Source organism: Streptomyces sp. NPDC060064 (genome assembly GCF_042736455.1).
Lineage (GTDB): Bacteria > Actinomycetota > Actinomycetes > Streptomycetales > Streptomycetaceae > Streptomyces.
This window is the reverse complement of sequence record NZ_JBHWWF010000009.1, coordinates 1-57,671: the sequence shown is the minus strand read 5'-3', so window position 1 is coordinate 57,671 and position 57,671 is coordinate 1. Positions and strand designations below refer to the sequence as shown.

Annotated in this window: 47 protein-coding genes, 1 tRNA gene and 1 rRNA gene (1 of these 49 running past the window's edge); 18 read left to right on the top strand and 31 right to left on the bottom strand. The window is 69.5% G+C overall.

Translation table 11 applies throughout. From position 1 onward, the window contains the following. Positions 1–657, bottom strand: the 5' end (the start) of a protein-coding gene (locus tag ACFWDI_RS13590) for an IucA/IucC family protein (RefSeq protein WP_385303652.1). Its footprint begins 1,245 nt before the window's first position; the window shows 657 of its 1,902 coding nt (coding positions 1–657); its start codon is at positions 655–657; the stop codon falls past the left edge of the window. Positions 658–684: 27 nt separating this feature from the next. Next, positions 685–2,061, bottom strand: a complete 1,377-nt coding sequence (locus ACFWDI_RS13585; RefSeq protein ID WP_385303650.1) for a diaminobutyrate--2-oxoglutarate transaminase family protein — start codon at positions 2,059–2,061, stop codon at positions 685–687. A gap of 305 nt (positions 2,062–2,366) precedes the next feature. On the opposite strand from ACFWDI_RS13585, the gene ACFWDI_RS13580 reads away from it, so the two are divergent. Together ACFWDI_RS13580 and ACFWDI_RS13575 are read left to right on the top strand one after the other, a co-directional pair. Next, a complete protein-coding gene (locus tag ACFWDI_RS13580) occupies positions 2,367–3,542 on the top strand; it encodes a trypsin-like serine peptidase (protein ID WP_385303648.1) in 1,176 nt (391 codons plus the stop codon). A gap of 271 nt (positions 3,543–3,813) precedes the next feature. Next, positions 3,814–4,983: a trypsin-like serine peptidase gene (locus tag ACFWDI_RS13575; RefSeq protein ID WP_385303647.1), complete on the top strand. Its 1,170-nt coding sequence runs from the start codon at positions 3,814–3,816 to the stop codon at positions 4,981–4,983. A gap of 92 nt (positions 4,984–5,075) precedes the next feature. Here ACFWDI_RS13575 and hflX read toward each other — a convergent pair whose 3' ends face one another. The 6 genes from hflX to miaA all read right to left on the bottom strand — a co-directional run bounded on the left by hflX (position 5,076) and on the right by miaA (position 12,901). Then, positions 5,076–6,566 (bottom strand): GTPase HflX, encoded by a 1,491-nt coding sequence (hflX, locus tag ACFWDI_RS13570; RefSeq protein ID WP_385303646.1) that lies wholly within the window; start codon positions 6,564–6,566, stop codon positions 5,076–5,078. Positions 6,567–6,733: 167 nt separating this feature from the next. Continuing rightward, on the bottom strand, positions 6,734–8,197 hold the full coding sequence (locus ACFWDI_RS13565; RefSeq protein ID WP_385303645.1) for a M1 family metallopeptidase: 1,464 nt from the start codon (positions 8,195–8,197) through the stop codon (positions 6,734–6,736). A 65-nt stretch (positions 8,198–8,262) separates the two neighbouring features. Beyond that, complete coding sequence (locus ACFWDI_RS13560) at positions 8,263–10,350, bottom strand: RelA/SpoT family protein (RefSeq protein WP_385303643.1); 2,088 nt, start codon at positions 10,348–10,350, stop codon at positions 8,263–8,265. Positions 10,351–10,490: 140 nt separating this feature from the next. Continuing rightward, a complete protein-coding gene (dapF, locus tag ACFWDI_RS13555; RefSeq protein WP_385303641.1) occupies positions 10,491–11,390 on the bottom strand; it encodes a diaminopimelate epimerase in 900 nt (299 codons plus the stop codon). 26 nt (positions 11,391–11,416) lie between these two features. Then, complete coding sequence (locus ACFWDI_RS13550; RefSeq protein ID WP_385303638.1) at positions 11,417–11,764, bottom strand: hypothetical protein; 348 nt, start codon at positions 11,762–11,764, stop codon at positions 11,417–11,419. Positions 11,765–11,962: 198 nt separating this feature from the next. Beyond that, positions 11,963–12,901 carry a tRNA (adenosine(37)-N6)-dimethylallyltransferase MiaA gene (gene miaA / locus ACFWDI_RS13545; protein ID WP_385303636.1) on the bottom strand — a complete coding sequence of 313 codons (939 nt, stop codon included), beginning with the start codon at positions 12,899–12,901 and terminating at the stop codon, positions 11,963–11,965. 182 nt (positions 12,902–13,083) lie between these two features. Between miaA and ACFWDI_RS13540 the strand changes: the two genes are divergently transcribed. After that, on the top strand, positions 13,084–13,359 hold the full coding sequence (locus ACFWDI_RS13540; protein ID WP_385303635.1) for a hypothetical protein: 276 nt from the start codon (positions 13,084–13,086) through the stop codon (positions 13,357–13,359). A gap of 33 nt (positions 13,360–13,392) precedes the next feature. Then, positions 13,393–13,629, top strand: coding sequence for an antitoxin (locus ACFWDI_RS13535; RefSeq protein WP_385303633.1), 237 nt, complete (start codon positions 13,393–13,395; stop codon positions 13,627–13,629). 162 nt (positions 13,630–13,791) lie between these two features. On the opposite strand, the gene ACFWDI_RS13530 is transcribed toward ACFWDI_RS13535, so the two are convergent. Together ACFWDI_RS13530 and miaB are read right to left on the bottom strand one after the other, a co-directional pair. Further along, positions 13,792–14,499, bottom strand: coding sequence for a class III extradiol dioxygenase subunit B-like domain-containing protein (locus tag ACFWDI_RS13530; protein WP_385303632.1), 708 nt, complete (start codon positions 14,497–14,499; stop codon positions 13,792–13,794). An 82-nt stretch (positions 14,500–14,581) separates the two neighbouring features. Then, positions 14,582–16,072, bottom strand: coding sequence for a tRNA (N6-isopentenyl adenosine(37)-C2)-methylthiotransferase MiaB (gene miaB / locus ACFWDI_RS13525; RefSeq protein ID WP_385303630.1), 1,491 nt, complete (start codon positions 16,070–16,072; stop codon positions 14,582–14,584). A gap of 99 nt (positions 16,073–16,171) precedes the next feature. Between miaB and ACFWDI_RS13520 the strand changes: the two genes are divergently transcribed. Next, positions 16,172–17,170: a TAXI family TRAP transporter solute-binding subunit gene (locus ACFWDI_RS13520; protein WP_385303628.1), complete on the top strand. Its 999-nt coding sequence runs from the start codon at positions 16,172–16,174 to the stop codon at positions 17,168–17,170. Positions 17,171–17,223: 53 nt separating this feature from the next. On the opposite strand, the gene ACFWDI_RS13515 is transcribed toward ACFWDI_RS13520, so the two are convergent. Both ACFWDI_RS13515 and ACFWDI_RS13510 read right to left on the bottom strand, forming a co-directional pair. Further along, the gene (locus tag ACFWDI_RS13515) at positions 17,224–18,615 is read right to left on the bottom strand and encodes a sensor histidine kinase (protein WP_385303627.1); all 1,392 of its coding nucleotides are present in this window, start codon (positions 18,613–18,615) and stop codon (positions 17,224–17,226) included. A gap of 15 nt (positions 18,616–18,630) precedes the next feature. After that, a complete protein-coding gene (locus ACFWDI_RS13510) occupies positions 18,631–19,338 on the bottom strand; it encodes a response regulator transcription factor (protein WP_385303625.1) in 708 nt (235 codons plus the stop codon). A 251-nt stretch (positions 19,339–19,589) separates the two neighbouring features. Here ACFWDI_RS13510 and ACFWDI_RS13505 point away from each other — a divergent pair, with 251 nt between their 5' ends. The 8 genes from ACFWDI_RS13505 to ACFWDI_RS13470 all read left to right on the top strand — a co-directional run bounded on the left by ACFWDI_RS13505 (position 19,590) and on the right by ACFWDI_RS13470 (position 25,791). Beyond that, complete coding sequence (locus ACFWDI_RS13505; RefSeq protein ID WP_385303623.1) at positions 19,590–20,375, top strand: amino acid ABC transporter ATP-binding protein; 786 nt, start codon at positions 19,590–19,592, stop codon at positions 20,373–20,375. Positions 20,376–20,426: 51 nt separating this feature from the next. After that, a complete protein-coding gene (locus tag ACFWDI_RS13500) occupies positions 20,427–21,263 on the top strand; it encodes a glutamate ABC transporter substrate-binding protein (RefSeq protein WP_385303622.1) in 837 nt (278 codons plus the stop codon). Between the two features lie 78 nt (positions 21,264–21,341). After that, positions 21,342–22,007: an amino acid ABC transporter permease gene (locus ACFWDI_RS13495; protein WP_327326459.1), complete on the top strand. Its 666-nt coding sequence runs from the start codon at positions 21,342–21,344 to the stop codon at positions 22,005–22,007. Then, positions 22,004–22,924 (top strand): amino acid ABC transporter permease, encoded by a 921-nt coding sequence (locus tag ACFWDI_RS13490; RefSeq protein WP_385303620.1) that lies wholly within the window; start codon positions 22,004–22,006, stop codon positions 22,922–22,924. The genes ACFWDI_RS13495 and ACFWDI_RS13490 overlap by 4 nt, the downstream gene beginning before the upstream one ends. A 162-nt stretch (positions 22,925–23,086) precedes the next feature. After that, the gene (locus ACFWDI_RS13485; protein WP_385303619.1) at positions 23,087–24,682 is read left to right on the top strand and encodes an FAD-dependent monooxygenase; all 1,596 of its coding nucleotides are present in this window, start codon (positions 23,087–23,089) and stop codon (positions 24,680–24,682) included. A 71-nt stretch (positions 24,683–24,753) separates the two neighbouring features. Continuing rightward, positions 24,754–24,801 (top strand): hypothetical protein, encoded by a 48-nt coding sequence (locus tag ACFWDI_RS13480; RefSeq protein ID WP_309506048.1) that lies wholly within the window; start codon positions 24,754–24,756, stop codon positions 24,799–24,801. Positions 24,802–24,871: 70 nt separating this feature from the next. Next, positions 24,872–25,408, top strand: coding sequence for a cysteine dioxygenase (locus ACFWDI_RS13475; RefSeq protein ID WP_385303617.1), 537 nt, complete (start codon positions 24,872–24,874; stop codon positions 25,406–25,408). Continuing rightward, positions 25,405–25,791: a rhodanese-like domain-containing protein gene (locus ACFWDI_RS13470; RefSeq protein ID WP_385303616.1), complete on the top strand. Its 387-nt coding sequence runs from the start codon at positions 25,405–25,407 to the stop codon at positions 25,789–25,791. The genes ACFWDI_RS13475 and ACFWDI_RS13470 overlap by 4 nt, the downstream gene beginning before the upstream one ends. 521 nt (positions 25,792–26,312) lie before the next feature. Here ACFWDI_RS13470 and recX read toward each other — a convergent pair. From recX to ACFWDI_RS13450, 4 genes are all read right to left on the bottom strand, one after another. Then, the gene (recX, locus tag ACFWDI_RS13465; protein WP_385303615.1) at positions 26,313–26,894 is read right to left on the bottom strand and encodes a recombination regulator RecX; all 582 of its coding nucleotides are present in this window, start codon (positions 26,892–26,894) and stop codon (positions 26,313–26,315) included. A 3-nt stretch (positions 26,895–26,897) separates the two neighbouring features. Beyond that, positions 26,898–28,022, bottom strand: a complete 1,125-nt coding sequence (gene recA, locus ACFWDI_RS13460; protein ID WP_326653017.1) for a recombinase RecA — start codon at positions 28,020–28,022, stop codon at positions 26,898–26,900. A 290-nt stretch (positions 28,023–28,312) separates the two neighbouring features. After that, positions 28,313–29,482, bottom strand: coding sequence for an AI-2E family transporter (locus ACFWDI_RS13455; RefSeq protein WP_385303780.1), 1,170 nt, complete (start codon positions 29,480–29,482; stop codon positions 28,313–28,315). 315 nt (positions 29,483–29,797) lie between these two features. Next, positions 29,798–29,992, bottom strand: coding sequence for a DUF3046 domain-containing protein (locus ACFWDI_RS13450; protein ID WP_327326452.1), 195 nt, complete (start codon positions 29,990–29,992; stop codon positions 29,798–29,800). A 79-nt stretch (positions 29,993–30,071) separates the two neighbouring features. Between ACFWDI_RS13450 and ACFWDI_RS13445 the strand changes: the two genes are divergently transcribed. Beyond that, entirely contained in the window at positions 30,072–31,007 is a 936-nt protein-coding gene (locus ACFWDI_RS13445) for a hypothetical protein (protein ID WP_385303614.1), read from the top strand. Positions 31,008–31,042: 35 nt separating this feature from the next. Here the strand turns inward: ACFWDI_RS13445 and ACFWDI_RS13440 are convergent, their stop codons facing one another. The 3 genes from ACFWDI_RS13440 to ACFWDI_RS13430 are packed head-to-tail and all read right to left on the bottom strand — an operon-like array spanning position 31,043 to position 33,061. Beyond that, on the bottom strand, positions 31,043–31,351 hold the full coding sequence (locus ACFWDI_RS13440) for an AzlD domain-containing protein (RefSeq protein ID WP_327326450.1): 309 nt from the start codon (positions 31,349–31,351) through the stop codon (positions 31,043–31,045). After that, the gene (locus ACFWDI_RS13435; RefSeq protein WP_385303612.1) at positions 31,348–32,190 is read right to left on the bottom strand and encodes an AzlC family ABC transporter permease; all 843 of its coding nucleotides are present in this window, start codon (positions 32,188–32,190) and stop codon (positions 31,348–31,350) included. The genes ACFWDI_RS13440 and ACFWDI_RS13435 overlap by 4 nt, the downstream gene beginning before the upstream one ends. A gap of 10 nt (positions 32,191–32,200) precedes the next feature. Beyond that, positions 32,201–33,061 carry an AraC family transcriptional regulator gene (locus ACFWDI_RS13430; protein ID WP_327326448.1) on the bottom strand — a complete coding sequence of 287 codons (861 nt, stop codon included), beginning with the start codon at positions 33,059–33,061 and terminating at the stop codon, positions 32,201–32,203. Positions 33,062–33,152: 91 nt separating this feature from the next. Here ACFWDI_RS13430 and ACFWDI_RS13425 point away from each other — a divergent pair, with 91 nt between their 5' ends. From ACFWDI_RS13425 to ACFWDI_RS13415, 3 genes are all read left to right on the top strand, one after another. Further along, on the top strand, positions 33,153–37,787 hold the full coding sequence (locus ACFWDI_RS13425) for an ATP-dependent helicase (protein ID WP_385303610.1): 4,635 nt from the start codon (positions 33,153–33,155) through the stop codon (positions 37,785–37,787). Positions 37,788–37,866: 79 nt separating this feature from the next. Beyond that, a complete protein-coding gene (locus ACFWDI_RS13420; RefSeq protein WP_385303608.1) occupies positions 37,867–38,688 on the top strand; it encodes an Fpg/Nei family DNA glycosylase in 822 nt (273 codons plus the stop codon). Positions 38,689–38,720: 32 nt separating this feature from the next. Continuing rightward, positions 38,721–39,485 carry an SDR family NAD(P)-dependent oxidoreductase gene (locus ACFWDI_RS13415; protein ID WP_385303606.1) on the top strand — a complete coding sequence of 255 codons (765 nt, stop codon included), beginning with the start codon at positions 38,721–38,723 and terminating at the stop codon, positions 39,483–39,485. On the opposite strand, the gene ACFWDI_RS13410 is transcribed toward ACFWDI_RS13415, so the two are convergent. The 10 genes from ACFWDI_RS13410 to ACFWDI_RS13365 form a co-directional block, all read right to left on the bottom strand. Next, the gene (locus ACFWDI_RS13410; RefSeq protein WP_327326444.1) at positions 39,433–39,672 is read right to left on the bottom strand and encodes a hypothetical protein; all 240 of its coding nucleotides are present in this window, start codon (positions 39,670–39,672) and stop codon (positions 39,433–39,435) included. The genes ACFWDI_RS13415 and ACFWDI_RS13410 overlap by 53 nt on opposite strands. Before the next feature lie 216 nt (positions 39,673–39,888). Beyond that, the gene (locus tag ACFWDI_RS13405) at positions 39,889–40,359 is read right to left on the bottom strand and encodes a DNA starvation/stationary phase protection protein (RefSeq protein WP_362689000.1); all 471 of its coding nucleotides are present in this window, start codon (positions 40,357–40,359) and stop codon (positions 39,889–39,891) included. 151 nt (positions 40,360–40,510) lie between these two features. Next, positions 40,511–40,894, bottom strand: a complete 384-nt coding sequence (locus ACFWDI_RS13400; RefSeq protein WP_019889909.1) for a helix-turn-helix domain-containing protein — start codon at positions 40,892–40,894, stop codon at positions 40,511–40,513. 109 nt (positions 40,895–41,003) lie between these two features. Continuing rightward, positions 41,004–41,513: a CinA family protein gene (locus ACFWDI_RS13395; protein ID WP_385303605.1), complete on the bottom strand. Its 510-nt coding sequence runs from the start codon at positions 41,511–41,513 to the stop codon at positions 41,004–41,006. Beyond that, positions 41,510–42,196, bottom strand: coding sequence for a CDP-diacylglycerol--glycerol-3-phosphate 3-phosphatidyltransferase (gene pgsA / locus ACFWDI_RS13390; protein ID WP_385303603.1), 687 nt, complete (start codon positions 42,194–42,196; stop codon positions 41,510–41,512). Before pgsA ends, ACFWDI_RS13395 begins: the two co-directional genes overlap by 4 nt. Then, positions 42,193–43,659, bottom strand: coding sequence for a 30S ribosomal protein S12 methylthiotransferase RimO (rimO, locus tag ACFWDI_RS13385; protein ID WP_385303600.1), 1,467 nt, complete (start codon positions 43,657–43,659; stop codon positions 42,193–42,195). The genes pgsA and rimO overlap by 4 nt, the downstream gene beginning before the upstream one ends. A 93-nt stretch (positions 43,660–43,752) precedes the next feature. Continuing rightward, on the bottom strand, positions 43,753–44,601 hold the full coding sequence (locus ACFWDI_RS13380; RefSeq protein ID WP_385303598.1) for a helix-turn-helix domain-containing protein: 849 nt from the start codon (positions 44,599–44,601) through the stop codon (positions 43,753–43,755). Between the two features lie 198 nt (positions 44,602–44,799). Next, positions 44,800–47,577: a DNA translocase FtsK gene (locus ACFWDI_RS13375; protein ID WP_385303597.1), complete on the bottom strand. Its 2,778-nt coding sequence runs from the start codon at positions 47,575–47,577 to the stop codon at positions 44,800–44,802. A 115-nt stretch (positions 47,578–47,692) separates the two neighbouring features. Beyond that, entirely contained in the window at positions 47,693–48,376 is a 684-nt protein-coding gene (locus ACFWDI_RS13370; protein WP_327326436.1) for a response regulator, read from the bottom strand. A 244-nt stretch (positions 48,377–48,620) separates the two neighbouring features. Further along, positions 48,621–54,104, bottom strand: coding sequence for a HAMP domain-containing protein (locus tag ACFWDI_RS13365; protein WP_385303595.1), 5,484 nt, complete (start codon positions 54,102–54,104; stop codon positions 48,621–48,623). Between the two features lie 268 nt (positions 54,105–54,372). Between ACFWDI_RS13365 and ACFWDI_RS13360 the strand changes: the two genes are divergently transcribed. Beyond that, entirely contained in the window at positions 54,373–57,027 is a 2,655-nt protein-coding gene (locus ACFWDI_RS13360) for a SpoIIE family protein phosphatase (protein ID WP_385303593.1), read from the top strand. 47 nt (positions 57,028–57,074) lie between these two features. Here the strand turns inward: ACFWDI_RS13360 and ACFWDI_RS13355 are convergent. Both ACFWDI_RS13355 and rrf read right to left on the bottom strand, forming a co-directional pair. Beyond that, positions 57,075–57,147 (bottom strand) — tRNA-Thr (locus ACFWDI_RS13355). Positions 57,148–57,392: 245 nt separating this feature from the next. Beyond that, positions 57,393–57,509 (bottom strand): 5S ribosomal RNA (gene rrf, locus ACFWDI_RS13350). Positions 57,510–57,671 lie beyond the last annotated feature (162 nt).

The following is a 57,671-nucleotide window of genomic DNA, read 5'->3' as shown; positions in this document are numbered from 1 at the left end:
GGCGTCAGAGAGTCCTTCGCGGCTCTTGGGTGTCGGGTGCAGCGGGTGGCCCAGCACAAGGGACTGCTCGGCGGTGAGGAAGAGATCCGCCTCGGGCGCGGGAGCGGGGTGGGCGCGGCGGTCGGTGATGAAGTCGGTGGTGCGCCGCACCGAGTCGGCGACGCGGCCCACCAGATCGGCTCCTTCGCTCTGGCCCGCCTCCCGGCCAAGGAGTGCGGCGACGGTGACGGCATCGACGCCCGGCGCGTCGCGCGGACCGCCCTCCAGGGCGGGCAGGCCGAAGCGGTGCCAGCCGGTGACCGACCAGTACCGCACCGGGACGAGCAGCGCGGTGCCACTGGCGTGCAGCGGGATGCGCAGGGTGGCGCCGTCCGGCTTCGCGAGGTCGTTCTCCCGTACCCAGCAGCGGAGGAGATTCTCGACGGCGGCCGCGTCCGCAGCTCGCTGCGGGTCCGGATGGTCGAGGGGCTCTGCGGCTCGGGCGCCGGAGGACGCGCCGGCCGTGGGCGTGTGCTGTTCGCCGAGAACACCCGTCTGTTGGCGGGGCACCGCCGCCGCCTCGACCATGAGGGGGCCACACATTCCGCCCTGTCCTTGGTGGTGGGCGGTGGGACGGCCGTCGGCCTCGGGCACATCGGGCGCGGGGGTGGGGTTCACGGAGGGCTTCCTTGTGATTTGTCCGGGTCAGTGCAACTGCCCGTTGTCGGTGCGGTGTCGCATGGAGCGTTCGGCGTCGGCCAGGGCGTCGGCAAAGCGGTCGAGGACGGCCACGGCCTGTTCGTCGGTGAGGGTGAGAGGAGGAAGTAGCCGTACGACACCGGAGTGGCGTCCGCCGAGTTCGACGATGAGCCCGCGGTTCAGGCACTCCCGCTGGACAGCGGCGGCGAGTGCCGGGGCGGTCGGCGGGACCAGGGCGTCGGGGGCGGCGGCGTCCGGGTCGACAAGCTCGACGCCGATCATGAGGCCCCGGCCGCGTACGTCTCCGATGCAGGGGTGGGCCGCGGCCAGTCCCTGCAATCGGCCCAGCATGCGCGCCCCGAGGGTCGCGGCGCGGTCGGCGAGCCGGTTCTCGCGCACGAAGGCGAGGGTGGCCGCGCCCGCCGCCATGGCCAGTTGGTTGCCGCGGAAGGTGCCGGCGTGGGCACCGGGCTGCCAGGCATCGAGTTCGGACCGGTAGACGATGACAGCCAGTGGAAGGGAGCCGCCGATCGCCTTGGAGAGCACCATCACATCGGGCACGACACCGCTGTGTTCGACCGCCCAGAAGGCACCGGTGCGCCCGACGCCCGTCTGCACCTCGTCGGCGATCAGCGGAATCGAGCGGGCGGCGGTGATCTCCCGCATCCTGCGCATCCAGGCATCGGGGGCCGGGATCACTCCACCCTCACCCTGCACCGGTTCCAGGATCATCCCGGCCGGCGTGGACACTCCGCCCTTGGAGTCGTCGAGGAGGTTCTCGGTCCAGCGGGCCCCGAGTTCGGCACCGCGTTCGCCGCCGATCCCGAAGGGGCATCGGTAGTTCTGCGGGAAGGGCAGCCGGGTCACGCGTACGTCGGTGGCGCCACCCGAGGCGTCGAGCGCGCCGGCCGTCATCCCGTGGTATGCGCCGGTGAAAGCAAGGAGGCCGCTTCGGCCGGTCGCCGTCCGGACGAGTTTGAGGGCGGCTTCGACCGCGTCGGTGCCGGCAGGCCCGCAGAACTGGACCCGGGCGTCGTCGGCGAACTGCGGTGGCAGCGTGGCGAACAGCTCGGTGGTGAACGCGTCCTTGACCGGGGTGGCGAGGTCGAGGACATGCAGCGGCGCTCCCGAGTCGATCACTTTCCTGATCGCTTCGAGAACCACAGGATGGTTGTGCCCGAGCGCCAAAGTCCCCGCCCCGGAAAGGCAGTCGAGATAGCGCCGCCCGTCCGCTCCTTCGATCGTCAGTCCCCGGGCCCGTACGGGAACGATGGGCAGCGAGCGTGCATACGTACGGGCCGCAGATTCGCGGAGCGACTGCCGACGCAGAATCCCCTCGTGTGCGGCAGGCAGCGCCACCGGAGCAGGTTCGGTCACGGCCACGGCTGTTGGTCCTCCAGCTGTAACAGTTGCGTTGCACATCGGTACAGCGTTCGTAGGCCGCCCACCCACGCTGAACGCTGGCCTTGTGCCCCCCGTACGTACCCAACGACGCCGGGAGCGGGGGATTACGGGCATTCGGAAGATCCTTGCGGTGACGGAACCGCGGACCTGCTGCGCACCGTCCCCATCGGCACCGGCATAGTGGGGGCCGCAGCCGGGCCAGGCTCCACGTACGGCCCCCGGCTGAGCAACGCTTTGTGAAGTTTCGACAGTTCAGAGTTATGAAGTCCCAGGGGGATCACGACATGCGACCCATTCGCCCGACGCTGGCAGCGGCCTCCATCGCCGCTGTACTCGCGCTGGCTGCCACCGCCTGCGGTCCGAGCGAGGACAACGCGGGCGAGAAGCCGAGCACGCCCGCCAGCCAGCCCACCGACGGCAAAATCACCATCCCGGACGATCTCAAGGACCGGCTCAAGGAGCGCGGGATCGACCTGGACAAGTGGAAGAACGGCGAGTGGAAGAACTGGGACAAGGACAAGTGGCTCCGTGAGGCCAAGGACTTCGTCAACCCGATCATCGAGGGCCTCTGGGACCCGGACCGGATGCGCGATGCCGACAAGCCGCCGGAGAAGCCCGTCGACAACGACATCTCGGGCGACGAAGGTGTCACCGACCCCACGCCCGCCCCGGTCAACGCGCAGGCCGTGAAGGCTCCGTACCACTCCAGCGCCGCCGAGGCCGGCAAGGTCTTCTTCGACGGCCCGGAGGGTTCGATGGTCTGCTCCGCGACCGTCGTCAAGGACCCGGCCCACCCCGGCAAGTCCAACATGGTGTGGACCGCGGGCCACTGTGTGCACGCCGGAAAGAGTGGCGGCTGGTACCGCAACATCGCCTTCGTGCCGTCGTACAACGACGGCGCCAAGCCCACCGCCACGCTGGAGAAGGCTCCCAAGGAGCAGATCGCTCCGTACGGCGTGTGGTGGGGCGACTGGGCCCAGACCTCCGAGCAGTGGATCTCCCAGGGCGCCGCGACCGGCGGCCAGGGCGCTCCGTTCGACTTCGCGGTGATCCACGTCACGCCCGAGAAGGGCGGTACGGGCAAGTCGCTTGAGGAGACGGTCGGTTCGGCGCTTCCGGTCGACTTCAACGCCCCGGCTGTACCGAAGATCAATAACATGACTGCCAAGGGCTACCCCGCGGCGCCGCCGTACGACGGCCAGAAGCTCTTCCAGTGCTCCGACAAGCCGGGCCGACTGTCCATCAAGGCCAACGAGCCGACGATGTACCGCATCGGCTGCACCATGACCGGCGGTTCCTCCGGCGGTGGCTGGGTGGCCAACGGCCGGGACGGCAAGCCCGCCCTGGTGTCCAACACCTCCATCGGCCCGGTGACGGCCGGCTGGCTGGCGGGTCCCCGCCTGGGTGACGAGGCCAAGGGCGTCTACAACTCGGTCAGCAAGAAGTTCGCGGGCCAGTAAGCAGTCCACAAAAGGGCAGGGGCCGATGGCTCCTGCCCTTCCTGGTGGAGACTCCGTGCAGGTGGGGCCCGTCTCAACTGTGCGGCTCCGCACCGGGCATAGAGTGGTGCCCAAGCAGGGGCGGCCCCGGAAGGCCGCCCTTTCGCGTGACACGCTCATGGCAATTCACGCGCACGACAGCACCACCACGCCGTCAGCTGATGCACGACACATTCATGGCACATAGATACATAGGCACATTTCCAAAAGCACTTCAGGGGGAATCGTTTCCATGCGATCCATACGTCCGCTGCTGGCTGCCACGGGCATTGCCGCAGCCCTCACGCTGACGGCCACCGCCTGTGGTCCGGGCGAGGACAAGGCGGCCGACAAGGCCGCCGCTTCCAGCCCCGCCGCCGACAAGGGCGGCGCGGATCTTCCCGCAGACCTGGCCGACAAGCTCAAGGAGCACGGTGTCGACCTGGACAAGTGGAAGAACGGCGAGTGGAAGAACTGGGAGAAGGACAAGTGGCTGCGTGAGGCCAAGGACTTCGTCAACCCGGTGATCGAGGGGCTGTGGAAGCCCAAGCGGATGACGACGGCCAAGGCGCCGGCGAAGACGCTCGCAGCCGGCGACATCTCCGGTGACCAGGGCGTCACCGACCCGGAGCCGCGCCCGGTCCAGGCCCAGGCGGAGAAGAAGCCGTACCACGAGAACGCGGCCCCGGTCGGCAAGGTCTTCTTCGATTCGCCCGAGGGCACGATGGTCTGCTCCGCCACCGTCGTCAAGGACCCGAAGAACCCGGGCAAGTCCAACCTGGTGTGGACAGCGGGCCACTGCGTCCACGCGGGTCAGGCGGGCGGCTGGTACCGCAACATCGCCTTCGTACCGTCGTACAACGACCTGGGCAAGTCCCCGGCTGCGCTGGAGAATGCGCAGCCGCAGGAGATCGCTCCGTACGGCGTCTACTGGGCCGACTGGGTCTCGACCTCGGGCGAGTGGATCTCCCAGGGCGGCCCGACCGGCGGTACAGGTGCTCCGTACGACTACGCGGTGCTGCATGTGAAGCCGGAGAAGGGCAGCAAGTCGCTGGAGGAGACGGTGGGCAACGCCCTCGACGTCAACTTCGATGCGCCCGAGGCCAAGAGCATCAGCGCGATGGGTGCCTGGGGCTACCCGGCGGCCCCGCCGTACAACGGCGCGATCATGCACAAGTGCATCGACCGTCCGGGCCGTCTCTCGATCGCTCCCGGTACGCCGACGATGTGGCGCATCGGCTGCACCATGACCGGCGGTTCCTCCGGCGGTGGCTGGTTCGCCAACCAGCCGAACGGCAAGCCCGCGCTGGTCTCCAACACCTCCATCGGCCCGGTCACTTCGGGCTGGCTGGCGGGTCCGCGCCTGGGCGCCGGAGCCAAGCAGATCTACACCGCGATGAGCGACAAGTTCGCGGGCCAGTAAGTCTGCCGGCCGCTGGACACACACCAAACCGGAAGGCCCGTCCCCTCTCGATGAGGGGGCGGGCCTTCCGGCTTGTTCGGATCAGTACGCGATCAGCGAGTCGCCGGCACATACGGCGCCAGCGCCGCGGCCAGCTCCTCGTGCACCCGCGCCTTGAGCAGCGTGCCCTCCGTGGTGTGTTCCTCGGAGAGAACCTCGCCCTCGGCATGCACCCGCGAGACGAGCCCGCCCTGGGTGTACGGCACGAGGACCTCGATCTCGACCTCGGGCCGCGGCAGTTCGACGTCGATGAGCGCGAGCAGCTCGTCGATCCCCCTGCCGGTCCGCGCCGACACCGCGATCGCGTGCCGCTCGATACGCAGCAGTCGCTGCAGTACGAGGGGATCGGCCGCATCCGCCTTGTTGATCACCACGATCTCGGGCACGTCCGTCGCGCCCACATCGCGGATCACCTCGCGCACGGCGGCCAGCTGCTCCTCCGGTGCCGGGTGCGATCCGTCCACCACATGCAGGATCAGATCGGAGTCCCCGACCTCCTCCATGGTGGAGCGGAAGGCCTCGACGAGGTGGTGCGGCAGATGCCGTACGAACCCGACGGTGTCGGCCAGGGTGTAGAGCCTGCCGCTCGGCGTTTCAGCCCGGCGGACGGTCGGGTCCAGGGTGGCGAACAGTGCGTTCTCCACCAGGACGCCGGCGCCCGTGAGGCGGTTGAGCAGAGACGACTTACCTGCGTTGGTGTAGCCGGCGATCGCGACCGAGGGCACCTTGTTGCGCCGGCGCTCCTGCCGCTTGATCTCGCGGCCCGTCTTCATCTCCGCGATCTCCCGGCGCATCTTCGCCATCTTCTCGCGGATCCGACGCCGGTCCGTCTCGATCTTGGTCTCACCGGGACCACGGGTGGCCATGCCGCCACCGCTGCCGCCACCCATCTGCCGGGACAGCGACTGACCCCAGCCGCGCAGCCTCGGCAGCATGTACTGCATCTGTGCCAGCGCGACCTGCGCCTTACCCTCTCGGGACTTGGCGTGCTGGGCGAAGATGTCCAGGATCAGGGCGGTGCGGTCGACCACCTTGACCTTGACGACGTCTTCGAGGTGAATCAGCTGGCCGGGGCTGAGCTCACCGTCGCAGACAACGGTGTCGGCGCCGGTTTCGAGCACGATGTCGCGCAGCTCCTGCGCCTTGCCCGAGCCGATGTAGGTGGCCGGGTCGGGCTTGTCACGGCGCTGAATGACGCCGTCGAGCACCAGCGCGCCCGCCGTCTCGGCGAGCGCCGCCAGCTCCGCGAGGGAATTCTCCGAGTCCTGTACCGTCCCCGTGGTCCAAACGCCGACCAGCACCACACGCTCAAGGCGCAGCTGCCGGTACTCGACCTCGGTGACGTCCTCGAGTTCCGTGGAGAGACCCGCCACACGCCGCAGCGCGGCTCGCTCGGAGCGGTCGAACTGATCGCCGTCCCGCTCTCCGTCGATCTCGTGGCTCCAGGCGACGTCCTCTTCCATCAGGGCATCAGCCCGAAGGCTCTCGGTGCGCGTGTCCGCGAAGCTCTGCTCGTTCTGGGAAGGGGATGAAGAGGAGGTCATTGGATCCTTACGTCGATGGGAGTCGATGGAAAAAGTGCCGGAGAAAATTCCGGTACGTCAGTCACAACGCGTAATGGCCCCGGATGATTCCCCAAGAGGTTCCGGCCCCGGCCGCGTCGTCGACCTGTTGATGGTCCCACGGGCCCGCCGGGGCCGTCACCCCAGTTTCAGCGGGCTGCGGCGGCTGGGCCGGCCGTGCTGCGCCAGTCCGCGTGCCCCGGCATCGGCGGCGTCCGCTTCCCGTACAGCCATTCCCGGAAGAACGCCGACAGGTCACGGCCCGCGATCCCCGACGCCAGTGCCGCGAAGTCGGCCGTGGTCGCCGTCCGGTCCCGGTGCCCGCTCACCCAGGCCCGCTCCAGCTGCCCGAAGGCGTCCTTCCCGATCGTCTGCTGCAGCGCGTACAGGACCAGTGCGCTGCCGCCGTACACCACGGGACGGAAGATGCTGATCTTCTCCCCCGGTGCCGGCGGCTTGGGCGCGGCCGGCGGCCCACCGTCCGCACGCCAGCGGTCGGACTGCCTGTACGCCTCGCGCATCCGCAGATCCAGGGACCTCTGCGCCTTCTCGTCGGCGTACAGCGCCTCGTACCAGGTGGCATGCCCCTCGTTCAGCCACAGATCTGACCAGGTGCGGGGCGAGACACTGTTGCCGAACCACTGGTGGGCCAGCTCATGCACCATGATCGAGTCGACGTACCACTCGGGGAAGGTGCCCTGGGTGAAGACCGAGCGCTCGAAGAGCGAGAGCGTCTGCGTCTCCAGCTCGTATCCGGTGTTGGCTTCTGCGATCAGCACTCCGTACGACTCGAAGGGATAGCGGCCGACCTGCCGCTCCATCCACTTCAGGTGTTCCGGCGTCTTCTTCAGCCAGGGTTCCAGCCTCGTGCGATCGGCGGTCGGCACCACATCGCGTACGGGCAGGGCGTGCGGCCCCTGACGGCGGACGACAGTCGAGCGGCCGATCGACACCTGGGCCAGCTCGGTGGCCATGGGATGCACGGTCCGGTACGCCCACGTGGTGGTGGACCCTGTCCGTACCTTTGCCGTCCGCTCTCCGTTGGCCACCGCGGTGAGCTCGCTGGGCGCGGTGATCCGGAAGGTGAAGTACGCCTTGTCAGCAGGGTGGTCGTTGGACGGAAAGACCCGGTGGGCGGCGTCGGCCTGGTTCGCCATCGCGAGCCCGTCGGCGGTACGCACCCAGCCTCCGGCGTCCGCGGGTCCCCTCGGGTCGCTGGTGTGCGTGACGGTGATCCGCAGCGGTGATCCTTCCTCGACCGCGTCCGGCGGGGTGACGACCAGGTCCTCTCCGGCACTCGCGAACTCGGCGGACTCGCCGTTCACTTCGACCGCGCTGACGGTGCCGTGCGTGAAGTCGAGATTGATGCGGTCCAGGCGCCGAGTCGCCAGTGCGTCGATCTTTGTGACGGCGTCCAGCGGCTCGGCGTTGCTGCCGCCATAGGTGAAGGCGATGTCGTAGGCGAGGACGTCATAGCCGGGATTGCCCAGCTGCGGAAAGAGCGGATCGCCGATGCCGAGCGGTGCGGGCGGAGGCAGGGCCGCGGCGACGAGGGTGGCCGATGCGGCGGCCAGCAGAGTGGCACGCAGTCGGCGCCGAGAGGTGTGCAGCATGCACTACGGCTATCAGCGCGCCCGGCGCGGACCGTGGCGGCGCGCGTCGCACCACCCGAACGAGATCAGGCGGTGGCCGCCGGATGCTGGGTGCGGCTCACGTCGTACACCCCCGGCACATCACGCATGGCGCGCATCAGGGCGGGAAGCCCGGCGGCGTCCGGGAGTTGAAGGGTGTACGTGTGCCGTACGCGCTGTTCGCTGGGCGGCTCGACGGTGGCCGAGACGATGGCCGCGCCCTCGGTGGCGATGACCTCGGTGAGATCGGCCAGCAGGCGCGGGCGGCCGAAGGACTCCGCGATCAGAGTGACCCGGCATTCGGCGGCATCGCCCCAGCTCACCGCGATGGGCTCGCGGTCCAGGGCTCTCATGCGGGCCACGGCCGGACACTTCTCGCGGTGGACGGTCACGGCGCCGCCGCGTACCGCGAACCCGGTGACGGCGTCCGGCGGTACGGGCGTACAGCAGCCGGCGAGACGTACCGTCGCGTCCGGCAGATCGACGACGGCGTTCGCGGCCGCAGGCCGGTCGGCGGTGACGGGGGCGGGCCGGCGGATGGCGGTGGCGGGGACCTTCGTCCCCTCCGGATTCGCCTCGAGCCAGGCGGTGATGGCGATGCGCGCAGCGGGTGTGCGGGCATGGTCGAGCCAGTCGGGCGAAGGTCCGGATGCGGCGTCCTGGGCGAGGAGCAGATGCACTGTGTCGCCGTCGCTCAGCACCGTACTGAGCGTCGCCAGACGGCCGTTGACGCGTGCGCCGATACAGGCGTGCGCCTCTTCTCCGTACTGCGCGTACGCGGCGTCCACACAGCTCGCGCCGACGGGAAGTCCGAGCATGCCGCCGTCGGCGCGGAAGACGGTGATCTCCCGGTCCTGTGCCAGATCCGCACGCAGGGAGGACCAGAAAGTGTCGGGGTCGGGGGTGGACTGCTGCCACTCCAGGAGGCGGGAGAGCCAGCCGGGCCGGGTGGGGTCGGCTCGTTCGCCGTCGGCCGGTTCTGCCCCTTCGACGGGTTCCAGGGGTACGTATGGATTGCCGAGTGCGATCACTCCGGCCTCGGCGACCTTGTGCATCTGGTGCGTACGGATGAGGACTTCGGCGACCGCTCCTTCCGGTCCCGCGACAGCGGTGTGCAGCGACTGGTACAGGTTGAACTTGGGGGCGGCGATGAAGTCCTTGAACTCGGAGATCACCGGGGTGAAGCAGGTGTGCAGCTCACCCAGGACGCCGTAGCAGTCGGCGTCCTCGCCGACGAGCACCAGCAGCCTGCCGAAGTCCGTGCCACGCATCTCGCCACGCTTGCGCCGCGCCCGGTGGACGGAGACGAAGTGCCGTGGTCTGACGAGGACTTCGGCGGCGATGTCGGCGTCCCGCAGCACCGCCTTGAAGTCCTCCGCGGTGGCGGCGAGCGCATCACCCGCGCCGGTGTTCTCGGCGATGAGGGCGCGGGTGCGTTCGTACTCCTCCGGGTGGAGGATCGCGAAGACCAGGTCCTCCAGCTCGGTCTTGAGCGCCTGTACGCCGAGCCGTTCGGCGAGGGGGATGAGGACGTCGCGGGTGACCTTGGCGATACGAGCCTGTTTCTCGGGGCGCATGACGCCGAGCGTGCGCATGTTGTGCAGCCGGTCGGCGAGTTTGATCGACATCACGCGGACGTCGTTGCCGGTGGCGACGAGCATCTTGCGGAACGTCTCGGGCTCGGCGGCGGCGCCGTAGTCGACCTTCTCCAGTTTGGTGACGCCGTCGACGAGATAGCAGACCTCGGCGCCGAACTCCGTACGCACCTGATCGAGGGTCACCTCGGTGTCCTCGACGGTGTCGTGGAGGAGCGAGGCGGTCAACGTCGTGGTCTCGGCACCCAGTTCGGCGAGGATCAGCGTCACGGCGAGCGGATGCGTGATGTACGGCTCGCCGCTCTTGCGGAACTGTCCGCGGTGGGAGGACTCGGCCAGGACGTACGCCTTGCGCAGGATGGCGAGGTCGGCGTCGGGATGGTGTGCGCGGTGCGCGTCGGCGACATGGCCGATCGCGTCGGGCAGCCGGTCCCGGGCGGCAGGCCCGAGGAGCGCGGCGCGGCCCAGCCTGCGGAGGTCGATCCTGGGGCGGCCGCGCCTGCGGCTGTGGGCACCAGGGTTGGTGGCCTCTGCACTCATGGGGCACCTCCGGCAGCTTCGACCGGCGGTGGAAAGGGCAGGCGTGCACTCCGTGCCGGTGCTTGATGCTACCGAGCCCACCACGTGGCGCAGTCCGGCTCTCGCTCAGCGTGAAAGGGATCACCCATTCGAGCGAAGCTCTATGCGATCACGGTTTCGGTCACAGCGAGGAAGGCCGGTTCGATGTGACCCTCGGCGACGATGACGGCGGGGGCTGTCATCTCGATCTCGCCGTCGGGCCGTTCCGTGATCATCAGCCGTCCGCCGGGGAGATCCACGGTGTACGTGACCGGGGCGCCGGTGACCGAGGGGTCCGCGCCGTCCCTGCGGGCGGCCGCCACGGCGACTGCGCACGCACCCGTGCCGCAGGAGCGGGTCTCGCCGGAGCCGCGCTCGTGCACGCGCATGGCGACATGGCGCTCGCCGCGGTCGACGACGAACTCGACGTTCACGCCGTCCGGGTAGACCGACGCCGGACTGAAGGCCGGTACGGAGAGCAGATCGCCTGCGTGGTCCAGGTCGTCGACAAAGGCAACCGCGTGCGGGTTGCCCATGTTGACGTTGCGGGCGGGCCAGCTGCGGCCGTCGACGGTGACTGTGACGCCGTCCTCGGGAAAGAGCGCGCGCCCCATGGAGACGGTGATGTCGCCCTCCTTGGTGAGGTGCACCTTCTTGACGCCGCCGCGGGTCGCCACGGCCAGGTCGCCCGCCTCGGCATGGCCCGCTCGCTCGAGGTAGCGGGCGAAGACGCGTACGCCGTTGCCGCACATCTCGGCGATCGACCCGTCGGCGTTGCGGTAGTCCATGAACCACTCGGCCTCGTCGGCCATGTCACGCGCCTCGGGGTGCGCCGCGGACCGCACGACATGCAGCAATCCGTCGCCGCCGATGCCGGCCCGGCGGTCGCAGAGCCTGGCGACAGCTGATGCGGGCAGGTCGATGGCGTTGTCCGGGTCGGGGACGATCACGAAGTCGTTCTCGGTCCCATGGCCCTTGAGGAAGGCGATCGGCGAGGTCTGCGGAGTGCTCACGCCGTCCATCGTACGAGGACGGCCGGGCGGACAGTTCAGCGGAGGCGTGCCACGCGCCAGACGGCGAGCGCGACGATCGCCACGCCCACGCCGACGTACAGGGCGATGACCCGCCAGTCGGGGCGCTCCCCGGAGCCGCGGGCCGGCAGTCCGGGCCAGGTGTGGCCCACGCGGCGGGCTGCCATCACGCCCCAGCCGGCGGCGCAGCAGCTGATCAGCAGTCCCAGCATGGCGACGACCGCTCCGCCGTCGCCCGTGCCGAAGGCGAGAGGGAAGGCGAACATCAGGGAGCCGATCGCGGCGAGCGTCACGATGGGGGCGAGCTGCCAGATCCGCAGCCTGCGCTGCGGGCGCAGTTCGACCTCGACCTCGTCCGCGATCACGTCCTGCTCGTCAGGCCCGTCCGGACTCAGACGGGACGCGCTGTCCGCTGCGTCACGCCTTTCCTGTTCTCTGTCGCGAGGGCCGGCCTCCATCGCCACGCGCCCTCCCAATTCGGACTCCACGTCGATCGATGCTCGATGATGGCACGCTCCAGGGCGCCGAAATGACTGGCAGAGCGTCCCGATGCCATCACGTGATCAGGCTGTGACCGCTCGTTCGACCAACGCCAGCGCCAGGTGCGGAAGTTCCGCCCTGTGCTGGGCGGCGCCGCTCAGCCAGTGCACCCGCGGGTCCCGCCGGAACCAGGAGTCCTGGCGGCGCGCGAAGCGCTTCGTGGCGCGCACGGTCTCCTCGCGCGCCTCCTGGTCCGTGCACTCCCCCGCGAGCGCCGTGAGCACCTGCTGGTAGCCGAGTGCACGTGAGGCTGTGCGCCCCTCGCGCAGACCTTGCGCCTCCAGCGCACGCACTTCGTCGACGAGACCCGCCTCCCACATCCGGTCGACCCGCAGCGCAATGCGCTCGTCGAGCTCGGGGCGTGCGACGTCGACGCCGATCTGGACGGTGTCGTACACGGCGTCATGGCCGGGGAGATTGGCAGTGAAGGGCTTGCCGGTGATCTCGATGACCTCGAGCGCCCGGACGATGCGGCGGCCGTTGCTGGGCAGGATCGCGCTGCCGGCCTCGGGGTCGGCGGTGGCGAGCCGGGCGTGCAGCGCACCTGAGCCGTGCCGCGTCAGCTCCTCCTCGAGCCGGGCACGGATCTCTGGGTCGGTGCCGGGGAATTCGAGGGCGTCGATGGCACCGCGTACGTAGAGCCCGGAGCCACCGACGAGCACGGGTGTACGCCCTTCGGCGAGCAGCCGGTCGATCTCCGCCCTGGCCAGCCTCTGATACTCGGCGACGCTCGCGGCCTCGGTGACGTCCCAGATGTCCAGGAGCCGGTGCGGGACGCCACCGCGCTCGTCGGTCGTCAGCTTGGCGGTACCGATGTCCATCCCTCGGTAGAGCTGCATGGAGTCGGCGTTGACGACTTCACCGCCCAACCGCTGGGCCAGAAAAACGCCCAGATCGGACTTTCCGGCCGCGGTGGGACCGACGATGGCGATGACCCGCGGTGCGGGAGCTGCACTTCTCACTGCCCCAGTCTCGCAAACCCGCGGGCATGTCCCCGAACGAGCGAGGTGACGGCACAGGGGCGGGTTCGTTGCCTGTTGCGAGGTTCCGAACGCCGGTTTTTGGGCCGGTGCCCGCGGGCGGCGCAATGGGACGCCCCGGGCGGCGCGGAACTTCGCCCACACGAGTAGGCTATGGAGCAGATATGGGCGTTTTTTCACGATTTCGTCGTAAGTCCAAGACGACTGTCGAGGCGTCAACCGAGGAGGCGGCTGTCAGCACTCTGACAGCCGAGTCCCCGGTTGAGGCGGATTCCGATTCCGAAGCGTCGAAGGACGCGGCGGCCGAGGTCACCGAAGCCGAAGAGGCTGAGGTCGCCGAGGCGGCCGAGGCCACGGCGGCCGAAGGCGTGGAGATTCCGAAGCAGCAGTCGGCCGAGGAGGCGGCGGACAACGAAGCCGGAGAGGGCGCCCGCAAGTAGTCCCCGGCGAGGGAACACGAGGGAAGGTGACCCATGGGCTTCAAGGACACGCTGAAAGCCAAGCTCGCCCCGGCCAAGGACAAGGTCTCTGACCTCGCGCATCAGCACGGTGGCAAGATCGAGCACGGTCTGGAGAGAGCCGCCAAGACGGTCGATCAAAAGACCAAGGGCAAGTACAGCAGCAAGATCGAGACTGGCACCGGCAAAGCCAAGAACGCCCTGGGCCGAATCGCCCACAAGGACGATGGCACGACGCCTCCGGCTTCCTGACATCACCGGCGGGCGGCCGCGGAGCGAAGAGTTCCGCGGCCGCCCGCCGATGTACGTCCGCTCGACGTCCTCGTTACGTCACGCCTCTACATCCTCGTCACGTCCGCCACGACGGGCGGTTTGCGGCTCCGGGTCCGCTACGACGGGACGGCTCTACGTCCGCTAGGACCAGGCGGCGACGAAGTAGCCGACGCCGTACGGGGCATCCTCGTACAGCAGCTGTCCGGCCAGTCCCGCGTTCTCCGCGGCTCCCGCGAGCACCTGCCACGGAGCGCGGCCCGCCGCCTTGAGTTCGTACGCCAGTGACTCGTCCAGCGCCTTGAGCGCCTCGACATCGGCGGAGCCCAGCGCACGGGCGGCCTGTCCGTCGAAGTCCGCGGCCCGCTCGTCGAGATAGCCGGGGGCCTTGAGCGTGCGGCAGGCGCTGCCGTCACCCATCACCAGCAGCGCGACGCGGTCCGCCCTGGCGGCCAGTTCCCGTCCGACAGCCACGCAGCGCTCACCGGCGAGCTGCTCGCCGACACCGAGGCCCTCCACCGGGGCGTCCGCCCACCGGGCGCGGGTGAGCAACCAGGCGCCGACGGCCAGCGAGGGCGGCAGCGGCCGCTCCTGGACCTCGCCCGCTCCTAGCCGTACGTCGAGGTCCACGCCGAACCCGTGGAAGGATCCGGTCGCGCCCGCGAGGTGCGGGCCGCGGCCGTCCTGCTCGGCAGGTCCCAGCACGACGAGCAGATCGGGCCGTGCGGCGGCGAGCACCCCGAGCACATCGGCGCACGCGGTCCGCGCGGTGTCGAGTTCCGGGGCGGCCCCGGCGGCGACGTCCGGGACCAGCAGCGGCGGACAGGGGCAGACGGCTGCGGCGACAAGCATGATCGCCAGCGTAGTCCGTACTCAGTCCGTCGCTCCGGCCGGCGGGCCTTCCAGCGGGCTGTCCGCCTTCCGCGGGTGTCCGTCAGTCGCAGCCGCACCCGGGCGCCTGAGCCGCCGGCAGCGGCTCGGGTGCGCCGATCTTCGGCAGGCCCAGCATCACGCCGGCCGGCTTCGCGGCCGCCGCGGCATTGCGCTTCTCCCAGGCGTCGCCCGCCCGGGTAGGACGTACGGAGTGCACAGCGCCCTCGGCGAGCAGGTGGTGCGGCGCGGCATAGGTGATCTCGACAGTCACCACATCGCCCGGGCGCACTTCCTCGTCCGGCTTGGTGAAGTGCACCAGGCGGTTGTCGGGGGCGCGCCCCGAAAGGCGGTGGGTGGCGCCGTCCTTGCGGCCCTCGCCCTCGGCGACCATGACCTCCAGCGTCCGGCCGACCTGCCTCTTGTTCTCCTCCCAGGAAATCTCCTCCTGGAGGTCGACCAGGCGCAGATAGCGCTCCTGGACGACCTCCTTGGAGATCTGCCCCTCCATGGTGGCCGCCGGGGTGCCGGGGCGCTTGGAGTACTGGAAGGTGAAGGCGTTCGCGAAACGCGCCTCGCGCACCGCGTGCATCGTCTGCTCGAAGTCCTCCTCGGTCTCGCCGGGGAAGCCCACGATGATGTCGGTGGAGATGGCGGCGTGCGGAATGGCCGCGCGCACCTTCTCGATGATTCCGAGGAAACGCTCCTGCCGGTACGAGCGGCGCATCGCCTTCAGGATCGTGTCCGAACCCGACTGCAGCGGCATGTGCAGCTGCGGCATGACGTTCGGGGTCTCGGCCATCGCGGCGATCACGTCGTCCGTGAAGTCGCGCGGGTGCGGCGAGGTGAAGCGGACCCGCTCCAGACCGTCGATCTTTCCGCAGGCGCGCAGCAGCTTGGAGAACGCCTCGCGGTCGCCGATGTCGGAGCCGTACGCATTGACGTTCTGGCCGAGCAGGGTGATCTCGGAAACGCCCTCGGCGACAAGCGCCTCCACCTCGGCCAGGATGTCGCCGGGCCGGCGGTCCTTCTCCTTGCCCCGCAGCGCCGGGACGATGCAGAAGGTGCAGGTGTTGTTGCAGCCGACCGAGATGGAGACCCACGCCGCATAGGCGGACTCACGGCGGGTCGGCAGCGTCGAGGGAAAGGCCTCGAGCGACTCCGCGATCTCGACCTGCGCCTCTTCCTGGATACGGGCGCGCTCCAGCAGCACCGGCAGCTTGCCGATGTTGTGCGTACCGAAGACGACGTCCACCCACGGCGCCTTGGTCACGATGGTGTCGCGGTCCTTCTGGGCCAGGCAGCCGCCGACGGCGATCTGCATCCCGGGCCGCTTGGTCTTCATCGGCGCGAGCCGGCCGAGATTGCCGTACAGCTTGTTGTCGGCGTTCTCCCGCACCGCGCAGGTGTTGAAGACGACGACATCGGCGTCACCGTCGGCGCCCTCGGGCGCGCGCACATAGCCTGCGTCCTCCAGCAGGCCCGACAGCCGCTCGGAGTCGTGGACGTTCATCTGGCACCCGTAGGTGCGCACCTCGTAAGTTTTCGCACTCATCGCGCCCACCAGGGTACGGGGTCGTACCGACGCTCCGCCCCTCCCTTCCGTGAGGGAGGGCCTGGCCATTACAGGGAGTGAGCTGGCAGGATCGCGGCCATGTTCCCGGCCCTGTCCCGCATCAGCCGCCGCCGTGCCCTCCAGGGGTCGGCCGCTGCCCTGGTGGTGTTCGGGCTGCTGCTGTGGTGGCTGCTGCCCTTCGGCGCCACCTCTCCGCGCGGGACGCTGACCTTCAGCACCGGTTCGCAGAGCGGCGTCTATCAGCGGTACGGCGTGCTGCTGAAGGACGCACTCGCCCATGACCTGCCGGATGTGAAGATCGATCTGCGGACCAGTGAGGGCTCGCAGCAGAATCTCGCGCGGGTGGCCGCAGGCGAGGCCGACTTCACCATCGCCACGGCCGACGCCGTCGCCAAGTACAAGCGGGACGGCAAGCCGGGCGCCGCCCGGCTGCGCGGCTGTGCCCGGCTGTACGACGACTATGTGCAGCTCATCGTGCCGCGCGGCTCGCCGGTGATGTCGGTCCGCGATCTGCACGACAAGCGGGTGGGCATCGGGCAGGAGGGGTCGGGTGTGCGGCTGGTCGCCGAGCGGCTGCTGAGGGCCTCAGGGATCGACCCGACGCGGGACATCACTCCGGTCCCGGCCGGAATCGACACGGTGCCCGGGCGGCTCGAAGCCGGCGAGCTCGATGCCTTCTTCTGGTCGGGCGGCCTGCCGACGGCGGCCATCGAAGAGCTGTCCGCGCGCTTCCAGATCCGGCTGGTCCCGCTGGAGGCCGATCTCGTCGAGAAGCTGCACGCCACAGGCGAGTCGACCAGCTACTACCGCTCCGCGGTGATGCCCGCCGACGCCTATCTCCAGGCGCAGAGCGGCGTGCCAGTGCCGACCGTGGCGGTGGCGAATCTGCTGGTCACCACGGACCGGATGGATCCGGCGATGACCGAGGGCTTCACCCGTACGGTGATCAACAGCCGGGACCGTATCGGCAATACGGTGCACCCTGCCCAGCTGGTGGATCTGCGGACCGCGGTCTACACGGATCCGCTGCCGCTGCACGAAGGCGCCCAGCGCTACTACCGCTCGGTCAAGCCGTAGCCCTGGCTGGGCGGCCGTCATCGTCGCCCGGTCAGGCCGTCGATACCGCCCGGTCAGGCCGTAGGAGACGTACGCGGGACAGTGACGGTCACCCGCAGTCCGCGCGGCTCGTGATGCGCATACGCGATCGAGCCGCCGCCCGCCGTCAACAGCGCGCGCGAGATGGACAGGCCCAGGCCAGAGCCCTTGACGTTCTGGTGGCGGCCGCTGCGCCAGAAGCGGTCGCCGATTCGGGCCAGCTCCTCGTCGGTCAGACCCGGACCACCGTCGGTGATCACCACCGTGGAGCTCTCACCGTTGGAGGCGACCGAGACCGTGACCTCCTCGCCCTGGGGCGTGAACTTCAGGGCATTGTCGATCACCGCGTCCAGTGCGCTGGACAGCGCGACCGGATCGGCCCAGGCGGTGACCGCGGCGCCGTGTCCGGTCAGCCGGACGCCCTTCTCCTCGGCGAGGGGGCGCCAGGCCGCGACCCGCTCGGCGGCCAGTTCGCCGATATCGGTGAGCTGAAGATCCGCGGAGGCGTGCTCGGCCAGCGCCAGGTCCAGCAGGTCGTCGAGGACCTGGGCGAGGCGCTTGCCCTCGGTGCGGACCGAGGCGATCTCCTCGTTGCCCGCAGGGAGTTCGAGTGCGAGGAGTTCGATCCGGAGCAGCAGTGCGGCGAGCGGGTTGCGCAGCTGGTGGGAGGCGTCGGCGACGAACGCCCGCTGCTGTTCGAGGACTTCTTCGACATTGTCGGCCATCTCGTTGAACGAACGGGCCAGGCGCCGGAGTTCCGGAGGTCCGCTCGCCGCCGCGACACGTGAGTTCATCTGCCCGGTCGCGATGTCGTGGGTGGCCGCGTCCAGGATGCGTACCGGCCGCAGCACCCAGCCCGTGAGGCGGAAGGCGGCGCCGACGGCCAGCAGCATCGCCGCGCCCTCGCCTGCCGCGATCAGCAGCCACCCCTGCAGCACGCGTGAACGCAGCTGGCCGGTGGGCGAGTCCGTGAACACCACGGCCACGACGTCCCCGTCCCGTACGACCGGTGAGGCGACGACGAGCCGGCCGCCCTGCTGCCACGGCCAGACCTGCGGCGGGTCATGGCTGCGCCGCCCCGACAGCGCCTCTTCGAAGGCCTGTCGGCCCTGGCCACTCAGCGGCACGGACCAGGTCTCGGGGGCGCGTGCCATGGCGTCGCTGTCGCGGTAGAAGACGCCCGCACTGATGCCGTAGGTGTCGTGGTATCGGTCGAGCTGCTCCTGGAGCGTGGAGCGCCGCTCGTCGGCACCCGAGCGATCGGTGACGAACTGCGCGAGCGCCGCGAAGCGCACCGTGTCGTCGATCCGGTCGACGACGACCCGCTGCTGCTGTGCGGCGGCCACGCTCACGGCGAGCGGGAAGCCGAGCGCGAGCAGCACGCCCGCCATGAGGACGATGAGCAGCGGAAGAAGTCGGGTACGCACAGGGAGTTACGGGCCTTACGCGCCGACGGGAACGACGAGGCGGTAGCCGACGCCGCGCACGGTCTCGATCAGGGCGGGCATGCGGAGCTTGGAGCGCAGGGACGCCACATGCACCTCGAGCGTGCGGCCGGTCCCTTCCCAACTGGTCCGCCACACCTCGCTGATGATCTGCTCCCGGCGGAAGACGACGCCCGGCCGCTGCGCGAGCAGGGCCAGCAGGTCGAACTCCTTGCGGGTCAGCTGCACCGTCGCACCGTCGACACTCACGCGGCGGGTGGGCAGTTCGATGACGACCGGGCCGAGCCGCAGCGCATGATCGGCGGTGGCCGTAGCAGCTTCGTCTCCGGGCGCGGTACGCCGGCTGACGGCGTGGATGCGCGCGAGCAGCTCACCGGTGTCGTACGGCTTGACGACATAGTCGTCGGCCCCGAGGTTGAGCCCGTGTATCCGGGATCTGACGTCGGCCCGCGCGGTCACCATGATCACAGGGATCGAAGTGAGCTTCCTGATCTTGCCACAGACCTGGTAGCCGTCCTGGTCGGGCAGCCCCAGATCCAGCAGTACGACCCCGAAAGGCGGCTTGTGCGGATGCGTCGCGGGCAGCACGGCCTGCAGCGCCTCCTCGCCGTTGCGAGCGTGCACCACTTCGAAGCCGTGCCTTGCGAGCACGGCGGAGAGGGCGGCGGCGACATGGTCGTCGTCCTCGACGAGCAGCAGTCTCATGGCCCCCCTCCGGTCGTGCGGTCTTGTTCGATGTACCTGGGCATCAAGGCCGATTGTCGCCCAGACAGTCAAGAGGCACCCGTTACATGGCGGTTTCCGTTACCCACCCGGTACGCCGATCACCTCCCCGTTCACGCATAGTGTCCGGTTGCAGCCGGATCGTTATCCTCAATTTCCGCTCAGATGTAATGACGCTGGTCGCACTAGGTGAATAGGGTCCTGCCAACCGAGGAGGACGGAGCAAGAAGCCGATGAGCGGAGTTTCAGTGACCAAGGGCGCCGAGGACGCTGTGCCCACCGCGGGCGACCTGGTCGTGCTGAGCAACGTCAACAAGCACTTCGGCGCGCTGCATGTGCTCCAGGACATCGACCTGACCATCGCCCGTGGCGAGGTCGTGGTTGTCATCGGGCCCTCCGGGTCCGGGAAGTCCACGCTGTGCCGCACGATCAACCGCTTGGAGACGATCGACTCAGGTGCGATCTCGATCGACGGCAAGCCGCTGCCCGATGAGGGCAGGGAGCTGGCCAGGCTGCGTGCCGACGTGGGGATGGTCTTCCAGTCGTTCAACCTCTTCGCGCACAAGACGGTGCTCGAGAACGTGATGCTGGGCCAGCTCAAGGTCCGCAAGATGGACAAGAAGGCTGCCGAGGAGAAGGCGCGCGCCCTGCTCGACCGGGTCGGCGTGGCCACGCAGGCGGACAAGTACCCGTCCCAGCTCTCCGGTGGTCAGCAGCAACGTGTCGCCATCGCACGGGCGTTGGCGATGGATCCCAAGGTGATGCTCTTCGACGAGCCGACCTCCGCGCTCGACCCCGAGATGATCAACGAGGTGCTGGAGGTCATGCAGCAGCTCGCCCGGGACGGCATGACCATGGTCGTCGTCACCCATGAGATGGGATTCGCGCGCTCGGCCGCCAACCGGGTCGTGTTCATGGCCGACGGCAAGATCGTCGAAGAGGCCACGCCCGACAACTTCTTCAGCAACCCGCGCAGTGACCGCGCCAAGGACTTCCTGTCGAAGATCCTGCACCACTGAGTCCCGGATCAGCTGATCACCCACATCGCGTCAACCCAGGGGAAAGTCACCATGAAGCTTCGCAAGGTCACCGCCGCTTCGGCCGCTGTGCTCGCACTCGCGCTGGCCGCCACCGCCTGCGGCTCCAATGACAAGGACAGCGACTCGGCCGGCGGCAAGAAGATCACGATCGGCATCAAGATCGACCAGCCGGGCATCGGCCTGAAGACGCCCGACGGCAAGTACACCGGCTTCGACGTCGACGTCGCCACGTACATCGCCAAGGAGCTCGGCTACGACGCCAAGAACATCACCTTCAAGGAGACGAAGAGCGCCGACCGCGAGACGGCGATCGAGCGCGGTGACGTCAAGTTCATCGCCGCCTCCTACTCGATCAACGACAAGCGTCTGGCCAAGGTCGACTTCGCCGGTCCCTACCTGCTGGCCCACCAGGACATCCTGGTCCGCGCCGACGACGACTCGATCAAGTCCCCGGCGGACCTGAACAACAAGAAGCTGTGCTCGGTCACCGGCTCGACCTCCGCGACGAACGTCAAGGAGAAGCTCGCCCCGAAGGCTCAGCTGCAGGTGTACGGCGGCTACTCCGAGTGCCTGACCGGCCTGGAGAACAAGGTCATTGACGCGCTGACCACCGACGACTCCATCCTCGCCGGTTACGCCTCGCAGGACTCGGCCAAGGGCAAGTTCAAGCTGGCCGGCTTCAAGCTGAGCAACGAGAACTACGGCATCGGCCTGAAGAAGGGCGACGCCGACCTGAAGAAGAAGATCGACGCGGCCCTTACCAAGATGGTCTCGGACGGCTCCTGGGAGAAGGCCGTGAAGGCCAACTTCGGTCCGGCGAACTACAAGAACGAGACCGCCCCGAAGATCGGCAACATCGTCAAGTAGTGAAGCAGGGCTGACGAGGTGCGCCGCCGCTGATGGCGGCGCGCCGGGCCCTCCCCACACGCGGAAGCGCGGGAGATCGTGTTCGACTTTCTTGAAGGTTACGACCTACTGGGGGCCTTCTGGGTAACGGTGCAACTCGCCGTCTACTCCGCCCTCGGTTCCCTGATATGGGGAACGCTATTGGCCGGCATGCGGGTCAGCCCGGTCCCCCTGATGCGCGGTTTCGGAACCACTTATGTGAACGTGGTCCGGAACATCCCCCTGACCGTCATCATCCTCTTCACCTCGCTGGGCCTGTTCCAGACGCTGAGCGTCACCCTCGGGGCGGAGGACTTCGAGACGATCAACTTCAGGCTGGCGGTGCTCGGTCTGATCGCTTACACCTCCGCCTTCGTGTGCGAGGCGTTGCGGTCGGGCATCAACACGGTCCCCACCGGCCAGGCGGAGGCAGCACGTGCCCTCGGGCTGAGCTTCACCCAGGTGTTGCGGATGATCATCCTCCCGCAGGCCTTCCGCTCGGTCGTCAACCCGCTGGCCAATGTGCTGATCGCCCTGACCAAGAACACCACGGTGGCCGCCGCGATCGGTGTCCTCGAGGCCGCGAACCTGATGAAGACCATGATCGAGGCTGAGGCCCAACTCATCCTGATCTCAGCTGTCTTCGCGTTCGGATTCATCTGCCTCACCCTCCCGACCGGACTGATCCTCGGCTGGGTGAGCAAGAAGGTGGCGGTGAAGCGATGACGTCCGTCCTCTATGACGCACAGGGGCCGCGCGCCAAGCAGCGCAACATCCTGTACACGGCGTTGTTCCTGCTCGCCCTCGCGGGCGTGCTGTGGTGGGTGTACGACAGCCTCAGCTCCAAGCACCAGCTCGACTGGATCAAGTGGAAGCCGTTCTTCACCAGCAGCCAGCCGTGGGAGACGTACCTCTGGCCGGGGCTTGAGAACACGCTCATCGCCGCGGGCCTCGCCCTGGTGATCGCACTGCCCCTCGGAGCGCTGTTCGGCATCGGCCGGCTCTCCGATCACCTGTGGGTGCGCATGCCGTCCGGCATCGTCGTGGAGTTCTTCCGCGCCATCCCGGTGCTGGTCCTGATGATCTTCGCGAACGCGGCGTACTCCCAGTTCGACAACATCAGTGCCGACCAGCGTCCCCTGTACGCCGTGGTCACAGGTCTCGTCCTCTACAACGCCTCGGTGCTCGCCGAGATCGTACGGGCCGGAATCCTGTCCCTCCCCCGGGGCCAGACCGACGCGGCCAAAGCGATCGGTATGCGCAAGGGCCAGACGATGCGGTACGTGCTGCTGCCGCAGTCGGTGACCGCCATGCTGCCCGCCATCGTCAGTCAGATCGTGGTCATCGTGAAGGACACAGCCCTCGGCGGCGCGGTGCTGACCTACTCCGAACTGCTGGCATCCGCTCGTCCGATGAGCGCCAACTACGGTGCGAACACCATCGCGTGTTTCACCGTCATCGCCCTGATCTACATCGCGGTGAACTTCACGCTCACCTCGTTCGCGAGCTGGCTGGAGGGCCGTCTGCGACGCGGCAAGAAGAGCACGGGTGCGGTCGTGGGCCCCGGAACCATCGAGGAGACTGCGGCCCCGATCTCGGTGTCGGGTGACTTCAAGTCCGGCGCCGGAGGCGGCGGCATCTGACGGTTCGGATCCACAGGCTCCACGGGGGCGGCGGCGCGGGTTGCGTCGCCGCCCCCGTCACTTGACGAGGGCACCCGCAATAGGTTGCATACGTTCTGTGATCGCGCACCGGGCTCCCCTCTCACCTTCCCGCACGACCCTTCGGGCCCGAGGAGTCACGCCGTGGACCCGGTGATCATCGTCGGCGCCGGGCCGGTCGGGCTCGCGCTCTCGCTGGCCCTTGCCACGCAAGGTGTCCCTTCCGTCGTACTCGACGAGGGCACGGACAAGGACGAGCCGCGCCCCGCACGCACGGTCGTACTGCGATCCGACACGGCGGCCATGGTGGAACGGCTCGGCTGCGCCACAGTCCGTGCCGAAGGAGCCCGCTGGACCGGCTGGCGCTCGATGCGGCGCAAGCAGGACGTACGGCAGCTCGTACTCGGCGACGGCGGCGCTCCCGCGCCGCTGCACATCCCCCAGCACGCGCTCACGCGCGGACTGCGGAACGCCGTCGCCGGGCAGCAGCTGGTCCGGCTCGTCACCGACAGTCGTCTGGACTCGCTGGAGCAGGACGCGAGCGGGATCAGCGTGCACACCCGCGGGCCCGGGGCGACCTGGTGGCGCGGAAGCCATCTGGTCGGCTGTGACGGTGCCAGGTCGACGGTCCGCAAGCTGCTGGGCATCCGCTTCCCGGGGCGTACGGCGGTGGAACGGCATGCCGTCGCAGCCCTGCGTACCGAACTTCCCTGGCCCGACGAGGCGTTGCTGCACCGCCAGCCGCCGTGGCGCACGGGCGGCGACGAGGTCACGGCCCGCCCGCTGCCGGACGGCGTCTGGCGTCTTGACTGGCTGCTGCCGCCCCGCGGTGAACTGGTCACCCCCGACACCCTGGTGGCGCGGTTGCGGGACACCCTGGCCGGCTGGTGCGGTGAGACACCTCCGTACGAACTGCTCGACACCGGCGTCTACACCCTGCACCACCGGCTCGCCCGGCGCTGGCGTGTGGACCGGGCCTTCCTCGCGGGCGATGCCGCCCATCTGCTCGGCGCGCTCGGCACCCAGGGCCTCGACGAAGGGCTGCGGGACGCCGACAACCTGGCGTGGAAGCTGGCGCACATCTGGCACCACGGCGCGTCCGAGCCGCTGCTCGACAGCTATCAGGCGGAGCGGCGCGCCGCCGTCGCCGCGCGGCTGCGCGCCGCCGACCAGTCGCTGCCGATACTGCGCGGCGGCAGCGCGCTGCGTACGTACTTCCCGGGCAGCGCGCGCGGGCACGACACCCTCCTCACCGACGGCCATCTGGGGCACGGCCCACTGGGTGCGCCCCCCGTTTACACGTACTCCCCCCTCGCACCTGAGTACGCCGACGCGCAGACGCTCGTCGGCACGGAGGCGGGCGCGCCGGTCGCCGATGTACGGGTGACCGTGCCCGACGGGGCCAGCGCACGCCTGCGGGACAGGCTGGGGCAGGGGCAGTTGCTGGTGGTGCTGGTCGCGCCGGGTACGGGGGTGTGGGACCGGCGGCACTGGGTGAGCGCGGGCGTGATGCCGCGGCTGGCGGCGGCGGTCACGGCGCTGCCGGTGCGGGCGGAGCTGCTGGTGACGGAGAGCTACCCGGGCGCGTCCGCGCACACCGTGCTGCTGGTGCGGCCCGACGGGCACCTGGTCGCGTCGTTCACGGGGGTGCGGCCTGCGGAGCTGTACGCGGCGGCGGACGCGGCGCGTGGCGGCGCTCCCTCAGCGGTACGCAGGGACCGCACTGCGGACATCAATTGACCCTCGAGGGTCGACATGGTGTACTCCGGAGCGTGACTGACACCAATGTGCGCCTGTGGCGGAGGGTCCATATGGACCTCGTCCGCTATGCGGGCTGCGTGTGTCGTCCGTCCTGCTGAATTCGCCTTCCTCGCGCGCTGTGGCCTGCTGAGCCCGCGTGCTCTCCCGCGAACTTCCAGGACGGTTTCCATGTCCCAGCCTGTCTCTGCCCCTGTGGCCACCCGTGACTCGAGCGCGCCAACCGCCGCCGAGCTGCTCGACTTCGTGCGGCGCTGCGCCGCCGACAACGACCTCATCGCCTCGCTCCCACTCGATCCCGAGGGCCGTACCTGGGTACGGCTCGAGGGTCCGGGCGGCAGTGAGGCGTGGCTGATCGGCTGGCCGCCGGGCACCGGGACCGGCTGGCACGACCACGCCGAATCGTTCGGCGCGTTCGCCACGGCCGCGGGCGAGCTGAAGGAGAACGCCCTCGCCGTGCGGCTGCCCGCGAGCGGATGGAAGACCCTGGAACTGAACGAGGGGGTCGACCGCGAGCGGCAGTTGGCGGCGGGCAAAAGCCGGGCCTTCGGTACACACCATGTGCACGAGGTGCTGAACGAGTCGTCCGCCGAGCATGCCGTATCGGTCCATGCGTACTATCCGCCGCTGCCGCTGATCCGGCGCTTCAGCCGGTCCGGCGCGGTGCTCCGTCTTGAGCATGTCGAGCGTCCGGAGGACTGGCAGTGAGCGAGCGGATCGGGATCGACGAGCTTCTGGAGCGGGTGCGGGAGGACCTGGACCGGGTAGAGCCGAAGGAGGCCTTCGAGGCGGCCGCGGACGGGGCGCTGCTGGTGGACATCCGGTACGCGGCGCTGCGCGAGCGGGACGGGCTGATTCCTGGTGCGCTGGTCGTCGAACGCAATGAGCTGGAGTGGCGGCTGGACCCGCAGGGCAGCCACCGTGCGCCGGAGGCGGTAAGTCACGATCTGCGGGTCGTGGTGATCTGCAATGAGGGCTACGCGTCGTCTCTCGCGGCCGTGTCCTTGCGGCAGTTGGGCATCCATCGCGCGACGGACCTGGTCGGCGGCTTCCAGGCCTGGAAGACCGCGGGCCTGCCGGTCGAGCCGTAAGTACGTCGGGAGCGGGCCGGTCCTGCGGTCCTGCTTGGCGGTGGCCGACTCGGTGGCGCGAGCATGCCGCTGGGGTGGGGGCGGCGCCAGGACGCGGGCCGGGGCTCGCGTCCAGGAGCTGGCATGTCCGGGAGCCGGCGCGGGCGGTGGTGCCCCAGCTGCGGGCGCGGCGTAGGCGCACCCCTGGACGCACCCCCCGGCGCGGGCGCACCGTAAACCCAGCCCTGGACGGCACCCTCGGCGCGGGCGCGGCGTAGGCGCAGCCCACGGCGCAGGCGCAGCCCTGGTCGCACCCCTGGTGCGGGCGCACCGAAGGGTCAGCCCTGGTCGCACCCCCTGGCGCGGGCGCAACGCAAGCCCAGCCCTGGACTGCACCCTCGGCGCGGGCGTGGCGTAGGCGCAGCCCACGGCGCAGGCGCAGCTGGACGCACCCTGGTGCGGGCGCACCGTAGGCTCAGCCCTGGCCGGACCCCTGGTGCGGGCGCACTGCAAGCCCAGGCGCGCAGCCCGCGGCGGCCGCGCTAGAAGCCGTCGCCCGCCACGTCGTCCGTGTCCTCGCCCTCTTCTTCCAGGGCGCGCTTGACCACCCGGAGGGCCGTGCCCTCCGGGTACCCCTTGCGGGCGAGCATGCCGGCCAGCCGGCGCAGACGACGGTCGCGGTCGAGGCCGCGGGTGGAGCGGAGTTTGCGGGCGACCAGTTCGCGGGCGGTCTCCTCCTCCTGCTCGGGGTCGAGCTGCCCGACCGCCTCGTCGATCAGCGCGGAGTCCACGCCCTTGGTACGCAGCTCCCGCGCAAGAGCGCGCCGGGCGAGGCCCCGGCCGTGGTGCCGGGACTCCACCCATGCGTCCGCGAAAGCCGCGTCGTTGATCAGGCCCACGTCCTCGAAGCGTGAGAGGACCTCCTCGGCCACCTCCGAGGGGATCTCACGCTTGTGCAGCGCGTCCGCGAGTTGCTTGCGCGTGCGCGGGGTCCCGGTGAGCAGGCGCAGACAGATCGCCCGCGCCCGCTCGGCCGGATCCTGGGGTGGCGGCTCCCCCTTCTCGGCCCTCGACGAGAAGGGGGGGCCGCTGTCCGGGTCCGGCCAGTCCGTTCGCCGTGCCACGGGTCAGCTCTTGGTCGCCGAGGCCTTGGTCGCCTTGGTGGCTTTCGCCGCCGGGGCGGGCACCTTCGCCGCGTCCTCGGCGCCCGCGGCACCTGCTGCGTCCGCGCCCGGCTCGGCCGTCGGAGCCTCCGGCTTGACGCCGACGCCCAGCTTCTCCTTGATCTTCTTCTCGATCTCATTGGCGAGATCGGGGTTGTCCTTCAGGAAGTTACGGGCGTTCTCCTTGCCCTGGCCCAGCTGGTCGCCTTCGTACGTGTACCAGGCGCCCGCCTTCCGTACGAAGCCGTTCTCCACGCCCATGTCGATCAGGCCGCCCTCGCGGCTGATGCCCTGGCCGTACAGGATGTCGAACTCGGCCTGCTTGAAGGGCGGCGCGACCTTGTTCTTGACGACCTTGACGCGGGTGCGGTTGCCGACCGCGTCCGTGCCGTCCTTCAGGGTCTCGATACGACGGATGTCGAGCCGCACCGAGGCGTAGAACTTCAGTGCCCGGCCACCGGTCGTGGTCTCCGGCGAGCCGAACATCACACCGATCTTCTCGCGGAGCTGGTTGATGAAGATCGCGGTGGTCTTGGACTGGTTCAGCGCGCTGGTGATCTTCCGGAGCGCCTGGCTCATCAGCCGCGCCTGCAGACCGACGTGCGAGTCGCCCATCTCGCCCTCGATTTCCGCGCGCGGCACCAGCGCCGCGACGGAGTCGATGACGATCAGGTCGAGGGCGCCGGAGCGGATGAGCATGTCGACGATCTCGAGCGCCTGCTCGCCGTTGTCCGGCTGGGACAGGATCAGGTTGTCGATGTCGACGCCCAGCTTCTTCGCGTACTCGGGGTCGAGGGCGTGCTCGGCGTCGATGAAGGCCACCGAACCGCCCGCCTTCTGGGCGTTGGCCACGGCGTGCAGCGTGAGGGTGGTCTTACCGGAGGATTCCGGTCCGTACACCTCCACCACGCGGCCGCGCGGTAGGCCGCCGACGCCGAGCGCGACGTCGAGCGCGGTCGACCCGGTGGGGATGACCTCGATGGGCTCGTTCGGCCGCTCGCCCAGGCGCATCACCGCGCCCTTGCCGAATTGCCGTTCAATCTGTGCGAGCGCGGCGTCGAGCGCCTTCTCGCGGTCGGTTCCTGCCATGGGTTCCACCCGATTTGCTTGAGTCGATCGCTTCACGTCAAAGACGCTAACCCCTGCCACTGACAATGGGCGCCGACGTCCTTCCAGCCTGTGGATAACTCTCGGAAACCGAGGGCCGGAATCCCATAAGAATGGATGTTCGATTTTGGTGTCAAGCGCACCACCCGGCACACCGGTCGGCCCGCCGAACCGCGCATCACACGGCTCGTCGCCCGGCTCGTCACGCAAGCCGGTGCCTTCCGGCACAGGGCGACCCGCCCCTCCCGTCTCCGACGGCCGGGAGTCCTGCTTCAGGCCCCGTCGTCGGTGTCCGCTCCGGCATTCCGCCCGCCTGCGCCGGCGACCGGAGCGTTACGACCCTTTCGCAGCACGTGCCACACCCGCGCGAACGTCCTTCCGTCGCGCAGCCGGTGGCCATGCACACGCGGATCGTCGGTCACGGCGTACCGCTTCACATACGCGCCGAGGAACGCCTGGAGGGTGGCCACCGCCGGGATCGCGATCAGCGCGCCGACCGCTCCCAGCAGCGCTGTGCCCGCGACAACCGAGCCGAAGGCCACCGCCGGGTGTATGTCGACGGTCTTCGAGGTGAGCTTGGGCTGCAGCACATAGTTCTCGAACTGCTGGTAGATCACGACGAATCCGAGCACCCACAACGCGTACCAGGGGTTGACGGTGAAGGCGATCAGCATCGGCAACGCGCCCGCCAGATACGTACCGATGGTCGGGATGAACTGCGAGACCAGACCGACCCAGACCGCGAGCGCCGGGGCGTACGGCACACCCAGGATCTCCAGCAGGATGTAGTGCGCGACGCCGGAGATCAGAGCCATCAAGCCGCGCGAGTAGAGGTAGCCGCCGGTCTTGTCGACCGCGATCTCCCAGGCGCGCAGCACCTCGGTCTGCTTGGCCGGCGGCAGTACGGAGCAGATCGCGCGGCGCAGCCGGGGCCCGTCGGCCGCGAAGTAGAACGAGAACAGGAAGATCGTCAGCAGCTTGAACAGCCCGCCGAGCACGGTGGCGGAGATGTCCAGCACTCCGCTCGCGCTGTTCTGGACGTACTTCCGCAGCCAGTCCGAGCGCAGCAGGCTGTCCTGGACCTCCACCCGGGAGAGCTCGGTGTGGAAGGTGTCGTTGATCCAGCGGATCACCGAGTCGAGGTACTTGGGGAAGTCCTCGACCATGTCGACGATCTGGCCCGCCAGCATCGAGCCGAGCAGCACGATGAAGCCGGCACCCGCGATCAGTACGGCGAAGAAGACCAGGAAGGTGGCGAGGCCGCGGCGCATGCCGCGCGCTGCCATCCGGCCGACCGCCGGTTCGATCGCCAGCGCCAGGAAGAAGGCGATCAGGATATTGATCAGCAGCCCGATGAGCTGGTGGAAGGCCCAGCTGCCGAGCTGGAAGCAGGCGAAGAGCGCCAGCGCGAGCACCATGGCACGCGGCAGCCAGCGGGGCATACGGCCGGAGCCACCGGGGCCGCCCTCAGGTGCGGGAGGCGGCACGGTCGGTGGGGTCGTGTCCTGAGCGGCTATGCCTTCGGCGGCTATGCCCTCGGCAGGCACGTCCTGGTCGGGCATGTCCTCAGCGGTCATGTCCTGGTTGGGCACGTCCTCAGCGGTCATGTCCTGGTCGGTCTTGTCGGTCGGGGCCACGCGGCCAGTGTCGCCCATGACTGCCGGGGGTAATCGGCCGCCCCGTGTCTCACCGCTCCTCCCACCGATTTCCGGCCGCTCGTCCCGTCGCTCGCGTGACCATGCGCCGCACCGCTCGCCTCAGCGTTTGTCCACGGGGATTCCGACGGCGGCGCAGACTCCGCGCCACACATCCTTCGTCTCCCAGCCGGCGGCCAGCGCCTCATGGACCGTACGGCCCCCGAGCTCGGCCATCACATGGTCGCGCGCGAAGGAATCGGCGTACGCCTGACCGAAGTGGTCCGCCATCCGCTCCCAGAAAATCGTCAACCGCATGACCTCAGTATCCCGCCCCTGGGGGTGCAGCCGCGTCCGTCCCTCTTGCCGAAAGGCCTTTCCGCCCTACGGTCAGAACATGGCTGGAACCGGAGCAACCCCCGCGTCCTCGCTCGCGTCCCCCCTCGCCCGCGCCGAGCACTTCATCTGGCTGACGGCCCGGGTGCTGGAACAGCGGCGGTTCGCGTACCACTTCCTCGTCGGCGGCTCGGACACCGTCGAGACAGCTCTGGCCGCGTACCTCAACGAGGACGGCGGTTACGGCCACGCCCTCGAACCCGATCTCCGCGGCCCCGTCAGCCAGCCGCTGCACACGGCTCACGCCCTGCGCATCCTCGACTCCATCGGCCGCTGCGGCGGACTGCGCGTGGAGCGGATGTGCCGTTACCTCACGGAGGTGTCGACGCACGACGGGGCACTGCCCGCGATCCACCCGTCCCAGCGCGGCTATCCGTCCGCGCCCTTCATCCCCATCGTCGACGACCCGCCGAGCGAGCTGCTCGCGACGGGTCCCGTGGTGGGGCTGCTGCACCGTAATCAGGTGTGGCACGCCTGGCTGTTCCGGGCCACGGACTTCTGCTGGGCCGCCGTCGACGCGCTGGAGAAGTCCCATCCGTATGAGATCGAGGCCGCCTTGGCCTTCCTGGACGGCGCCCCGGACCGCTCGCGCGCCGAGGCCGCGGCGGGCCGACTCGGCCGGCTGGTGCGCGAGCAGCGCCTGGCGGTGCTGGATCCGGAGCGACTCGACGAGTACCCGGTCGCGCCTGGCTACGCGCCGCAGGAGCATCACTTCCCGCACGACTACGCCCGTACGCCACAGTCACTCGCCCGCCGCTGGTTCACGGACGAGGAGATGGCGCGTTCGCTCGAGCATCTCGCGGAAGAGCAGCGCGAGGACGGCGGCTGGCCCGTCAACTGGCGCCAGTGGGCACCCGGCACAGCCCTGGAGTCGCGGCCGATCATGACGATCGAGGCGCTGCGGACGCTACGGGCGCACGGTCGCGCCATCGGCTGACGCGACCGGCCGCCGTCGTTTGCCCCTCCGTGTGGTCAGCCCCCGAGTGCGCGCACGCCCGCCGTGACCGCCACCGCCGCCCCGACGACCACCAGGAAGGGGGCGCGCAGGACCAGTGCGAGCGCTGCCGCCGCAAGGCCCGCGGCCCGTGCGTCGAGGACGAGGGAGTTGTCGGCGCTGAAGGTCTGCTGCGCGGTGAGCGCGGCCAGCAGGGCGACGGGCAGCAGGGCGGCCAGCCGCTGGACCAGGGGCCGCTCGAGGGCGTCGGCCGGGACGAGCAGGCCGACCAGCTTCACGAGGTAGCAGCCGACGGCGGTCGCCGCGATCGCGATCCAGATGCTCAACGGTCCTCGCCCTTCGCGCTGTCTGCCTTCTTGCCGTGTGTCGTCATGCTGTCTGTCTTTGTGCTGTCGGCGAACGTGCTGTCGCTCTTCGTGCCGTCGGCGATCGTGCGGCCCTTGAACCAGAGGACGGCGGGCGCGGCCAGCGCGGCGACCAGCACCGGCACTCCGGCGGGCAGCACCGGCAGGAACCCGAGCCCCAGGATCACCGCCAGTCCTGCGACAGCCCGCTCGGTCGTCGTCCGCAGCATGGGCGCGAGGAGCGCGAGGAAGACCGCAGGTCCTGCGGCGTCCAGCCCCCAGGCGGCGGTGTCGCCGATGGCTTCGGCGCCGAGCGCCCCCAGGAGCGTGGTGAGGTTCCACAGCACATACAGGGTCAGCCCGGTGACGGTGAAGCCGAGGCGCACGGCGCGCCGCGTGGGCTGGGCGAGGGCGACAGCCGTGGTCTCGTCGATGACCCAGTGCGCCGCGAAGGGGCGTACGAAGCGGGGCAGGGCGAGCAGCTGGGACAGCCGGAGCCCGTAGAACGCGTTGCGTACGCCGAGGAAGAAGGCGCCCGCGGCGGCGGCGAGCGGATTGCCGCCGGCCGCGATCGCACCGACCAGCGCGAACTGCGAGGCACCGGTGAAGACCAGCAGGCTGAGCGCACATGTCTGCAGCAGGCTGAGGCCGGATCCTGCGGAGGTCACGCCGAAGGCGAAGCCGGACAGGCCGACGGCGATGCCGACGCCGAGCGCGTCGCGCACGACGGCCGAGTCCGGCTTGGACACGGGCTCCGCGGTGGTGCGTATCTCTGATGAGGCCATCGTGTGAATCTCTGGGGGAGCTGTCTGTTCTGCCACGACGGGGAACTTACGCGGGGCCCTCGCCGGTGGTCTTGTACGTTCTTGCGCGCTCCTTGCGGTACGCCCCGGGCGGGACGCCGACGATCCGGGTGAAGTGCCGGTTCAGATGCGGCTGGTCGGTGAAGCCGACGGCGACGGCCGCCTCGGCGGGCGCTGTGTCTGCCTCCAGGAGATGGCGGGCGCGGCGCACACGCGCGTCGGTGAGCCAGGTGTGCGGCGGCATGCCGTATGCCGCCTTGAAGGCGCGCAGCAGCGCGAAGGGGCTGCTGCCGAGCTCCTTCGCCAGCTGTTCCAGGGAGGGCGGCTCGGCCATCCGCTCCTCGAGGAGCTCCTTCGCGAGGGCGGCGGTGCGGGCGCCGGAGGCCGTGGGCGCACGGGAGGGGAGGGCGCTTCCGTGGCGGCCGAGCAGCCGGGCCACCGCGATGCGCAGCAGGCTGTCGGCGGCCAGTGCGTTGCCTTCCTCCGCCGCCCGGTGCACCCCGCGGATCAGCTGGGCGGTCTTGGGGTCCTCGACGATCGTCTCGGCGAATCCGGGGGTGCCGCGGAGCGTGGTCACGGCCCCGGCGATGTCGGAGACGAGCTCCACGGAGGGGTAGAGGGTGGCGTACGTCCAGCCTTCGGGCACCCCGGCGCGGGCGGCGTGCGGCACCTCCGGGTTGATCATGACGACGGTTCCGGGGCCTGCTTGGATGACTCCCTCCGGCAGGCTCACGTCCTCGAGACCGCCGGTGACCGCGCCGAAGGTGAAGCCCTCGTGGCTGTGGCGCGGGAAGGTGTGCCGAACATATCGGGCACGCAGCAGATCGAGGCCCGGCAGTTCCTCGTACTGCCAGTGCCTCGCCCACTCGTGCGGTATCGGCCGCCCCATGCAGCCATTGTGCTCCGGCCGCCTCATCGCTGACCTGGGGGTCCATGACCTGGACAGCTGATTGTCAGTGGTGCGGTGCACGATAGGGGGCATGGCCAGGTCTGCACTCGACTCCTTCTCTCCCGCGACCCGAAGCTGGTTCACGGGGGCGTTCAGCGCGCCCACCGCCGCACAGGACGGGGCCTGGCAGGCCATCGGGGAGGGCTCGGACGTGCTGGTCGTGGCACCGACGGGCTCCGGCAAGACCCTGGCCGCGTTCCTCGCCGCGCTGGACCGCCTCGCATCCGCGCCGCCGCCCGCGGACGCGAAGATGCGCTGCCGCGTGCTGTACGTATCGCCGCTCAAGGCACTCGCGGTCGACGTCGAGCGCAATCTCCGCAGTCCACTCACCGGGATCCGTCAGGAGTCCGTGCGGCTCGGGCTGCCGGAGCCTGAGGTGCGGGTCGGTATCCGCTCGGGTGACACCCCGCCCGCCGAGCGGCGTTCGATGGCCACCAAGCCGCCGGACATCCTGATCACCACGCCCGAGTCGCTGTTCCTGATGCTCACCTCCTCGGCACGGGACGCGCTGTCGGGGATCGAGACAGTGATCCTCGACGAGGTGCACGCCGTCGCCGGCACGAAGCGGGGCGCGCACCTCGCTGTGTCGCTGGAGCGGCTCGACGAGCTGCTGCCACGCCCGGCCCGGCGGATCGGCCTGTCCGCGACGGTACGGCCGGTGGACGAAGTGGCCCGCTATCTGTCACCGCAGCGCAAGGTGAAGATCGTCCAGCCGCCCTCGGGCAAGGAGTTCGACCTGTCGGTGGTCGTCCCGGTCGAGGATCTGGGCGAGTTGGGCGGCTCCCCCGCGTCCGAGGTCTCGTCGTCCTCATCCGGCAATGGCGAGAAGCCGTCCATCTGGCCGCATGTCGAGGAGCGCATCGCGGATCTCGTCCAGGCACACCGCTCCACGATCGTCTTCGCCAACTCCCGCCGCCTGGCAGAGCGGTTGTGCAACCGCCTCAATGAGATCGCGTACGAACGCGCCACCGGTGAGGCAATGCCCGAAAAGCCACCACCGGCCGAGATCATGGCGCAGTCCGGAGCCGCACAGGGCGCCCCTCCCCTGCTCGCCCGCGCACACCACGGCTCGGTCTCCAAGGAGCAGCGGGCGCTGGTCGAGGAGGACCTGAAGGCGGGCCGGCTGCCGGCCGTTGTGGCCACCTCCAGCCTGGAGCTGGGTATCGACATGGGCGCGGTCGACCTGGTGGTCCAGGTCGAGTCCCCGCCGTCCGTCGCCTCCGGCCTGCAGCGGGTCGGCCGCGCCGGCCACCAGGTGGGCGCGGTCTCCACCGGCGTCGTCTTCCCCAAGTACCGGGGCGATCTGGTGCAGGCGGCCGTGGTCACCGAGCGAATGCGCACCGGCTCCATCGAGGCGCTCCGTGTCCCGTCCAACCCCCTGGACGTACTGGCACAGCAGCTTGTCGCGATGGTCGCCCTCGACACCTGGCAGGTCGACGATCTACTGGCTCTGGTCCGCCGGGCCGCGCCGTTCGCCTCGCTGCCCGAGTCGGCCTTCACCGCCGTCCTCGACATGCTCGCCGGACGCTATCCCTCCGACGCCTTCGCCGAGCTCCGCCCCCGCGTGGTCTGGGACCGCGTCGCGGGCACGGTCACGGGCCGCCCGGGCGCGCAACGACTCGCCGTCACCTCCGGCGGCACCATTCCCGACCGCGGCCTCTTCGGCGTCTTCCTGGCAGGCGCGGACCCGAAGAAGGGCGGCGGCCGGGTCGGCGAGCTCGACGAGGAGATGGTGTACGAGTCCCGGGTGGGCGATGTCTTCACCCTGGGCACCACCTCCTGGCGGATCGAGGACATCACCCGCGACCGGGTGCTCGTCTCACCGGCCCCCGGCGTGCCGGGCCGGCTCCCCTTCTGGAAGGGCGACCAGCTCGGCCGCCCGCTCGAACTGGGCCGCGCGGTGGGCGCGTTCCTCCGCGAGGTCGGCGGCCTGACCCCCGAGGACGCCCGGCTCCGTCTGCTGGCCGCCGGTCTGGACGCCTGGGCAGCCGACAATGTCCTCGGCTATCTCGACGAGCAGCGCCGGGCCTGCGGCCATGTGCCGGACGACCGGACGATCCTGGTCGAGCGTTTCCGCGATGAGCTGGGCGACTGGCGGGTCGTGATCCACTCCCCTTTCGGGGCCCAGGTGCACGCGCCGTGGGCGCTGGCGCTCGGTGCCCGGCTCGCCGAGCGGTACGGCATGGATGCTCAGGTCATGCATGCCGACGACGGCATCGTGCTGCGGCTGCCGGACGCGGATCTGATGGGCCTGGACCTCCTCGACCAGGACCCGGTCCACCTCGACACGACGTTCGACAGCGAGCAGGCACCGGTCGGCGCGGCGGACACCGTCTTCGACAAGGGCGAGATCAATCAGATCGTCACCGACCAGGTGGGCGGCTCCGCGCTCTTCGCCTCCCGGTTCCGCGAGTGCGCCGCGCGTGCGCTGCTGCTCCCCAGGCGCAGCCCCGGCAAGCGCACCCCGCTGTGGCAGCAGCGCCAGCGGGCGGCCCAACTGCTGCAGGTGGCGAGCGAGTTCGGGTCCTTCCCGATCGTCCTCGAGGCGGTCCGCGAATGCCTCCAGGATGTCTTCGACGTCCCCGGCCTCACCGAGCTGATGGGTGATATCGAGTCCCGCCGGGTCCGGCTGGTCGAGGTCACCACCCCGGAGCCCTCTCCCTTCGCACGGTCGCTGCTGTTCGGTTATGTCGCCCAGTTCCTGTACGAGGGGGACTCGCCCCTCGCCGAGCGTCGCGCCGCCGCCCTCTCGCTGGACTCCCGGCTGCTCGCCGAACTCCTCGGCCAGGCCGAGCTGCGGGAGCTGCTCGACGCCGATGTGCTCGCCGAGCTGGAGCGGGAGCTGCAGTGGCTCGCCGAGGACCGCCGGATCAAGGACGAGGAGGGCGTCGCCGATCTGCTGCGGATCCTCGGCCCGCTCACCGATGCCGAGCTGGCCGAGCGCGGCGGCGACCCTCAGTGGCCACAGGATCTGGCGGCGTCGCGCCGGGCCATCCGGGTCCGGATCGCGGGCGCGGACCACTGGGCGGCGGTCGAGGACGCGGGCCGGCTGCGCGACGCGCTGGGCACGGCGCTCCCGGTGGGCGTTCCGGAGGCGTTCACCGAGCCGGTCAAGGACCCGCTGGGCGACCTGCTCGCCCGGTTCGCGCGTACGCACGGCCCGTTCACCTCGACCCAGGCGGCGGCCCGCTTCGGCCTGGGCACGGCCGTCACGGACGGTGCACTGCAGCGCCTCGCGGCGAACGGGCGGGTCGTACAGGGGGAGTTCCACCCTTCCGGCATCGGCCAGGAGTGGTGCGACGCGACCGTGCTGCGCCGGCTGCGCCGCCGCTCGCTGGCAGCCCTGCGCCATGAGCTGGAGCCGGTCCCGCCCGCCGCGCTCGCCACCTTCCTCCCCAAGTGGCAGCACCTGGGCAGCAACAGCCTGCGCGGCATCGACGGACTGGCGCGCGCCATCGAGCAGCTCCAAGGCGCAGCGGTCCCCGCCTCCGCCCTCGAGAAGCTGATCATCCCGTCCCGTGTCTCCGGCTACACCCCTGCCCTTCTCGACGAACTCACCACGACGGGCGAGGTCGTGTGGGCCGGAGCGGGCTCGCTGCCCGGCAAGGACGGCTGGATCTCCCTCTACCTCGCCGACACCGCCCCGCTGCTTCTCCCTCCGCCCCACCCCCTGGAACTCACCGCGCTGCACGAGTCCGTCCTCAGCGCCCTCTCCCCCGGCTACGGGCTGTTCTTCCGCCAGATCACCGACCAGGTCCGGGCCACCACACACCCGGACGCCTCCGATGCCCAACTGGCCGATGTCATCTGGGACCTGGCCTGGTCCGGCCGGCTCACCAACGACACGCTGGCTCCACTGCGTTCGCTGCTCGGATCGGGCCGCACCGCCGGTTCCACGGCCCACCGTGCCAAGCGGACCGTCCCCCGCGGGCGCTACGGCAGCCTGACCGCGGCCGCCCGCCCCGCATCCCGTACGGGACCGCCGACAGTGAGCGGCCGCTGGTCCCTGCTCCCGGCCACCGAGCCCGACCCGACCCACCGGGCACATGCCCTGGCCCGTACGCTCCTCGACCGCCATGGCGTGGTGACCCGGGGCGCGGTGGCGGCCGAGGGCGTGGAAGGAGGCTTCTCCGCGACGTACCGGATCCTCTCGGCGTTCGAGGACAGCGGACAGGCGCGCCGCGGCTATGTCGTGGAGGGGCTCGGCGCGGCCCAGTTCGCGATGGACGGCGCGGTCGACCGCCTCCGTGCGGCGGCCACGGCAAAGGACCGGGCCGATGAGCAGACGGCACCCCGCGCCGTTGTGCTGGCCGCCGCGGATCCCGCCAATGCGTACGGGGCCGCTCTGCCATGGCCCGAGCCGCCGACCGGTGCCGGGCACAAGCCCGGCCGCAAGGCGGGCTCGCTGGTGGTCCTCGTGGACGGCGAGCTCACGCTCTACCTGGAGCGAGGCGGTAAGACCCTGCTGGCCTGGGCGACCGACCCGGACGCCCTCGCCCTCCACGCGGCGTGCGATGCCCTGGCCAATGCCGCTCGCGCGGGCGCGCTCGGCACCATCACGGTGGAGCGGGCCAACGGCACACCGGCGCTGACCTCTCCGCTGGCCCGCGCCCTGGAGACCGCGGGCTTCCACGCCACCCCGAGGGGGCTGCGTCTGCGCCCCTGAGCGCCAAGCCGCTAACCGCCAAGCCCCTGAGCCCCAAGCCGCTGCCCCCCGGACCGCCGTGTCCCGCATCATGGATGCCATGCCCGAAGGAGACACCGTCTGGCTGACCGCCCAGCGCCTGCACACCGCACTCGCCGGGCAGGTCCTGACCCGTTCCGACCTGCGCGTCCCGCGTTTCGCCACTGCCGATCTCACCGGCCGGACCGTCCTGGACGTCACCCCGCGCGGCAAGCACCTCCTGACCCGCGTCGAGGGCGGCCTCACCCTGCACTCGCACCTCCGTATGGACGGCTCCTGGCAGGTGTACGGCTCCGGTGAGCGCTGGCGCGGCGGCCCCACGCACCAGATCCGTGCCATCCTCGGCAACGCCGCACACACCGCCGTCGGCTACCGGCTCCCCGTCCTGGAGCTGCTGCGCACCGCCGACGAGGAGCAGGCGGTGGGACATCTCGGCCCGGACCTGCTGGGCCCGGACTGGGACGCGGACATCGCAGTCTGCAATCTGCTCGCCGACCCGGCCAGGCCCCTCGGCGAGGCGCTGCTCGATCAGCGCAATCTCGCCGGCATCGGCAATGTCTACAAGTCGGAACTCGCGTTCCTGGCCCGCGTGACGCCCTGGCTGCCCGTCGGCGAGCTCCCCGCCGGCATCACGGAGCGGCTCATGATCACGGCTCACCGCCTCCTGGAAGCCAACAAGCACAGCTTCGACCGCCGTACCACGGCGAACACGGCAGCCCCGACCGGCGGCCGCCGCCCCGGTCCCCGCCTCCATGTCTACGGGCGCGAGGGTATGCCCTGTCTGCGCTGCGGCACCCTCATCCGCAAGGCAGACCAGGGCGACGGCAGCCGCGAGCGCCCCACCTACTGGTGCCCTCGCTGCCAAACAGGACCCACTAGTTGACGACCCGTCAGATCCGGTCGTACCTTCCCCGCATGGCCCTCAAGGCGTACGACCTCACCGGCCGCACCGCGTTCGTCACCGGCGCGGCCAGCGGCATCGGCCGCGCCTCCGCCGTCCTCCTCGCCGAGGCGGGAGCCACCGTCCACTGCGCCGACCTCGACGAAAAGGGCCTCCACGAGACCCGGACCCTGATCGCCGACGCGGGTGGGGCCGCACACACCCACACCCTCGACGTCACCGACCGCGCCCGGCTCAGGGCCGCGATCGCGAGCGCGGACCGGCTCGATGTCATGGCGGCCATCGCCGGCATCATGCACAGCAGCACGGTCCTGGAGACGAGGGACGAGGATCTCGACCGTGTCCTCGCGGTCAACTTCAAAGGGATTCTGTACGCATGCCAGGAGTCGGCCCGCGCCATGATCGCCGCGGGCACGCACGGCTCCATCGTCACCATGGCCTCGGGCGCCGTCGACGCCGCGAATGCCGGTCTGCTCTGCTACAGCGTGGCCAAAGCGGCGGTGGTGCAGCTCACCAAGACCCTCGCAACCGAGCTCGGGCCACACTCCATCCGCGTCAACGCCGTCGCCCCCGGCTGGATCCGCACTCCCATGACCGACCGCCACGACGAGGCGCTCCAGCTCAAGGCCGAGGCGACCATGGTCCGGATGTCCCCGCTGCGCCGAGTCGGCGAGCCGCAGGACATCGCCCATACGGTCCTTCATCTGGCGTCCGACGCATCGTCCTTCACGACGGGCCAGATTCTCCGCCCGAACGGCGGCGTGGCGATGCCCTGGTGATCTCGCGGGAAGCCGTCACATGCACCGGCAGCAGACTCAGCCCCCACCCGCCCGCCGCCATCGCACCCTCGACAAGCCCCGCCTGCTGCGGTATGAGCACCAGCCGCAGCACGGCCCACCACCACAGCCCGCCGACCACGAGCCCGAGAGCGACCACCGGCACGAGGACCACCCCGCGTACTGCCATGGCTGCCTCCTCCGGCCCACGCCAGCCCGGCGCGATCACCCGGCGGGAGGGCGCACGGATGGACAACCCGGCGCGCGGAGCGCTGGTCCCCTCACTTCCCATCACTCCAGAGTGCGACGACAAGCCGAAGTCCGCAGTGCCTGGAGGGCGTTTGCCGCCGCGCCCCCGGCGCGGCCGCCGAGGCCGACCCCGACCGCCCGGCCAGGGCGCATACGCCTACGCGCTCTCCGCCTGGAACATCCACGCGTGCTTCTCCAGGTCCGCCGTGAGCCCGATCAGAATGTCCTGGGTCACCGGATCCGGGTCCGCCGTCGCCACGATCCGCTCCCGCATCCGCCCGATCACCGCGCCCAGCGCGTCCACCAGGACCTGTACGGCGTCCGTGTCCTTGACCCATCCCTCAGGCACCGCGCCGATCGCGCTCTGCGCCGCCACCGTCGCGGCCCGCCCGTCCGGCGGCACCCCGATCGCCGACGCCCGCTCGGCCACCGTGTCGGAGTGCAGCCGGGCCGTAGCCACGACCTCGTCGAGCTGCAGATGGATAGACCTGAAGCGTGGGCCGACCACATTCCAGTGGACCTGCTTCGCCACCAGCGAGAGATCCACCAGGTCCACGAGCGCTCCACGCAGCGCGTTGCCGACCGTCTTGAGGTCCACCTCTGACAGAGGGCTCTTCACGACAGACATCCATGTCCTCCACTCGGTACACAGCTACTGGCTCCGCAGACACCATCCACGATGACACAAACACCCAAAAACGGGCATCCGGAGAAAGCGAAAGCCCCGACCAGCACTCGAGTACCAGTCGGGGCCCAGCTGTAAACCAAGCCGTACGGATTCAGGCGGCGACGACGTCGACCGCCTCCGCAGGCGCCTTGATGGTCACCCGCTCCGTCGGCACACCCGCCACCGACGTCACGGAGACGGAATTGAGCATCGGGCGTACTGGCGCAGGCACCGGTTCGCTCGCCGCTGCCGACTCGGCCAGTTCGGCCAGTGACAGCTCGTCGCTCACTTCGCGCATGAGCTCGGACATCCGTACGTCAAGCGCGTCGCAGATCGCGGAGAGCAGCTCGGAGGAAGCCTCCTTCTGCCCCCGTTCCACCTCGGAGAGATAGCCGAGCGATACTCGGGCGGACGAGGAGACTTCGCGCAGAGTACGGCCCTGGCGCTGGCGCTGCCGACGCAGCACGTCACCCAGCAGGCGACGGAGCAGAATCATCGGTGGCTCCCTCCTCGGACCGCGTAGCCGCATCCTTCACGCCCCACCGTACCGCCTCGTGCCGCGGCCGTGCGGGGAGCGATGTCGTGTTCACTCAGGGCTGCAAACATCAAGTCCCCCCGTTCTGTTCCGTATCCTGTGTCCGCGCATTTTCGTGCAGTTCGCCGGAGAGCAGCTCGAGCACGCTCCGTACACACTCTCTACGGATTTCCGCCCTGTCACCGTTCAACCGCAGTGCGGCGACTTTCGCCATGCCATTCGGCCCAGCAACGGCCACATAGACCGTCCCGACGGGCTGTCCGTCCTGTGGATCCGGCCCCGCTACACCCGTGGTCGCGATCCCCCAGCCGGCACCCAGCACCTCCCGTACACCGGCCGCCATCTGCCGTGCGACCTCGGGATCCACCGCGCCGCGCTCCGCCAGGAGGGCCCCGTCGACCCGCAGAACTTCCCTCTTGAGAGTGGTTGCGTACGCCGTGACAGAGCCACGGAAGGACTTCGAGGCACCCGGTACGGAGGTGAGCTCGGCGGCCACCAGGCCGCCGGTCAGCGACTCGGCGACGGCCAGCGTCTCGCCACGCTCCGCGAGCAGAGTCAGCACCCGAGCCGCCGTCTTCACCGTGCGTCCCGCGCTTCCTCCGCCGCCGCGTCCCCTGCGGCCACGCGCTCCGCGGCGAGCCCCCGGCGCCTCAGCACAATCGCCTGTCGCACATAGTCGAGGCCGGTGACCACCGTCAGCAGGACGGCGAGCGCCATCACCCAGAAGCGCAGCGTGGCCAGCGGCCCGGTCAGCGCGAGGACGTACATCCCCACCGCCGTGCCCTGCGCGAGCGTCTTCATCTTGCCGCCGCGGCTGGCCGGAATGATCCCGTGCCGGATCACCCAGAACCGCATCAGCGTGATCCCGAGCTCACGGAAGAGAATGACGCCGGTCACCCACCACGGCAGATCCCCGAGCGCCGACAGGCAGATCAGCCCGGCGGCCATGATCGCCTTGTCGGCGATCGGATCGGCGATCTTCCCGAAGTCGGTGACCAGGTTGTACGTACGTGCCAGATGGCCGTCGAAGATGTCGGTGATCATGGCGACGGCGAACGCCGCCCACGCCCAGGCACGCCAGGCCGGGTCATAGCCGCCGTCCTGCAGCATCAGCATGACGAAGCCGGGCACGAGCACCAGCCGCACCATGGTGAGGATGTTGGCGATGTTCCACAGGCTGGCCTGATTGACGGCCGCAGCGCCCAGCTTGCCGCCGGGCGCCGGCCTACCGGTGCCGCCCGCGGATGCCGGCACTCCGGTCATCTGCCCGCCTCCTCGTCAAGACACTCGGCCACCAGGTCGACGCCTTCCGTACCCATGACCTTCGCCTCGACCATACGGCCGGGGACAAGCCCGCGGCTCGTGGTGAAGATCACCTGACCGTCCGTCTCCGGCGCCTGGTGCGCAGCGCGGCCCACCGCACCGTCCTCGCCGTCCACCGACTCGACCAGCACTTCGAGGCTCTCGCCGAGCCGCTCCTCGGCGCGCTGGGCGGTCAGCTCCTCCGCGAGCCGGGAGAGGTGCTCGAGCCGCTCCGCGATGACGTCGGCGTCGATCTTGTTGTCGTACGAGACGGCTTCGGTGCCGTCCTCGTCGGAGTAGCCGAAGACGCCGATGGCATCGAGCCGCGCCCCGGTGAGGAAGCGTTCCAGCTCGGCGAAGTCCGCCTCGGTCTCGCCGGGGAAGCCGACGATGAAGTTGGACCGCACACCCGCCTGCGGAGCCTTGCCGCGGACGGTCTCCAGCAGCTCCAGGAACCGCTCGGTGTCACCGAAGCGCCGCATCGCGCGCAGCACGCCCGGCGCCGAGTGCTGGAAGGAGAGGTCGAAGTACGGCGCGATCTTCGGCGTCGAGGTGAGGACGTCGATCAGTCCGGGCCGCATCTCGGCGGGCTGCAGATAACTGACCCGCACCCGCTCGATCCCGTCCACCTCGGAAAGCTCCGGAAGCAGGGTCTCCAGCAGACGGATGTCGCCGAGGTCCTTGCCGTACGAGGTGTTGTTCTCCGAGACCAGCATGATCTCCTTGACGCCCTGCTCGGCCAGCCAGCGCGTCTCGCCGAGCACATCGCTGGGCCGGCGCGAGATGAAGGAGCCGCGGAAGGACGGGATGGCGCAGAAGGAGCAGCGCCGGTCGCAGCCGGACGCAAGCTTCACCGAGGCGACGGGGCTGGTGCCCAGGCGGCGCCGGAGCGGCGCACGCGGCCCGGACACCGGAGCGACACCTTCGGGAAGGTCCTCGGGGGCCGGCGCGACCTCACCGTGCCCGGGCAGCGCCACATCGGTGGCGTCCTGCCGCTCGACCGGGCTCAGCGGAAGCAGCTTCCGCCGGTCGCGCGGGGTGTGGGAGGCGTGGATTCCGCCATTGAGGATGGTCTGCAGTCGGTCGGAGATATCGGCGTAGTCGTCGAAGCCGAGCACTCCGTCCGCCTCGGGCAGCGCCTCGGCGAGCTCCTTGCCGTACCGCTCGGCCATGCAGCCGACGGCGACCACGGCCTGGGTCTTGCCGTGGTCCTTCAGATCGTTGGCTTCCAGCAGGGCGTCGACGGAGTCCTTTTTGGCGGCCTCGACGAATCCGCAGGTGTTGACGACTGCGACATCCGCGTCGGAGGCTTCCTCGACGAGCTCCCAGCCGTCCGCTGCCAAGCGGCCTGCGAGCTCCTCCGAGTCCACCTCGTTACGGGCGCAGCCGAGAGTGACAAGGGCGACGGTACGGCGTTCGGGCATGGGCTCAAGACTACTTTGTCCTGACCCACGCCCTGGCCCCGAGGGCTGTCGGCCCTCCGCACGCCTCCAGGGGTGCCCTCCAGCAGCGGCCTGCTAGCCGACCTCGGGGTCGCCCTTCGTGTACGACAGCCGCTCGACCTGACCGGTCTCGAACTGGTCCTCGACCTTCTTGCCGTTCACGAACAGCTCGATCGCCCCGGCGTTCCCGAGGATGAGATCGACCCGCTCGTCGTCCTGGAAGGTCTTGGACTCGCCCTTGAGCAGCGTCCCGTCGAAGAGCAGCTTGCCGTTGTGCGACTTGGCGGAGATCCAGCTCTTGTCGTCCAGGACGGAGAGCTTCACCGTCACCTTGTCCTTCGGCACCGCCGCGATGGCACTGTCCGAGGGGTCGGGCTTGGGGTCGGCGGGCTTGCTCGTGGACGGCCGCGGCGGGCTGGGCTTCTGCTCGGGCGCCGGGCCCTCCGCGACGTGATTGCCCTTGCTGCCGTTGTCGGCGCCGTTGAAGAGCGTGAAGGCGACAAAGCCGATCACGGCGACGATCGCGGCGACCATGGCCGCGGTCCAGTTGGGGCGGCGCCGTTCCGGGCGGATGCGTTCGGCCTCGAAGAGCGGCGCGGCAGGCGTCGGCGCAGGCCGTCCGCCGTGCTCCGCGTCGTACTGCGCGACGAGCGGATCGGGGTCGAGTCCGACGGCACGCGCCAGCGAGCGGATATGCCCGCGGGCGTAGACATCGCCGCCGCAGCGGGAGAAGTCGTCCTCTTCGATCCCGTGCACGATGGGAATGCGCACCCGGGTGGAGGTCGTGACCTCGTCAACGGTCAGACCCGCGTCGATGCGGGCCTGCTGGAGCGCTCGACCGATCGAAGGCCGGTCGTCGTCGGTCGAAGGCCGGTCGTCTTCGATTGAAGGCCGGTCGTCTTCGGGGGAGTTGCCGATGGACACGGGGGCGCCTTTCGAGCGTGTAACCACCTGCTGGAGGTTCAGTCTATGGGTGGTACGAAAGGGTGGGGCAACCGGGCGGAGGGACTTTGTACGCCATCAGAATGGCCGGACATCCGTGATGGTGGGACATCTGTCTGTCCCTCCCTCCAACTTGACGTACGAGTGGGGGAAACGGTTGCTCTCCGGACCCTTAAGAATCTAAGAGTCAGACTCCCCGCGTATGACGGCGAGCACTCCATCCAGTTCGTCCGGTTTCACCAGAACATCGCGTGCCTTCGAGCCCTCGCTCGGCCCGACGATGTTCCGTGACTCCATTAGATCCATCAGTCTGCCCGCCTTCGCGAAGCCGACACGCAGCTTCCGCTGGAGCATTGAGGTCGACCCGAACTGGGTGGATACGACCAGCTCGGCGGCCTGGCAGAGCAGATCGAGGTCGTCGCCGATGTCCTCGTCGATCTCCTTCTTCTGCTTCGTCCCGACCACCACGTCCTCGCGGAAGACCGGCGCCATCTGATCCTTGCAGTGCTGCACCACCGCCGCGACTTCGTCCTCGGTCACGAAGGCGCCCTGCATACGGGTGGGCTTGTTGGCACCCATCGGGAGGAAGAGCCCGTCGCCCTTGCCGATCAGCTTCTCCGCGCCCGGCTGGTCCAGGATGACCCGGCTGTCGGCGAGCGAGGAGGTCGCGAAGGCGAGTCGCGAGGGCACATTCGCCTTGATCAGACCGGTGACGACATCGACCGACGGCCGCTGGGTCGCCAGTACCAGATGGATGCCGGCCGCGCGCGCCAGCTGGGTGATACGGACAATGGCGTCCTCGACATCGCGCGGCGCGACCATCATCAGATCCGCGAGCTCGTCGACGATCACCAGCAGATACGGGTACGGGGTGAGCTCGCGCTCACTGCCCTCCGGCGGTTTGACCTTGCCGTTCCTGATGGCCTGGTTGAAGTCGTCGATGTGCCGGTAGCCGTACGCCGCGAGGTCGTCGTAGCGCAGATCCATCTCTCGTACCACCCACTGCAGGGCCTCCGCGGCCCGCTTGGGGTTGGTGATGATCGGCGTGATCAGGTGCGGAATGCCCTCGTACGCGGTGAGCTCGACCCGCTTGGGGTCGACGAGCACCATCCGTACGTCCTCCGGCGTCGCCCGCACCATCACCGAGGTGATCAGGCAGTTGATGCAGGACGACTTTCCGGAGCCGGTCGCGCCCGCGACCAGCATGTGCGGCATCTTCGCGAGGTTGGCCATCACATAGCCGCCCTCGACGTCCTTGCCGAGCGCGACCAGCATCGGGTGCTCGTCCCCTGCGGCGTCCGCGAGACGCAGTACGTCGCCGAGGTTGACCATCTCGCGGTCGGAGTTCGGGATCTCGATGCCGACCGCGGACTTGCCGGGGATCGGGGAGATGATCCGTACGTCCGGGCTGGCGACGGCGTACGCGATGTTCTTGGTGAGCGCGGTGATCCGCTCGACCTTCACGGCCGGGCCCAGCTCCACCTCGTACCGGGTGACCGTCGGGCCGCGGGTGAAGCCGGTGACCGCCGCGTCGACCTTGAACTCCATGAAGACATTGCTGAGCGAGGCGACGACCGCGTCATTGGCGGCGCTGCGCGTCTTGCCGGGGCCACCCCGCTCCAGCAGGTCGAGGGAGGGCAGCGCGTAGGTGATGTCGCCGGCGAGCTGCAGCTGCTCGGCGCGCGGCGGCAGGGGGTGGGACTCGTCGGGCGCGGGCTTGGTCAGGTCCGGAACGGACGACTTCGACCCGCGTTCCCGCTGCTCGCGCTCCTTCGGCTCCGGCTGTTCGGGCTCACGCGCGTTCGGTACGGGGGTGGCGGCCCGCTGTCGTTCGGCGGTGACATCCCGGGTGAGATCGGCGACGAGCGGCGAGGGCGGCATGCCGTTCAGTACGGCCCCGTCGAGTGCCGCGGCCGCCGCCGCGGCCACGTCCACGGCGTCCATCGGACGGTTCAGGGCAGGCTGCACAGAGGCCCTGCGCGGCCGCCGGCGTTTGGCGAACGCCTCCTCCTCCGCATGGTCCGCGTCGAACTCCGCCGACTCCTCGCTCCGGCGCGCGGACGAGCGGCGCCTACGGGCGGGCACGGCATCGCGCCACTGATCCTCGTACCGCTCGTCGTCGTCCGTGGCCTCAGCCCCGGCGTCGTACGGCGGTTCGGTGATACCCAGCCTGGAGCCGAGCAGCCGCAGCCGCTGCGGAATGGCGTTGACGGGCGTCGCGGTGACCACGAGCAGACCGAAGAGCGTGAGCAGCACGAGCAGCGGTACGGCCAGTACCTCGCCCATGGTGAAGATCAGCGGCTTGGAGGCGGCCCAGCCGATCAGCCCGCCCGCGTCCTGCATCGCCTCGGTGCCGTCCTCGCGGCCCGGTGAGCCGCAGGCGATATGGACCTGGCCGAGGACGCCGATGACAAGTGCGGACAGTCCGATGACGATCCGGCCGTTGGCCTCGGGCTTCTCGGGATAGAGGATCAGGCGCACGGCGATGGCGGTCAGCAGTATCGGCACGAGCAGATCGAGCCGGCCGAAGGCGCCGGTCACCAGCATCTCGACGAGGTCGCCGACCGGACCGCTCAGATTGGACCAGGTGCCGGCGGCGACGATCAGCGCCAGACCGAGGAGCAGCAGCGCCAGACCGTCCTTGCGGTGCGCCGGGTCGAGTCCTTTCGCGCCGCGCCCTATGCCGCGGAACATCGCCCCCACCGCGTGTGCGAGGCCGAGCCAGAGAGCGCGCGCGAGCCGGTACACGCCGCCCGTGGGGGACGGTGCCGGCTTCGGCGCAGCAGCTTTCCTGGCCGCTGCCTTTTTGGCGGGAGCCTTCTTCGCGGGCGCGCTCTTCTTCGCGGCGGACTTCTTGGCGGGCGCCGCCTTCTTCGCGGCGCCGGTCGTACGGCCGGCGCGCGGCTTCGCGGTGCCCGCCGCGCCCTGGGAACCCTTGCCGGACGTACGTGAGGCCATGGTGGTGAGGTTACCGGTGTCGACGGCAGGGGACACGTGTGCCCACTGCTTCACCCGTTCGTGTCGCCCGGATGGAGGCGCGAAGCTGACGCCCCTTCAAGCGTGGGGCAGCCGTTCAGTTCTGCGAGGGGAGTGTCGGCGCGCCGCCGCCGGTGCCGGGCTCCAGCGCGTCCAGCGCCCGGCGCAGACCGGTCAGTTTGCGTTCGAGATGGGCCGCGGTTGCGACGGCCGCGGCGTCCGCCGAGTCGTCGTCGAGCTGTTTGGACAGCGCTTCCGCCTGCTCCTCAACTGCCGCAAGCCGTGCGGAAAGCTCAGCGAGGAGGCCTGCCGGCTCCTTGGTGTCGCCCGGACTCGCCTGGCCGCCGCCCTCCAGCTGCAGCCGCAGCAGGGCGGCCTGCTCACGCAGTTGGCAGTTCTTCATATAGAGCTCGACGAAGACCGAGACCTTCGCCCGCAGCACCCACGGGTCGAACGGCTTGGAGATGTAGTCGACCGCGCCCGCGGCATAACCCCGGAAGGTGTGGTGCGGGCCGTGGTTGATCGCGGTGAGAAAGATGATCGGGATGTCCCGGGTCCGCTCGCGCCGCTTGATGTGCGCGGCCGTCTCGAATCCGTCCATGCCCGGCATCTGGACATCCAGCAGAATGACCGCAAAGTCGTCCGTCAGCAGCGCTTTGAGCGCTTCCTCCCCTGACGATGCCCGCACCAGTGTCTGATCGAGCGCAGAGAGGATGGCCTCCAGCGCCAGCAGATTCTCCGGCCGGTCATCGACCAGGAGGATCTTGGCCTTCTGCACCATGGCCCGCCCTCCTCGCCCCGGATGTGCACCGGGCGCCGCCCCAGGGGACGACTCCCTTGCGTCGCCCGTCCTTGTGCCGGTCATGGTAGCCGCACCCCGCCTGTCGCCACACCCTGTCACCGCGATGTCACTGTGCACGTAGCAGAAACGCAGCGGGAGACCAGAAGGTTCCCCGAATACCGCCGTCTCACACGCCTTCGGCCACAGTCAGTCAGCAACTCGCCGGGAATCGTGCGGTCATCGATCACTCCCCGCGCATCCACTGCTCCATCACCGAGAGCAAATGGTCGGGATCCACCGGCTTGGTGACATAGTCGGAAGCACCCGACTCGATGGCCTTCTCCCGGTCGCCCTTCATCGCCTTCGCGGTGAGCGCGATGATCGGCAGACCGGCGAACTGCGGCATCCTGCGGATCGCCGTCGTCGTCGCGTACCCGTCCATCTCCGGCATCATGATGTCCATCAGTACGACCGTCACATCGTCATGCTGCTCCAGCACTTCGATGCCCTCGCGGCCGTTCTCCGCGTACAGCACCGACAGCCCGTGCTGCTCCAGCACGCTGGTGAGCGCGAAGACATTGCGGATGTCGTCATCGACGATCAGCACCTTCTCGCCGTCGAAGGTGAAGGTCCGCCGCGGATCCGGAGTCTCCTGGCTGCCGTTCGCTGCCCACTGCTCCTGACCCGCCGCGGGCCCACCCGGCTGGCCGGGCAGCGCCGACCGCTGGTCCACGGCGCCCAGCGCCTTGCGGCGGCGCCGGAACAGCGCCGCCGGGCCGGCATGGGCGTCGGCGGACGCGACCGGCTGCGCCTGCCGGCCCAAGTCCTCCACACCGTCGTCGGCGGCGCCCTGCGGGGCGACGGCGCCGGGGGCGAGCTGAGGGTAACCCTGCGGCGGCAGTTCGCTCGGGTGAAGGGGCAGATAAAGGGTGAACGTCGAGCCGCGGCCCGGTTCGCTCGCCGCATGGATCTCGCCGCCGAGCAGCCGCGCGATCTCCCGGCTGATCGACAGACCCAGGCCCGTACCCCCGTACTTACGGCTCGTCGTGCCGTCGGCCTGCTTGAACGCCTCGAAGATCACGCGCATCTTGCCGGCCGCGATGCCGATACCGGTGTCGGTGACCGAGAAAGCGATCAGATCGCCGTCCGCGTCCCGTAGCGAACCGGCCTCCAGCAGCTGTTCGCGGATCGACTGCGGCACATCCGCGCTGGCCGGCCGGATCACCAGCTCCACCGCGCCACTGTCGGTGAACTTCACCGCGTTGGACAGGAGGTTGCGCAGCACCTGCAGCAGCCGCTGCTCGTCGGTATGCAGCGTCGCCGGCAGCTCCGGCGACACCCGTACGGAGAAGTCGAGACCCTTCTCCGCGGTCAACGGCCGGAACGTCGCCTCCACATAGTCGACAAGCTGCACCAACGCGATACGGGTCGGGCTGACGTCCATCTTGCCCGCCTCGACCTTCGACAGATCGAGGATGTCGTTGATCAGCTGCAGCAGATCGGAGCCCGCGCCATGGATCGTCTCGGCGAACTCCACCTGCTTCGGCGAGAGGTTGCCCTCGGCGTTGTCCGCGAGCAACTTGGCAAGGATCAGAAGGGAGTTGAGCGGCGTACGCAGCTCGTGCGACATGTTCGCCAGGAACTCCGACTTGTAGCGCATCGAGACCGCGAGCTGCTCGGCGCGCTCCTCCAGCACCTGCCTGGCCTCTTCGATCTCGGTGTTCTTCACCTCGATGTCACGGTTCTGCTGCGCCAGCAGCTCGGCCTTCTCCTCCAGCTCGGCGTTGGAGGCCTGCAGTGCCTTCTGCCGGTTCTCCAGCTCCGCGGAGCGCTCACGCAGCTGCTCGGTCAGCTCCTGTGACTGCTTGAGCAGCACCTCGGTCTTCGTATTGACGCTGATGGTGTTGACGCTTGTCGCGATCATCTCGGCGATCTGATTCAGGAAGTCCCGCTGGATCTGCGTGAAGGGCTGGAACGACGCCAGCTCGATCACACCGAGGACCTTCCCCTCGAACAGCACCGGCAGCACGATCACATACGCCGGCGAGGCCTCACCGAGCCCCGAGGAGATCCTCAGATAGCCCGGCGGCACATTGACCTGGATGGTCCGCTTCTCCTCGGCGGCGGTGCCGATGAGGGTCTCGCCCGGCCGGAACGACGTGGGCATCAGACCCGCGGAGTAGCCGTAACTGCCGCGCATGCACAGCTCGTACGACATCTCCCCGGCGACCGACACATCCGCGCCGCTGCCCGTCGCCATCGCCAGGAAGAACGCGCCGTGCTGCGCCGAGACGACCGGCGTGAGCTCGCTCATGATCAGCGAAGCCACGTCGTCCAGGTCGCGCCTGCCCTGCATCAGACCCGAGATACGGGCCAGGTTGCCCTTGAGCCAGTCCTGTTCCTCATTGGCGAGGGTGGTGTCGCGGAGGTTCGCGATCATCGTGTTGATGTTGTCCTGCAGAACCTGGATCTCGCCCGCCGCGTCCACATCGATCTTGAGGTTCAGATCGCCGCGGGTCACCGCGGTCGCGACGGCCGCGATCGCTCGCACCTGGCGGGTGAGGTTCCCGGCCATCTCGTTCACCGATTCGGTGAGGTCGCGCCAGGTGCCGTCGACGTCCCGCACCCGCGCCTGACCGCCGAGCTGCCCGTCCGTACCCACCTCACGGGCCACCCGGGTGACCTCCTCGGCGAACGAGGACAGCTGGTCGACCATGGTGTTGATGGTGGTCTTCAGCTCGAGGATCTCGCCCCGCGCATCGATGTCGATCTTCCTGGTGAGGTCGCCCTTGGCGATGGCGGTGGTGACCGTGGCGATCTGCCGCACCTGGCCGGTCAGATTGGACGCCATCGAGTTCACGGACTCGGTGAGGTCCCTCCAGGTTCCGGAGACGCCCGGCACATGGGCCTGGCCGCCCAGTTCGCCCTCGGTGCCCACCTCGCGGGCCACCCGGGTCACCTCGTCGGCGAACGACGACAGCGTCGTCACCATGGTGTTGACGGTGTCGGCGAGCTCGGCGACCTCGCCGCTCGCCTCGACCGTCACCTTCTTCGTCAGATCACCGTTGGCGACCGCCGCAGAGACCCGCGAAATGTTCCGCACCTGATTGGTCAGGTTGTTGGCCATCAGGTTGACGTTGTCGCTGAGGTCCTTCCAGATGCCGGTGACACCTCGCACCCGCGCCTGACCGCCCAGCACACCTTCCGTACCCACCTCACGGGCGACCCTGGTCACCTCGTCGGCGAAGTCCAGCAGCTGGTCGACCATCGTATTGACCGTCGTCACCAGCTCGAGGATCTCGCCCTTGGCATCGACGGTGATCTTCTTCGACAGGTCGCCCTTGGCCACCGCGGTGGTCACCTCGGCGATATTGCGCACCTGCGAAGTCAGGTTGTTGGCCATGAAGTTGACGGACTGCGTGAGGTCCTTCCAGGTGCCGGAGACACCCTGCACCTCGGCCTGGCCGCCGAGGATGCCCTCGGTGCCCACCTCGCGGGCCACCCGGGTCACCTGCTCCGCGAAGTTCGACAGCTGGTCCACCATCGTGTTGAGGGTGTTCTTCAGCTCCAGGATCTCGCCGCGCGCATCCACGTCGATCTTCTGCGACAGATCACCGCGGGCCACGGCGGTGGCGACCTGCGCGATGTTACGGACCTGGCCGGTGAGGTTCTCGGCCATACCGTTCACGGAGTCGGTCAGATCGCGCCACACACCGGCGACGCCAGGCACCTGCGCCTGGCCGCCGAGTCGGCCGTCCGTGCCCACCTCGCGGGCCACCCGGGTCACCTGCTCGGCGAACGCGGAGAGCTGGTCGACCATCGTGTTGATGGTGTTCTTCAGCTCCAGGATCTCGCCACGCGCATCCACGTCGATCTTCTGCGACAGATCACCGCGGGCCACGGCAGTCGTCACCTGGGCGATCTGCCGCACCTGCGAAGTCAGGTTCCCCGCCATGAAGTTGACGGAGTCGGTGAGTTCCTTCCACGTACCACTGACGCCGTCGACGCGCGCCTGACCGCCGAGGCGGCCCTCCGTACCCACGTCCCGCGCCATCCGCGTGACCTGATCGGCGAACGAGGACAGCTGCGCCACCATCGTGTTGACGGTGTTCTTCAGCTCGAGCATCTCGCCCGCGACATCGACCGTGACCTTCTGCGACAGATCACCATTGGCGACCGCCGTCGTCACCTGCGCGATGTCCCGCACCTGGCCGGTGAGGTTGCGGAACGCGGTGTTCACCGAGTCGGTGAGGTCCTTCCACGTCCCCGCCGCACCCGGCACCTCGGCCTGCCCGCCCAGCCGGCCCTCGACGCCGACCTCCCGGGCCACCCGCGTCACCTGGGAACCGAAGGACTGCAGCTGGTCCACCATCGTGTTGACGGTGTTCTTCAGCTCGAGCATCTCGCCCGCGACATCGACCGTGACCTTCTGCGACAGATCACCGTTCGCCACCGCCGTCGTCACCTGCGCGATGTCCCGCACCTGAGTGGTCAGATTGCGGAAGACGGTGTTCACCGAGTCGGTCAGGTCCTTCCAGGTCCCGGCGGCGCCCGGCACCTGCGCCTGCCCGCCGAGCAGGCCCTCGGCCCCGACCTCGCTCGCCACCCGGGTGACCTCGTCCGCGAACGTACGCAGCGTCTCGGTCATCTGGTTGATCGTCTCGGCGAGTTGAGCCACCTCACCGCGCGCGCTGACCGTGACCTTCTGCGACAGATCGCCGTTGGCGACCGCCGTGGTCACCTCGGCGATACCGCGCACCTGGGAGGTGAGGTTTCCAGCCATCGTGTTCACCGAATCGGTGAGGTCTTTCCACACGCCTGCCACACCGGGCACCGCCGCCTGGCCACCGAGCTCGCCCTCCGTGCCGACCTCGCGGGCAACCCGGGTCACCTCGGAGGAGAAGGAGGACAGCTGGTCGACCATCGTGTTGACGGTGTTCTTCAGCTGAAGCATCTCGCCGGCCACATGGACGGTGACCTTGCGCGACAGATCGCCCTTGGCCACCGCCGTGGTGACGAGAGCAATGTCACGCACCTGTGCGGTCAACCGGTACGCCATGGTGTTGACCGAATCCGTGAGATCCTTCCACGAACCGGACATTCCACGCACCTGGGCCTGGCCGCCGAGTTTGCCCTCGGTACCGACCTCCAGCGCCACCCGCGTCACCTCGTCGGTGAACGCCGACAGCTGGTCGACCAGGTTGTTGACGGTCCGCGCGACCTTCAGGAACTCACCGCGCAGCGGCCGTAGCGACCCGTCGGACCCGTCCGCCCTGTCCACGGCGTGCGAGCGCAGCTCCATACGCTGCTCCAGGTCGCCCTCAGCGACCGCCGAGAGCACCCGCCCCACTTCGGACACCGGCCGCGCCAGATCGTCCACCAGGGCGTTGGAGGCGTCGATCGCGGCCGCCCAGGAGCCCTCGCAGGCCCCCGTCTCCAGCCGCTCGGTCAGCTTCCCCTCGCGCCCGACCATCCTGCGTACACGCGCGAGCTCACCCGTGAGGTGGAGGTTGCGGTCGGCGACCTCGTTGAATACCGCCGCGATTTCGGACATAACGCCGTCGCCGGACACGGTCAGGCGCCTGCGGAAGTTCCCGTCCCGCATCGACACCAAAGCCGCCAGCAGCCTGTTCAGGGCTGCCGCGTCCACTTCGGTTGTCCCATTGTTCCGGGCCCGTCCGCTTTTCGCGCGCGTGTTTTTGCCACGCGCCGCCACGCCAGACTCCACCGTGTCCCTCCCGCAGGGGTTGACCGTACTGCCCGGGCTGTCTCAGGAAGCCTGCCCAGTGTTTCACCATGGCCGAACCAGGCCATAACAGTTCGGCAGCTTCGCATAGCGTCCCCGCCCTCGGTGGGCGGAAACAGCGGTAACCGGCATCCGCTCGGACAGCGAAGGTAAGTAACCTGGCATCCGGCTGTCCACCCGCTCCGGTCCGCCCGGCGGGGGCGGGGTGGCGCAAGTACTACCACCGGGCACCGGGAGGGGCAGGCCGATCATGGCAGAGCCGGGCGTCGAGACGCGTACGAGGAGTTCTGTGATCACCGCGCGGGCGGCTGCCAGCTTCGACCCTGTGGGACGGTCCGTCGCGACCGCCCGCGCCTTTGTGCGCGACACCCTCCAGGGGTGGGGGTATGCCGACGTCGTCGATGATGCGGTCGTCCTCACCAGCGAGCTCGTCACCAATGCCGTCGTGCACGCCGGCACCTCGGCCGACGTTCTCTGTCTGCGTACGGAGGACGGCGTACGGGTCGAAGTCGCCGACCGCTATCCCGAACGCGAAATCCCGATCCAGGGCACCGGTCTGTCACTCGGCAGCCCCGACCGCGAGAACGGCCGGGGACTCCTTCTGTGCGCCGCCCTCGCCTCCCGCTGGGGCGTCGAGTACACCCCCACCTACAAACAGGTGTGGTTCCAACTCGATCTCCCCCAGCGTCCGGTGGGCACCCGCTCCGCCGGCCCGGTCATGCCCACCGCCCTGCTCCCGGTGGCCGACGAACGCGTACGCGTCGCCGTCACCCAGATCGACCGCAGCGGTTCGATCTCCGTCTGGAACGAGGACGCCCAGCACCTCTTCGGATACGCCGCCGAGCAGGTCATCGGCAAGCCGCTGACCGACTTCGCCGCCTGGCCGCACACCCCCGGCATCGGCACCGGCATCGTCGAGGCGCTCCAACTCTCCCGCTGGGAAGGCAGTTACGGCATCCGCGGCACCGACGGCCGCGTCGTCCCCGTCTACGCCTCCCACCTTCGGGTACGGGACACCAACGGAGAGCCCTCCACGGTCTGCCTTCTCGTACGCGACGACGAACGCGCCGTCATCCAGACCCCGCAGCGCGCCCCCGTCACCGAAACGGGCAGCGAGAGCCACGCCACCGACCCCTTCGAGGTCTTCATCGGCTCTCCCGCCCCCGATGATCTCGACGGCCTACTCCAGCGCACCGTCGAGCGCGCCCGCGACATGCTCGACGGCGACGCCGCCTTTCTGCTGCTGGCCACCGACGACGAGACCGAGCTGGAAGTACGTGCCACCACCGGCCTCCCCTCGGCTCGCCAGCGCTTCGCCCGTGTCCCGGTCGAAGCCGGCACCGGCCGCTACGGCTCAGCCAGAATGCCCGCCGTCCACGAGGACCTCACCGCCGTCCCCGGCGCCGTCCCGCTGCTCAACTCCACCGGGATGCGCTCGGTCGTCACCGTCCCGCTGAAGGTCGAGGGCCGCCTCACCGGCTCCCTCGGCGTCGCCGCCGAATCCGCGGGCCGCTACTCCAACGAGGAGGCCCTGCGCCTCCAGTTCGCGGCCGACCGCATCGCCCTGGCCGTCGAATCGGCCCGCCTGGGCGAGCTGGAGCGCCTGCGCCGCGGCTCGCTCTCCTTCCTCGTCGAGGCTTCCGACCTGCTCGCCGGAACACTCGACCGCGACCAAACCCTGGCGCTGATGGCCCAGATGACGGTCCCCACCCTCGCCACCTGGTGCGCCGTCTACACGATCGCCGACCAGGCTTCGGAGCCGTATCTCAGCTACGTACTCCACGAGGACGAGGACCGCATCGACGGCCTCAAGGCCCTCCTGTCCAAAATCGACCCGCCCGACCCGGTCCCCACCCCAGGAGCCCGCGTCTGGACCGCTCCGGCCGACGCCGCCCAACAGGCGGCCCTGCGCACCTCCAAGCGCGAACTCGGCCTGGGCTCCACTTCGCCGGTCTCCTCCGGCATCGGCACCACACGCGCCACGGCCGCAGCCGTCGGCGGCGAGACGGTCGTCCTGCCGCTCGTCGCCCGCAACCGTGTCATCGGCATGCTGGTCCTCGGCAAGCCCTCCGACGACCATTTCCGCCAGGAGATCCTGGAACTCGCCGAGGACCTCTCCCGGCGAGCGGCCCTCGCCCTCGACAATGCCCGGCTGTACTCCGAGCGCACAGCCATCAGCCAGGCCCTGCAGCGCAGCCTGCTGCCGCCGGGGCTGCCCCAGATCCCCGGCGTCGAGGTCGAGGTCATCTACCGCGCGGCCGGCGAAGGCAACGAGGTCGGCGGCGACTTCTACGACCTCTTCCCCATCCGTGACGGCGCGTACGGCTTCGCCATCGGCGACGTGTGCGGTACGGGCCCGGAAGCCGCGGCTGTGACCGGCCTCGCGCGCCACGCACTGCGCCTGCTCGCCCGCGAGGGCTTCGGCGGCCCCGCAGTCCTCGAACGCCTCAACGCGGCGATCCTCGACGAAGGCGCTCGCAGCCGCTTCCTCACGCTCCTGTACGGGGAGTTGTGGCCGCAGGAGGACGGCAGCGCGGTCCTCAAGGTCGTCTGCGCCGGCCACCCGCTGCCGCTGCGTCTGCGTCAGGACGGCAGCGTGGAACCGGCAGCGGAGCCGCAGCCCCTCCTGGGCGTCATGGACGACCTGGAGCTGTACGAGCAGATGGTGACCCTCGACCCCGGCGACGTCCTGCTCTGTGTCACGGACGGCGTCACCGAACGCCGCGAGGGCACCCGCATGCTGGGCGACGACGGTCTGATCGACGTCCTCACGACCTGCACCGGCCTGACGGCGGGAGCGGTCGCCACCCGCGTCCTGCGCGCGGTGGAGCGCTTCGCGGCCGAACCCGCCTCCGACGACATGGCCATCCTCGCGATGCGTATCCCGGAGCCGCACACAGCCTGAACACGAAGAAGGCCCCCGCCACTTGGCGGGGGCCTTCTTCCTTGCCGAGCCCCAATACGGAATCGAACCGTAGACCTTCTCCTTACCATGGAGACGCTCTACCGACTGAGCTATTGGGGCCTGCTGCCCTGCGGCAACGAGGTAGATCATACCCCGAACACCCGGCTGCTCAGAACCATCCACACCACCCACTCCGCTGGGCCGGCCGTTTCCCTGCTGCCACGGTTCCTGCCACCCGTGCACCCTTGCGGACCGGTCCGAGCACACCCAGGATCGCCGACGCACCGGTCCTACTCTCCCCGGAAGTGGTCCTGAACGCAGAAAAGCCCCGCACCATAATGGTGCGGGGCTTTCCCACAATGATTGTTCGGCGGTGTCCTACTCTCCCACAGGGTCCCCCCTGCAGTACCATCGGCGCTGAAAGGCTTAGCTTCCGGGTTCGGAATGTAACCGGGCGTTTCCCTAACGCTATGACCACCGAAACTCTATGAAGATGTACGACCCGGAATCCCCACAGAGGGGGACTCGACAGTTCGTTGCTTCAGAACTAACACAGTGGACGCGAGCAACTGAGGACAAGCCCTCGGCCTATTAGTACCAGTCAGCTTCACCGGTTGCCCGGCTTCCACATCTGGCCTATCAAC

What these genes read in the sequence shown, in the direction of transcription:
- ACFWDI_RS13580 (WP_385303648.1), top strand. Translation starts at nt 2,367, where the DNA reads ATGCGACCCATTCGCCCGACGCTGGCAGCGGCCTCCATCGCCGCTGTA.
- ACFWDI_RS13575 (WP_385303647.1), top strand. Translation starts at nt 3,814, where the DNA reads ATGCGATCCATACGTCCGCTGCTGGCTGCCACGGGCATTGCCGCAGCC.
- hflX (WP_385303646.1), bottom strand. Translation starts at nt 6,566, where the DNA reads ATGACCTCCTCTTCATCCCCTTCCCAGAACGAGCAGAGCTTCGCGGAC.
- ACFWDI_RS13565 (WP_385303645.1), bottom strand. Translation starts at nt 8,197, where the DNA reads ATGCTGCACACCTCTCGGCGCCGACTGCGTGCCACTCTGCTGGCCGCC.
- ACFWDI_RS13560 (WP_385303643.1), bottom strand. Translation starts at nt 10,350, where the DNA reads ATGAGTGCAGAGGCCACCAACCCTGGTGCCCACAGCCGCAGGCGCGGC.
- dapF (WP_385303641.1), bottom strand. Translation starts at nt 11,390, where the DNA reads ATGGACGGCGTGAGCACTCCGCAGACCTCGCCGATCGCCTTCCTCAAG.
- ACFWDI_RS13540 (WP_385303635.1), top strand. Translation starts at nt 13,084, where the DNA reads ATGGGCGTTTTTTCACGATTTCGTCGTAAGTCCAAGACGACTGTCGAG.
- ACFWDI_RS13535 (WP_385303633.1), top strand. Translation starts at nt 13,393, where the DNA reads ATGGGCTTCAAGGACACGCTGAAAGCCAAGCTCGCCCCGGCCAAGGAC.
- ACFWDI_RS13530 (WP_385303632.1), bottom strand. Translation starts at nt 14,499, where the DNA reads ATGCTTGTCGCCGCAGCCGTCTGCCCCTGTCCGCCGCTGCTGGTCCCG.
- miaB (WP_385303630.1), bottom strand. Translation starts at nt 16,072, where the DNA reads ATGAGTGCGAAAACTTACGAGGTGCGCACCTACGGGTGCCAGATGAAC.
- ACFWDI_RS13520 (WP_385303628.1), top strand. Translation starts at nt 16,172, where the DNA reads ATGTTCCCGGCCCTGTCCCGCATCAGCCGCCGCCGTGCCCTCCAGGGG.
- ACFWDI_RS13510 (WP_385303625.1), bottom strand. Translation starts at nt 19,338, where the DNA reads ATGAGACTGCTGCTCGTCGAGGACGACGACCATGTCGCCGCCGCCCTC.
- ACFWDI_RS13505 (WP_385303623.1), top strand. Translation starts at nt 19,590, where the DNA reads ATGAGCGGAGTTTCAGTGACCAAGGGCGCCGAGGACGCTGTGCCCACC.
- ACFWDI_RS13500 (WP_385303622.1), top strand. Translation starts at nt 20,427, where the DNA reads ATGAAGCTTCGCAAGGTCACCGCCGCTTCGGCCGCTGTGCTCGCACTC.
- ACFWDI_RS13490 (WP_385303620.1), top strand. Translation starts at nt 22,004, where the DNA reads ATGACGTCCGTCCTCTATGACGCACAGGGGCCGCGCGCCAAGCAGCGC.
- ACFWDI_RS13475 (WP_385303617.1), top strand. Translation starts at nt 24,872, where the DNA reads ATGTCCCAGCCTGTCTCTGCCCCTGTGGCCACCCGTGACTCGAGCGCG.
- recA (WP_326653017.1), bottom strand. Translation starts at nt 28,022, where the DNA reads ATGGCAGGAACCGACCGCGAGAAGGCGCTCGACGCCGCGCTCGCACAG.
- ACFWDI_RS13455 (WP_385303780.1), bottom strand. Translation starts at nt 29,482, where the DNA reads ATGCCCCGCTGGCTGCCGCGTGCCATGGTGCTCGCGCTGGCGCTCTTC.
- ACFWDI_RS13450 (WP_327326452.1), bottom strand. Translation starts at nt 29,992, where the DNA reads ATGCGGTTGACGATTTTCTGGGAGCGGATGGCGGACCACTTCGGTCAG.
- ACFWDI_RS13445 (WP_385303614.1), top strand. Translation starts at nt 30,072, where the DNA reads ATGGCTGGAACCGGAGCAACCCCCGCGTCCTCGCTCGCGTCCCCCCTC.
- ACFWDI_RS13430 (WP_327326448.1), bottom strand. Translation starts at nt 33,061, where the DNA reads ATGGGGCGGCCGATACCGCACGAGTGGGCGAGGCACTGGCAGTACGAG.
- ACFWDI_RS13425 (WP_385303610.1), top strand. Translation starts at nt 33,153, where the DNA reads ATGGCCAGGTCTGCACTCGACTCCTTCTCTCCCGCGACCCGAAGCTGG.
- ACFWDI_RS13420 (WP_385303608.1), top strand. Translation starts at nt 37,867, where the DNA reads ATGCCCGAAGGAGACACCGTCTGGCTGACCGCCCAGCGCCTGCACACC.
- ACFWDI_RS13415 (WP_385303606.1), top strand. Translation starts at nt 38,721, where the DNA reads ATGGCCCTCAAGGCGTACGACCTCACCGGCCGCACCGCGTTCGTCACC.
- ACFWDI_RS13410 (WP_327326444.1), bottom strand. Translation starts at nt 39,672, where the DNA reads ATGGCAGTACGCGGGGTGGTCCTCGTGCCGGTGGTCGCTCTCGGGCTC.
- ACFWDI_RS13405 (WP_362689000.1), bottom strand. Translation starts at nt 40,359, where the DNA reads ATGTCTGTCGTGAAGAGCCCTCTGTCAGAGGTGGACCTCAAGACGGTC.
- ACFWDI_RS13400 (WP_019889909.1), bottom strand. Translation starts at nt 40,894, where the DNA reads ATGATTCTGCTCCGTCGCCTGCTGGGTGACGTGCTGCGTCGGCAGCGC.
- pgsA (WP_385303603.1), bottom strand. Translation starts at nt 42,196, where the DNA reads ATGACCGGAGTGCCGGCATCCGCGGGCGGCACCGGTAGGCCGGCGCCC.
- rimO (WP_385303600.1), bottom strand. Translation starts at nt 43,659, where the DNA reads ATGCCCGAACGCCGTACCGTCGCCCTTGTCACTCTCGGCTGCGCCCGT.
- ACFWDI_RS13375 (WP_385303597.1), bottom strand. Translation starts at nt 47,577, where the DNA reads ATGGCCTCACGTACGTCCGGCAAGGGTTCCCAGGGCGCGGCGGGCACC.
- ACFWDI_RS13370 (WP_327326436.1), bottom strand. Translation starts at nt 48,376, where the DNA reads ATGGTGCAGAAGGCCAAGATCCTCCTGGTCGATGACCGGCCGGAGAAT.
- ACFWDI_RS13360 (WP_385303593.1), top strand. Translation starts at nt 54,373, where the DNA reads ATGGCAGAGCCGGGCGTCGAGACGCGTACGAGGAGTTCTGTGATCACC.